The sequence below is a fragment of the Paraburkholderia bannensis genome (assembly GCF_014200455.1).
Lineage (GTDB): Bacteria > Pseudomonadota > Gammaproteobacteria > Burkholderiales > Burkholderiaceae > Paraburkholderia > Paraburkholderia bannensis_A.
The window spans coordinates 1-54,856 of sequence record NZ_JACHBW010000027.1; the positions used below are offsets into that span (position 1 = coordinate 1).

General features: G+C 61.5%; 63 protein-coding genes (1 of these 63 cut by a window edge). 43 read left to right on the forward strand and 20 right to left on the reverse strand.

Going from position 1 to position 54,856, the window contains the following annotated elements; all coding sequences use genetic code 11:
- Positions 1-880: 880 nt before the first annotated feature.
- The gene (locus tag F4827_RS30900; RefSeq protein ID WP_183733775.1) at positions 881-1,852 is read right to left on the reverse strand and encodes a ParB/RepB/Spo0J family partition protein; all 972 of its coding nucleotides are present in this window, start codon (positions 1,850-1,852) and stop codon (positions 881-883) included.
- Complete coding sequence (locus F4827_RS30905; RefSeq protein ID WP_183733772.1) at positions 1,849-3,057, reverse strand: ParA family protein; 1,209 nt, start codon at positions 3,055-3,057, stop codon at positions 1,849-1,851. The genes F4827_RS30900 and F4827_RS30905 overlap by 4 nt, the downstream gene beginning before the upstream one ends.
- A 786-nt stretch (positions 3,058-3,843) precedes the next feature.
- Here F4827_RS30905 and F4827_RS30910 point away from each other — a divergent pair.
- On the forward strand, positions 3,844-5,226 hold the full coding sequence (locus F4827_RS30910; RefSeq protein ID WP_183733769.1) for a replication initiation protein: 1,383 nt from the start codon (positions 3,844-3,846) through the stop codon (positions 5,224-5,226).
- 75 nt (positions 5,227-5,301) lie between these two features.
- Here F4827_RS30910 and F4827_RS30915 read toward each other — a convergent pair whose 3' ends face one another.
- The 5 genes from F4827_RS30915 to F4827_RS30935 form a co-directional block, all read right to left on the reverse strand.
- Positions 5,302-6,105 (reverse strand): ParB/RepB/Spo0J family partition protein, encoded by an 804-nt coding sequence (locus F4827_RS30915; RefSeq protein WP_184123855.1) that lies wholly within the window; start codon positions 6,103-6,105, stop codon positions 5,302-5,304.
- A gap of 15 nt (positions 6,106-6,120) precedes the next feature.
- A complete protein-coding gene (locus F4827_RS30920; RefSeq protein ID WP_183731310.1) occupies positions 6,121-6,300 on the reverse strand; it encodes a hypothetical protein in 180 nt (59 codons plus the stop codon).
- The gene (locus F4827_RS30925; RefSeq protein WP_184123858.1) at positions 6,284-7,513 is read right to left on the reverse strand and encodes a FlhC family transcriptional regulator; all 1,230 of its coding nucleotides are present in this window, start codon (positions 7,511-7,513) and stop codon (positions 6,284-6,286) included. The genes F4827_RS30920 and F4827_RS30925 overlap by 17 nt, the downstream gene beginning before the upstream one ends.
- Positions 7,514-7,593: 80 nt before the next feature.
- Entirely contained in the window at positions 7,594-8,364 is a 771-nt protein-coding gene (locus F4827_RS30930; protein ID WP_184123860.1) for a hypothetical protein, read from the reverse strand.
- Positions 8,322-8,879 (reverse strand): nuclease-related domain-containing protein, encoded by a 558-nt coding sequence (locus F4827_RS30935; protein ID WP_184123863.1) that lies wholly within the window; start codon positions 8,877-8,879, stop codon positions 8,322-8,324. Before F4827_RS30935 ends, F4827_RS30930 begins: the two co-directional genes overlap by 43 nt.
- 453 nt (positions 8,880-9,332) lie before the next feature.
- Here F4827_RS30935 and F4827_RS30940 point away from each other — a divergent pair, with 453 nt between their 5' ends.
- The 7 genes from F4827_RS30940 to F4827_RS30965 all read left to right on the forward strand — a co-directional run bounded on the left by F4827_RS30940 (position 9,333) and on the right by F4827_RS30965 (position 13,430).
- Positions 9,333-9,689: a hypothetical protein gene (locus tag F4827_RS30940; protein WP_184123866.1), complete on the forward strand. Its 357-nt coding sequence runs from the start codon at positions 9,333-9,335 to the stop codon at positions 9,687-9,689.
- 109 nt (positions 9,690-9,798) lie between these two features.
- Positions 9,799-10,230 carry a hypothetical protein gene (locus tag F4827_RS30945; RefSeq protein WP_184123868.1) on the forward strand — a complete coding sequence of 144 codons (432 nt, stop codon included), beginning with the start codon at positions 9,799-9,801 and terminating at the stop codon, positions 10,228-10,230.
- Between the two features lie 9 nt (positions 10,231-10,239).
- Positions 10,240-11,100, forward strand: a complete 861-nt coding sequence (locus F4827_RS30950; protein WP_183733819.1) for a hypothetical protein — start codon at positions 10,240-10,242, stop codon at positions 11,098-11,100.
- Positions 11,101-11,114: 14 nt separating this feature from the next.
- Positions 11,115-11,714, forward strand: a complete 600-nt coding sequence (locus F4827_RS30955) for a single-stranded DNA-binding protein (RefSeq protein ID WP_183733823.1) — start codon at positions 11,115-11,117, stop codon at positions 11,712-11,714.
- A 260-nt stretch (positions 11,715-11,974) separates the two neighbouring features.
- On the forward strand, positions 11,975-12,454 hold the full coding sequence (locus F4827_RS35630) for a primase-helicase zinc-binding domain-containing protein (protein WP_260175575.1): 480 nt from the start codon (positions 11,975-11,977) through the stop codon (positions 12,452-12,454).
- Positions 12,455-12,502: 48 nt separating this feature from the next.
- Entirely contained in the window at positions 12,503-13,114 is a 612-nt protein-coding gene (locus F4827_RS35635) for a DNA primase (protein WP_260175576.1), read from the forward strand.
- 97 nt (positions 13,115-13,211) lie between these two features.
- A complete protein-coding gene (locus tag F4827_RS30965; RefSeq protein WP_183733629.1) occupies positions 13,212-13,430 on the forward strand; it encodes a hypothetical protein in 219 nt (72 codons plus the stop codon).
- Positions 13,431-13,503: 73 nt separating this feature from the next.
- Here F4827_RS30965 and F4827_RS30970 read toward each other — a convergent pair whose 3' ends face one another.
- The 4 genes from F4827_RS30970 to F4827_RS30985 form a co-directional block, all read right to left on the reverse strand.
- A complete protein-coding gene (locus F4827_RS30970; protein WP_183733826.1) occupies positions 13,504-13,764 on the reverse strand; it encodes a hypothetical protein in 261 nt (86 codons plus the stop codon).
- A gap of 14 nt (positions 13,765-13,778) precedes the next feature.
- Positions 13,779-13,937: a hypothetical protein gene (locus F4827_RS30975; protein ID WP_183733624.1), complete on the reverse strand. Its 159-nt coding sequence runs from the start codon at positions 13,935-13,937 to the stop codon at positions 13,779-13,781.
- A gap of 468 nt (positions 13,938-14,405) precedes the next feature.
- Entirely contained in the window at positions 14,406-14,735 is a 330-nt protein-coding gene (locus F4827_RS30980) for a hypothetical protein (protein WP_183733829.1), read from the reverse strand.
- On the reverse strand, positions 14,732-15,739 hold the full coding sequence (locus tag F4827_RS30985) for a PRTRC system protein D (protein ID WP_183733832.1): 1,008 nt from the start codon (positions 15,737-15,739) through the stop codon (positions 14,732-14,734). Before F4827_RS30985 ends, F4827_RS30980 begins: the two co-directional genes overlap by 4 nt.
- A gap of 1,242 nt (positions 15,740-16,981) precedes the next feature.
- Between F4827_RS30985 and F4827_RS30990 the strand changes: the two genes are divergently transcribed.
- Positions 16,982-18,127, forward strand: a complete 1,146-nt coding sequence (locus F4827_RS30990) for an integrase domain-containing protein (protein WP_184123871.1) — start codon at positions 16,982-16,984, stop codon at positions 18,125-18,127.
- Between the two features lie 237 nt (positions 18,128-18,364).
- Here the strand turns inward: F4827_RS30990 and F4827_RS30995 are convergent, their stop codons facing one another.
- From F4827_RS30995 to F4827_RS31030, 8 genes are all read right to left on the reverse strand, one after another.
- Positions 18,365-19,036, reverse strand: a complete 672-nt coding sequence (locus tag F4827_RS30995; protein ID WP_184123874.1) for a Lar family restriction alleviation protein — start codon at positions 19,034-19,036, stop codon at positions 18,365-18,367.
- 111 nt (positions 19,037-19,147) lie between these two features.
- Positions 19,148-20,188, reverse strand: a complete 1,041-nt coding sequence (locus tag F4827_RS31000) for a phage Gp37/Gp68 family protein (RefSeq protein WP_184123877.1) — start codon at positions 20,186-20,188, stop codon at positions 19,148-19,150.
- A 2-nt stretch (positions 20,189-20,190) separates the two neighbouring features.
- Entirely contained in the window at positions 20,191-20,835 is a 645-nt protein-coding gene (locus tag F4827_RS31005) for a hypothetical protein (protein ID WP_184123880.1), read from the reverse strand.
- A 631-nt stretch (positions 20,836-21,466) separates the two neighbouring features.
- Positions 21,467-22,687 (reverse strand): DUF1173 family protein, encoded by a 1,221-nt coding sequence (locus F4827_RS31010; RefSeq protein WP_184123883.1) that lies wholly within the window; start codon positions 22,685-22,687, stop codon positions 21,467-21,469.
- An 87-nt stretch (positions 22,688-22,774) separates the two neighbouring features.
- Positions 22,775-23,521 carry a DUF1173 family protein gene (locus tag F4827_RS31015; protein WP_184123885.1) on the reverse strand — a complete coding sequence of 249 codons (747 nt, stop codon included), beginning with the start codon at positions 23,519-23,521 and terminating at the stop codon, positions 22,775-22,777.
- Positions 23,514-23,840 carry a hypothetical protein gene (locus tag F4827_RS31020; protein ID WP_184124000.1) on the reverse strand — a complete coding sequence of 109 codons (327 nt, stop codon included), beginning with the start codon at positions 23,838-23,840 and terminating at the stop codon, positions 23,514-23,516. Before F4827_RS31020 ends, F4827_RS31015 begins: the two co-directional genes overlap by 8 nt.
- 6 nt (positions 23,841-23,846) lie before the next feature.
- On the reverse strand, positions 23,847-24,038 hold the full coding sequence (locus F4827_RS31025; protein WP_184123887.1) for a hypothetical protein: 192 nt from the start codon (positions 24,036-24,038) through the stop codon (positions 23,847-23,849).
- Between the two features lie 150 nt (positions 24,039-24,188).
- Positions 24,189-24,908: a hypothetical protein gene (locus tag F4827_RS31030; protein WP_184123890.1), complete on the reverse strand. Its 720-nt coding sequence runs from the start codon at positions 24,906-24,908 to the stop codon at positions 24,189-24,191.
- A 365-nt stretch (positions 24,909-25,273) separates the two neighbouring features.
- Here F4827_RS31030 and F4827_RS31035 point away from each other — a divergent pair, with 365 nt between their 5' ends.
- The 10 genes from F4827_RS31035 (at position 25,274) to F4827_RS31080 (ending at position 33,060) form a co-directional block, all read left to right on the forward strand.
- Positions 25,274-26,332, forward strand: coding sequence for an N-6 DNA methylase (locus F4827_RS31035; RefSeq protein WP_184123893.1), 1,059 nt, complete (start codon positions 25,274-25,276; stop codon positions 26,330-26,332).
- A gap of 214 nt (positions 26,333-26,546) precedes the next feature.
- Positions 26,547-28,208, forward strand: coding sequence for a PRTRC system ParB family protein (locus tag F4827_RS31040; RefSeq protein ID WP_184123991.1), 1,662 nt, complete (start codon positions 26,547-26,549; stop codon positions 28,206-28,208).
- Between the two features lie 87 nt (positions 28,209-28,295).
- A complete protein-coding gene (locus tag F4827_RS31045) occupies positions 28,296-28,763 on the forward strand; it encodes a PRTRC system protein E (RefSeq protein WP_184123896.1) in 468 nt (155 codons plus the stop codon).
- An 11-nt stretch (positions 28,764-28,774) separates the two neighbouring features.
- Complete coding sequence (locus tag F4827_RS31050) at positions 28,775-28,993, forward strand: PRTRC system protein C (protein WP_184123900.1); 219 nt, start codon at positions 28,775-28,777, stop codon at positions 28,991-28,993.
- Positions 28,994-29,000: 7 nt separating this feature from the next.
- Positions 29,001-29,201: a hypothetical protein gene (locus F4827_RS31055; protein ID WP_221303882.1), complete on the forward strand. Its 201-nt coding sequence runs from the start codon at positions 29,001-29,003 to the stop codon at positions 29,199-29,201.
- A 47-nt stretch (positions 29,202-29,248) separates the two neighbouring features.
- Positions 29,249-30,232 (forward strand): PRTRC system protein F, encoded by a 984-nt coding sequence (locus tag F4827_RS31060; RefSeq protein WP_260184718.1) that lies wholly within the window; start codon positions 29,249-29,251, stop codon positions 30,230-30,232.
- 16 nt (positions 30,233-30,248) lie between these two features.
- On the forward strand, positions 30,249-30,977 hold the full coding sequence (locus tag F4827_RS31065; RefSeq protein WP_184123905.1) for a PRTRC system protein B: 729 nt from the start codon (positions 30,249-30,251) through the stop codon (positions 30,975-30,977).
- A complete protein-coding gene (locus F4827_RS31070; protein WP_184123907.1) occupies positions 30,974-31,609 on the forward strand; it encodes a PRTRC system protein A in 636 nt (211 codons plus the stop codon). Before F4827_RS31065 ends, F4827_RS31070 begins: the two co-directional genes overlap by 4 nt.
- Positions 31,606-32,415 (forward strand): PRTRC system ThiF family protein, encoded by an 810-nt coding sequence (locus F4827_RS31075; protein ID WP_184123909.1) that lies wholly within the window; start codon positions 31,606-31,608, stop codon positions 32,413-32,415. The genes F4827_RS31070 and F4827_RS31075 overlap by 4 nt, the downstream gene beginning before the upstream one ends.
- A 159-nt stretch (positions 32,416-32,574) precedes the next feature.
- The gene (locus F4827_RS31080) at positions 32,575-33,060 is read left to right on the forward strand and encodes a hypothetical protein (RefSeq protein ID WP_183733862.1); all 486 of its coding nucleotides are present in this window, start codon (positions 32,575-32,577) and stop codon (positions 33,058-33,060) included.
- Positions 33,061-33,170: 110 nt separating this feature from the next.
- Here the strand turns inward: F4827_RS31080 and F4827_RS31085 are convergent, their stop codons facing one another.
- A complete protein-coding gene (locus tag F4827_RS31085) occupies positions 33,171-33,494 on the reverse strand; it encodes a DUF2471 family protein (RefSeq protein WP_183733859.1) in 324 nt (107 codons plus the stop codon).
- A gap of 94 nt (positions 33,495-33,588) precedes the next feature.
- On the opposite strand from F4827_RS31085, the gene F4827_RS31090 reads away from it, so the two are divergent.
- The 24 genes from F4827_RS31090 to F4827_RS31205 form a co-directional block, all read left to right on the forward strand.
- Positions 33,589-33,858 (forward strand): hypothetical protein, encoded by a 270-nt coding sequence (locus tag F4827_RS31090; protein WP_311675305.1) that lies wholly within the window; start codon positions 33,589-33,591, stop codon positions 33,856-33,858.
- Positions 33,859-34,082: 224 nt separating this feature from the next.
- Positions 34,083-34,547, forward strand: coding sequence for a glycine zipper 2TM domain-containing protein (locus tag F4827_RS31095; protein ID WP_183733856.1), 465 nt, complete (start codon positions 34,083-34,085; stop codon positions 34,545-34,547).
- 94 nt (positions 34,548-34,641) lie between these two features.
- Entirely contained in the window at positions 34,642-35,043 is a 402-nt protein-coding gene (locus F4827_RS31100) for a hypothetical protein (protein WP_183733852.1), read from the forward strand.
- A 2-nt stretch (positions 35,044-35,045) separates the two neighbouring features.
- On the forward strand, positions 35,046-35,522 hold the full coding sequence (locus F4827_RS31105) for a hypothetical protein (protein ID WP_183733849.1): 477 nt from the start codon (positions 35,046-35,048) through the stop codon (positions 35,520-35,522).
- A 167-nt stretch (positions 35,523-35,689) separates the two neighbouring features.
- On the forward strand, positions 35,690-36,121 hold the full coding sequence (locus tag F4827_RS31110; protein WP_311675302.1) for a hypothetical protein: 432 nt from the start codon (positions 35,690-35,692) through the stop codon (positions 36,119-36,121).
- Between the two features lie 78 nt (positions 36,122-36,199).
- The gene (locus tag F4827_RS31115; protein WP_184123911.1) at positions 36,200-37,720 is read left to right on the forward strand and encodes a hypothetical protein; all 1,521 of its coding nucleotides are present in this window, start codon (positions 36,200-36,202) and stop codon (positions 37,718-37,720) included.
- 8 nt (positions 37,721-37,728) lie between these two features.
- Positions 37,729-38,193, forward strand: a complete 465-nt coding sequence (locus tag F4827_RS31120) for a hypothetical protein (protein WP_184123913.1) — start codon at positions 37,729-37,731, stop codon at positions 38,191-38,193.
- A 252-nt stretch (positions 38,194-38,445) separates the two neighbouring features.
- Positions 38,446-38,667 (forward strand): DUF3717 domain-containing protein, encoded by a 222-nt coding sequence (locus F4827_RS31125; RefSeq protein ID WP_184123915.1) that lies wholly within the window; start codon positions 38,446-38,448, stop codon positions 38,665-38,667.
- Between the two features lie 149 nt (positions 38,668-38,816).
- The gene (locus F4827_RS31130; RefSeq protein ID WP_184123917.1) at positions 38,817-39,842 is read left to right on the forward strand and encodes an ATP-binding protein; all 1,026 of its coding nucleotides are present in this window, start codon (positions 38,817-38,819) and stop codon (positions 39,840-39,842) included.
- A gap of 170 nt (positions 39,843-40,012) precedes the next feature.
- On the forward strand, positions 40,013-40,927 hold the full coding sequence (locus tag F4827_RS31135; protein WP_183733877.1) for a hypothetical protein: 915 nt from the start codon (positions 40,013-40,015) through the stop codon (positions 40,925-40,927).
- A 7-nt stretch (positions 40,928-40,934) separates the two neighbouring features.
- Entirely contained in the window at positions 40,935-42,152 is a 1,218-nt protein-coding gene (locus F4827_RS31140) for a DUF2201 family putative metallopeptidase (protein WP_183733880.1), read from the forward strand.
- Between the two features lie 262 nt (positions 42,153-42,414).
- Positions 42,415-43,461 carry a CpaF family protein gene (locus F4827_RS31145; RefSeq protein WP_184123920.1) on the forward strand — a complete coding sequence of 349 codons (1,047 nt, stop codon included), beginning with the start codon at positions 42,415-42,417 and terminating at the stop codon, positions 43,459-43,461.
- Between the two features lie 21 nt (positions 43,462-43,482).
- Positions 43,483-43,869 carry a conjugal transfer protein TrbC gene (locus F4827_RS31150; RefSeq protein WP_183733887.1) on the forward strand — a complete coding sequence of 129 codons (387 nt, stop codon included), beginning with the start codon at positions 43,483-43,485 and terminating at the stop codon, positions 43,867-43,869.
- Positions 43,856-44,200, forward strand: coding sequence for a VirB3 family type IV secretion system protein (locus F4827_RS31155; RefSeq protein WP_184123923.1), 345 nt, complete (start codon positions 43,856-43,858; stop codon positions 44,198-44,200). Before F4827_RS31150 ends, F4827_RS31155 begins: the two co-directional genes overlap by 14 nt.
- Positions 44,194-46,668 carry a VirB4 family type IV secretion system protein gene (locus F4827_RS31160; protein ID WP_184123926.1) on the forward strand — a complete coding sequence of 825 codons (2,475 nt, stop codon included), beginning with the start codon at positions 44,194-44,196 and terminating at the stop codon, positions 46,666-46,668. The genes F4827_RS31155 and F4827_RS31160 overlap by 7 nt, the downstream gene beginning before the upstream one ends.
- 9 nt (positions 46,669-46,677) lie before the next feature.
- Entirely contained in the window at positions 46,678-47,424 is a 747-nt protein-coding gene (locus F4827_RS31165; RefSeq protein ID WP_184123929.1) for a DUF4141 domain-containing protein, read from the forward strand.
- Positions 47,425-47,434: 10 nt separating this feature from the next.
- On the forward strand, positions 47,435-48,481 hold the full coding sequence (locus F4827_RS31170; protein ID WP_183734024.1) for a type IV secretion system protein: 1,047 nt from the start codon (positions 47,435-47,437) through the stop codon (positions 48,479-48,481).
- Positions 48,478-49,947, forward strand: coding sequence for a TraI domain-containing protein (locus tag F4827_RS31175; RefSeq protein WP_184123932.1), 1,470 nt, complete (start codon positions 48,478-48,480; stop codon positions 49,945-49,947). Before F4827_RS31170 ends, F4827_RS31175 begins: the two co-directional genes overlap by 4 nt.
- Entirely contained in the window at positions 49,944-51,824 is a 1,881-nt protein-coding gene (gene traD, locus F4827_RS31180; protein ID WP_184123935.1) for a conjugative transfer system coupling protein TraD, read from the forward strand. Before F4827_RS31175 ends, traD begins: the two co-directional genes overlap by 4 nt.
- Positions 51,825-51,837: 13 nt before the next feature.
- A complete protein-coding gene (locus tag F4827_RS31185) occupies positions 51,838-52,359 on the forward strand; it encodes a hypothetical protein (protein WP_183734063.1) in 522 nt (173 codons plus the stop codon).
- Complete coding sequence (locus F4827_RS31190; protein ID WP_183734059.1) at positions 52,316-52,582, forward strand: hypothetical protein; 267 nt, start codon at positions 52,316-52,318, stop codon at positions 52,580-52,582. The genes F4827_RS31185 and F4827_RS31190 overlap by 44 nt, the downstream gene beginning before the upstream one ends.
- Positions 52,569-53,174: a DUF4400 domain-containing protein gene (locus F4827_RS31195; protein WP_183734056.1), complete on the forward strand. Its 606-nt coding sequence runs from the start codon at positions 52,569-52,571 to the stop codon at positions 53,172-53,174. The genes F4827_RS31190 and F4827_RS31195 overlap by 14 nt, the downstream gene beginning before the upstream one ends.
- Positions 53,175-53,426: 252 nt before the next feature.
- On the forward strand, positions 53,427-54,329 hold the full coding sequence (locus F4827_RS31200) for an ATPase (protein WP_184123938.1): 903 nt from the start codon (positions 53,427-53,429) through the stop codon (positions 54,327-54,329).
- 19 nt (positions 54,330-54,348) lie between these two features.
- A protein-coding gene (locus tag F4827_RS31205; RefSeq protein WP_184123941.1) for an ATP-dependent helicase crosses the window boundary here: on the forward strand, positions 54,349-54,856 show its beginning. Its footprint extends 1,202 nt past the window's final position; only the first 508 of its 1,710 coding nucleotides appear in the window; its start codon is at positions 54,349-54,351; the stop codon falls past the right edge of the window.

Genomic DNA, 54,856 nt, shown 5'->3' on the forward strand with positions numbered 1-54,856 from the left:
CTAGCGCCCGAACTCCCGCGGCCTATCTGTGTGTCTCCAGTGGAGACACACAGGCTTACCCAGAACTACTCGGGCCGCCGCGGTGCATCCAAGTGGGGCAAACCTTGTGCTCACTCACGTCTCCGAGATCTCGCCTAACGGCCATGCCAGTGTCTCCAATGGAGACACACAGGCTTACCCAGAACTACTCTCAGCCGCCGCGGTGCTTCCAAGTGGGCAAACCTTGTGCTCACTCACGTCTCCGAGATCTCGGCTACCGGCCGTGCCAGTGTCGCCAATGGAGACACTGCATGCTAGCGCCCGAACTCGCGCGGCCTATCTCTGTGTCTCCAGTGGAGACACAGAGGCTTAACCAGAACTAAACGAGTCGCCGCGGTGCTTCCAAGTGTGGCGAACCTTATGCTTCGCTCACGTCTCCGAGATCTCTCCTACCGGCCGTGCCAGTGTCTCCAATGGAGACACTCGGCATGCTAGAGCCCGAGCTCGCGCGGCCTATCTGTGTGTCTCCAGTGGAGACACACAGGCTTAACCAGAACTACTCGGGCCGCCGCGGTGCTTCAAGTGGGGCAAACCTTGTCCTCGCTCACACCTCCTGATCTCGGCTATCGGCAGTGTCGTGTCTCCAATGGAGACACTCGGCATCCTAGCGCCTAACTCGCCCCGCCTGGAGACACACAGCGACTCGCCCAAAGCCATCTAGTCTGAAAGCGGCGTTTCCGCTGAAGTAAGCGTGGTCCCAGCACAGATTTCCGAAACTTCGACCGTTGTCAGAGTCAGTGTCTCCAATGAGGACGCTGGCTATTCTTATCTGACCTGCTCAAACGCACGAGACAAAAAAAGCCCGACGTGTGTCGGGCTTTTGAGACCGCGAAGGCGTCTCTCAGGTTGCTGCAGAGAAAAGTTGCGCTATGAGGTCGCGCACTTGTTTCTCCTTTTCCTCCGTTAGCATTCCGGCCCTGATCTTCACAGTGAGGCCAACGGAATCGCGAGTGATCGAACCAGCCTGATTTCCTCCAGCAAATATCTTCTCGATCTTTCGATCGCTGACCTTCGTATCCGTCTTGCCGTCTGCTTCGATGGCACTCTTAATTGCAGCCACAAGCTTCGTTTGATCGAGGTCGCCAGATACCAATTTTGCCCACGCCTCCTTCGCGATCTCTAGGGCTCTCTCGTTCCTATCGCGAAGAGTCGCCACCAGACTCTGAGCGGCATGTGCACCCAGCAAACGTGGCTGAACGTCGAGATCCCTAATCACAAACTCGGGAAGGTCAGCAAACGACAGGAAGCGATAAAGCTCGGACCTAGCCATACCCAACGCCTCCGCGACGCGTTTGCGATTCGGAAACTCTTTTTCCGTACGGCGGATTGAACGGGAAATCTCGTAGTCGGAAAGATCCTCTCGCGCAACGTTTTCAACAAGAGCGAGCAACGCCATCTCTTCATCGGAGAGATCGACCACGAATACTTTGATGATCTCTTTCTCGATCATCTTGTGTGCTCGCCAACGTCGCTCGCCGGCTACCAACTGATAGCCAGCTTCCTTGCGACGAACAACGATAGGCTGAACGAGACCCGATTCCCGAATAGACTCAGCGAGCTGAGTAAGCTTGCTCTCTGAAAACACCTGCCGCGGCTGCCAGGGATTCGGAACGATGTCCGCAACTCTAACGTCTGTCGGAAGACCAGCCTTCTCCAACTCTGAAATCCGCTGTTGCGCTTGAGCGAGCGCCCCCGCCATCCCGGGGGCAGTAAGCGGCGTCTTGCTTTTTTCCTGCTGAGCATCGAGCTTGATATCTTTCGTTGCTCTGACATCGGCCGTTTTGGCCATCATGCGATCACGCAGGCTACTCATTGCCCGGCCCTCCACTGTGCGACATATTGATCATCGATCCATTTGCAGTAGTCCATCAGCGGCTGCTTTACTCGCGCTAAGGTCTTAGCAACGGTGTCGGCGCGCGATAGGTCGAACACGGTCGAGAACGCGAGCGCTCCGTTGCTCATAACAGAGCTGGCTGGAATTTCGATGGCATGGAGCCAGTCGCCGTATGCACGTTGCGTCCACGAGCGAACGACCGGAGCCGACGAGGTCGTACCATAGTCGACTTTCGAGAGCAGAACGGAAACGAAGTCGTACGTTTTATCGACGTCGTGTTCCGCAAAGCCGTTCGCAACTTCCGCGAACAGCGACCAAAAAGACGACGACGAAATGAAGTCGAGGCTCTCTGGCACGAGCGGCATTACCATTGAATCCGCAGCCATCAGACCGTTCAGCGTCATATAAGAGAGCGAAGGCGCCGTGTCGATGATGATGTAGTCGTAATGGGCACGGAGGGGCTCGATCCCGTTACGAAGGATCGACCAGAACTTAAAGCCAGGATTCGTCTTCTGCTCGGCAGGCAGATGAAATTCCGCGTCATGCAGATAGTTGTGCGCAGGAATGATATCGAGGCCGTCCCAATAAGTACTTTGAACCTTAGCCCCTAGTCCGCCCTCAATGTTGGGATCGTAGATATAAGGGAGAACTGTATCGTCCCAATTGATGTCTTTCTCGGCGTAGAGGCCGCAGAGTTCTGACAGCGACGCCTGAGGATCGAGGTCGATCATAAGTACCTTGCGGCCGCGCAGGCTGAGGCCTTGGCCAAGGCACATCGAGGTCGTCGTTTTACACGAACCTCCTTTGAAATTTGCCGTCGTGAGCACGCGGCCGCGTTGTTCGCGGGTGCCGGTCACGAGCGGAGTCTGGTAGATCGTCGATACTTTTTGGACCCACCGGCGTGCGTCTTTCAACGAAAAAATACGTGCTCGGCCGGTTCCGTGGGTTTCGCCAGTCGGAAGGTCGCTACCGTCTTTCGTAGCGAGGTAATTGATCTTTTGCCTGTCGAGGCCACAAAGATCCGACAGTTCGCCGATAGTGAACACCGGCGCGTTCTTCCGAGGGCGGGGCGCCAGTATTTGATCGCGGAGCTCGTCGGTCATAACCTTCAGGCGATCAGCGAACTCACTGAAATCCGTGAGTTTCACCCGTCGATCGATGCTTGGAAGCTCGCTTAAATTCATGTGGGAAATTCCTTTCTATCAAAGGTGAGGCGACTTTCAACCGCTCACCCATCATTTCTACGGTTTGGCTGCATAAGCCCGTCGAACCGTAGAATACTAGCGGACCCGGAGAATTGCCATTACATTCGACCCTTTCGAGTCGTTTTCGCGGTAGGAAGTCGTAACTGCCTGTATTTCAAGCGCTTATCGCCGCGAAATTCTGCCTCGCGCCCGGCAATTTGCCTCGCAGGAAATCGAGCGGGTGCACGTTATTCGGGAAGCACAACACAAAACACCTCACCTTCGGGATGCGAAAGCGATCCTATATCCCGAAGCTTTCGCGTCATCACACAATTTCCCTCACCTTAGGCAAGGCATTTTTGTTCAAGTCCGTGCGTTTTGAAGCCGCCGATATCCGCATCCGTCAAAGCGAAGTAGCTGCCATTTTTCTGGGAAGCTGCATGGGTAGCTAGTTTGTTTTTGTAAACATAAAACCTACCAACCACTAACACTGAACCTCTTATTTATAAAAAACAATGATTTAGCTCGGCAAGGTGAGGTGTTATGTGTTTGAAGTGCTGTGGATTGAGCACAACCGTGAGACGTTTACCGCACTAAAGTGAGGTATTTAGGGCCGGTAGGTGAGATGTTTTCGACTCAACGGTGAGGAAAATTGTGATCGCTTAGAGCAAAGGTGAGGTGTTTTGGGCGGCAAGGCGGGGCAAGGTGAGGTGATGTGTGTTGACACCGCACCTTGCGCTATGTACCGTACGGCCCAAATACGATCGCGATGGAGAGGGAAGTCGGATGACGACAGGAGGGCAGGTCGCCACGTCGAGGCAGTTGGCGCTGGCACTTTTCGATGACGCACGCGGGCAGGACTTGCCGGTCGAGGCTGCACAAAAGGACATCGGCTTCGCCCGAAAAAACGTTCTCATCCGAATCGTCGATCTCGGTGTCTCCGCTCGGCGGCTCATCGATGCCGCGTACTTCGTCGTGGCTCAAGAGGCCAGTGTTCACGAACTTTACGACGTCGAGCTCGACTATTTTAAGTGGCTCATGCGGTATTCAAGCCGCAACAACGCCCACCTAGAGCAAGTTATCACTGAAGCGCAACGGGCGTTGATACAGGCCACGGCGGAAGCTGAGGCCGACGGCACGAAGCCATTCGGCTCGGTCCAGCTGATTGGTCGCATTTCGTACGCCGGCGGGCGGTTCCAGTTTCGCGTTCCACCTGATCTCATTGGCATCATTCGAGGGCCAGGAAAGTCTCATTGGCTGAGTCTTCGCATCACGTCATTGTTCACGCTGAGCTACGCGCGGGTGATGTACGACCACCTCCTGCCGTACGCTGACGAGGGCGTGACTGACTGGTTCACGCTTGAAGAACTGCGATCATGGCAAGGGGCTATCGGCGCAAAGGCGAAGGAATTCAAGTATTTCAAACGTGACTGGCTCGGACCGGCTGTCGAGCAGATCAATTCTGTGTCCGATTTAAACCTTTCCTTCGAGACCCGTAACGAACCAGGCTCTCGGAAGATTGGTCGCCTTCGTTTTCGTATCGAGCGGAAGGCAGTCGAAGAGCGCCTGTTGCACACACACGAGCAAGCGAAAGCGCTATATGACACGCTGAAACAAGAGTTCGGTCTGTCAAGCGCGCAATTTAGCCAGATCGCGTCCGATCGCGATACATACACGGATGAGCGCCTCGAACAGGCAATCGAGCGCACTCGTTTCAGTTTGAAGCTTGGAAAGATATCAAAGAGTCCAGCAGGTTTTTTCATGAAAGCCCTGAAGGAACGTTGGATCGTGTCCGACGCCGAGCGGCAGATGGTGGAGCAGCAGCAGTTGCTCGCGCTCGCGGAGCGACGCGAAGCTGATGCGAAAGAGAAGGTGCAGTCTCGCGTGGCGTTGCGAGTTGCTGCGCAGGACGTTGATGCGCAGAGTCGTATCGTCGATGAGGTCCGACGCGGATGGGATGCCTATGACGAGGCGACTCCGAAGGCGCAGGAAGAGTGGCGCAGAACCTATCGATCAAGCGCGGGCGGCAAGCTGACACTTCGACGTTTGGGAATCGAGCCGGCTATAGAGCTGACCGACAAGGTGATTCGGCAATACCCGGATTTGAAGGACGCCTTCGCTGGCTACGTATTTGCCAAGACTCGAGCAAGTAAGGGGCGGTTGCGTTGAAATACGTTCGGACGCGTGCCGAGCTGGGCGCCAATCGACTGTTGGCTTCCCCCGTGCGTCGGGCGTTCAAAGTGCTCACGGCGCGCGTCGGTGTCGCTCCTTTGTTGCTGACGCATTCAAGTGCGTTGCGAGCTTCACCTCGAACCTAACAAGCGAAGTCGTCAGCCAGTCTTCCAGAGCAGGAAGGTGTGGAAGCAGTCGCTCAATTCCGGGTAAGTCAACCCTGAGACTTTTCCTGTCCCGGGCCAATCTCACCCGCACTCGGCTGAACGTTTGCTCCGGCACTCGATCTGCGACGATATATTCGAGCAGGTCCTCCATCTCGCGATAGCCGATCGTTACCGCTTCGCGCGCGCGCTCGATGACTTTCTTTTCACCCGTCGCATCGATCGTCGCCAAGATTACCTCGCCGACGCGAAAAGTAAGTGCCTTCGGGCCGCCCATCGCGTCCACAATCTCACTAGGGATTCGCGCCAAGCCTAGCATTCGAGAAAGATTAGACATCGAAATCCCCATGGCTCTCGATAGTGCCGACTGTGATGGCCATAGTCGTTGCACGAGCAACGTTCGATAGAAAAGACCGCGTTCGTATGGCGTCGCCTCGTTGGCGCGAAGCTGCGTATGGGCGCCGATCCAGACGGCGAGAAAAGCGATCAGTGCGCGCGCAACGATTGGGCGATTCAACAGGCTGACCAGGCGCGAGGGACGCTCACTCGTCCATAGTGCATAGTCCTCGTTGAGCTTCTCAAGGTCAAAACCTGTTGTGCCCGCATCGAGCGCGCGGCGGTAGAACGTCTCGTAGCCGGCGAACCGGCCATCGTCACGCCCACGCAGCCACGCCGCGGCGCTGTCCCGTACCATCCAGGCGAGATCTTCCATGTCGGCGTGCCTTCGTCAGTGCACCGTGTCGGCGTGCCACGGCACGCACCCGATCGCGTTGATGATGCATTGACCGTCGACTTCAGCGTAGAACGCGCCCGTCTCCGGATTCTGCCAGCCGAACTGGGCGGAGCCATCGGAGCTGAACACGACGAGTCCAGCAGGCAAATCAGGTAGTTTATTTTCCAGTTGCATTCTCGTTCCTCCTTTTGCGGCCGCGCGTTGTGGTGCGCGGCAAAAGGCTGCCGTCGCACGATGGGCAGACGAAGCTGTGGTGCATTTCGATCTTCGTCTCGTTGTTCGCAACAACGTAAGAGGTACCGCATTCGCGGCAAGGCGCGATGGTCAGGCGCGTATCAGCACCCATCCGGCGAGTCAAGCTGCACGCCCGATCGATGGCGAGCAGTCCCTCACGCGGAAAGAGATTCGCGTAAAGATCGGCTGCTGCGATAAGGGCCTGAGGAGTGTTCGCGTTCATGGTCAGCGCTGCCCGGTACAGCCAGATGAATACCGTCGTGTGCAGGCGGTGCTGGGGTTTGTCGACGAACCACTGGAGCGAAGTCGGCAAATTGCCGCAGATCGACCGCTTGCCGTGAATCGCCTGGTACATCTGTCGCGTCTTGCTTTGTGGCAGGCGGAAAAGCGTAGCGGCGGTGCTTGAACGGCATCCGTGCGCCATCAGCGCCGCTGCATACGTCTCGTGCGTGTCGCGCCCGAGTCGCAACTCAGTCCACATGGCCGAGTGAGGAAGCTCGCTGGCTCGGAACGGCGTCGTGGCCATGATGTGATGCGCGACCTGGTCCGCGTTCATGTCGTGGGCCGTGTATTCAACCCAGAACGCAGAAGACCGGAAGCGCCAACAGAACAGCGGCAGGTCGCGGATACGCTCGAGCGCTGTGCGAAGCTTGTATGAAGGCAGGCTCCCCAGGTACCGAACAAGCTCCGGCGTCATACCAAGCAGTGGCGCACTCAGCACACTCATGTTCGCGACCGTCAGAACGATGTCGAGGAACTGGCGGTTGTGATGCTGGATGGCCTGGGTGGTCAGTGCATCGCGGTTGTCCGGCATGCTGTCACGCAGTTCGTCGACAGCGACGGTCGTTGCCGTGTCATCGACAAAGCAGCGCCAGTCTTCCACAGACGGAAGCGACGGCGAAAGCATGAGAAAGGGTGTGCCCAAAAGCTTGCGAAGCGAGTTGTCGTTCTGGCGAAGGTGTTCGATCGATTGCAGATCGACCCCATAAATCTCGCTGAAAGCGGGATCGGAGACGAGCATCTGATGGATATGTTCGACCAGATCGTAATTGATGCAGCGCAGACGCTCCGCGACCCACGGATGGAGGTACAGACGGTCCAGGGCCTTGTAATCTTCGGCGGTTTTTTCGTGATTGTTATTTGAATTAGTCATCTCAGCGTTTCTTTTCAGTTTAAATGGGACGTGCCGCTAGAACAGTCCCGCATTCCCCGTGCGTGTTTCCCCGGTCAGGTTTATGTGGCCTTCCTTGCGAGCTCGATCTCCGCATGAAATTTGCCGACGACGTCGGCGAGCGCGCTGAAAACCGGCTTGTATCGCTCCGGCTTGCCGCCGGCAGTGCAAAGCAGTTGCGCACTGTGGTACTTCTGTACAAACTCGCCAAAGTCCACTACAAGCGCATTCATCGTTTCGTCAACGCGTGTCTGCATGTCCAACGCCGCTTCCGCTTCCTGCAATCGCGCAGCGGCTTCGGCCTCCTCTGCCTTTTGGGCCTCGATTTTGGCCTCGAGGTCCGCAGACGCTTTCATCAAACGCAGGAACTCTGCGTTCAGCCGGTTCAGGTCGGCTAGGGCCTCCTCGTTCTCGGCAATGGGTGGGCTAACTTTCGGTTGCGCCTTCTCGCGTCGAAGTTCCGCCAGTTGGTTTTGAACATCGCTGAGTTCCTGATGCAGGGCGTTCTTCGAGTTGCCCACCAGGGACAGCTCGTTACGCAGCCGGTCCGTCGCCGCCCGCGCTTCGGTACGCTCGATCCGCATCTGCTCCATGTCGCGATTCAGCCGGTTCTCTTCGGCGCGACTGAGGTCATAGAGCGAATTCAGTTTCGCAAGCTCGTTGTTGAGCGTCTCTACCTGCTCGAGCGTCGCAGTGAGCTCGTCCTGCTTGTGGCGGTACGCCGCGATCAGATCTCTGACTTCGCGGGTGCTCATTTCGGGATTGGCCTTACGCGCATCGATGACTGCGTTCACGATCTCGTCACCAATATCCTTGCCAAGGAGCAGTTGCATACGGCGAGGCCTTCGATGGGCCATACGCGTGGCAACTTCTCGTTGAGGAACGTGACCTTTGTGCGGTTCTGGGCAAGAGGCGAGCGGCGTACCTCGGCCACGCCGTCCTGACCGGTACGCACGATCTCATCGCGGTGCGCGCCGGGTGCGATCGTGCCGCTCCAGTTCTTCGTCTCGATTACGAAGATCCCGAAAGGTGCGACCACAACGTGATCGATCTCGGCCGTGGAGAATGCTGTTCCTGGTGCGTGGTGGATAAGGACCGCGCCTTTGTGCAGATGGAAGTTTTCGCCGCACAGCCACGACAGCACGCGATGCAGTTCAGCGTGCACAGCCGCTTCGCCAGCGTCGCCGCTCGCCTGGGCGCGCGTGACGGGCTTGGCCGTGGTCGTGGCCGTAGCTGTGGCTGCGGGATCGCGAAAGCGTCCCCATGCACGACGGCGCGTGCGGGGCGCAAGCTTCGACAGACGATAGCCCAGGTAGCCGAGGGCGAGCAGCAGAAGAAGACCGGACATGATCACTCCAGTGGAATGTTGGTGATATGTCCAGTCTGCCAGGCTTCTTTCGAAGTCAAGTCGGCGCACACGGCGTAGCGCCTCTTTTTTTAGGCCGGAAAGCTCCACAAAAACTGCATCATTTCGGCTAAAGCGTTGCAGGCGCCTGCAAAACGCGACTCATCGCGAAAGCTGCTGCGAATTCGTGATCATTGCGCGGGAGCGCATGGCTGCGCATCCACTACGCTGGCTACATCCTCGCGTCCCGCACGCATCGACCTGGCAGCACGGGCACCGTGCCGCCCCTTCCTTTTCCTGTCCCCTCGGTGAGAGTCCGTTCGCAGTCGTCCGTCCATCGGTGCGGGCCACTGCGAACGTGCTCCGCGCACCGGTTTTCCTTGCTCAATCCGAGCATCGAAATCACCAGGCAAAACCTGGACATTTTCTTGTGCGTTTATTTTTCTGGAGAGAAAAATGCTGGAGCATTTCGTTAAAGCCGTTCTCAAGTCGCCGGGCAAGCTGCTCGCCCTGTGCTTCGTTGTCTATCTCGCCTCGACGTCTTTCTTCGTTGGCGTGTTCCTTGCCGTAGCCACGGTGTACTGGTTGCGCAAGCAACTTATGCTCAAGGCCAAGGCCCTTCAGGCCGCCGACGCTGAAATCGAGCGTCAGCGTGTCGATCAGGCGCGTGATGAAGCGCTCAAGAAAGCGGCTGCCGCAAACAGTGCGCAGGAGCCGTCGGCTCCCGCCCCTGCACCCGAGGCAACACCGATCCGGCAATACGCCAAATCGGCAGTTGTTATCCCCATGAAGAAGACGGGCACCCGACACTAGGGTCCGTCAGTCACACCACCGCGGCGCTTGCTGCGGTGGCCCTTACCTACGCCGGGAATCCATTCCCGGTCTGGGTGATGCGATTGCCCGGCCGCGTCCGGAGCAATCCATGAAACCAGAAGTCGCTGCATGGCAGCTCGACATCTTTGGCGGCGAGGCCACTCCGGTACTCGTCGTTCCTCCCAAACCCGATCCCCTTCCTGATCCGCATCTCTGGAGCGCGTCCGTGCGTGAAGGCATGGTCGACGCGCTGATCTCGCTGGCACGCGATAGCCGTCGCGGCGACCGCATGCCGGAATCCCTCATGGATTGCGCTTCGATGCTTAGCGAACGGTTGCGTAACGTGAAACTGGATGTCGATGACTATCGCGCCACGCTCGGCTGGATCATGGGCTATTGGGACGGCGCGCTTTCCTACGAGCACGTGTGCAGCGTCAACGGAGTTGATCCCGAGACCCTGCAAACCGTGATCCTGGATACGCCGCTACTGGCACGCGATCTCGAAGAACTCAAGCGTATCTGCTTCGGATCGCTGCTCTAGGAGAACCATATGGCAGTCCCTTATTTCTTCCGCGCATTAGCGGAGCTCTTTCCTCATGTGGCGGGTGGTGCGAGTAGTGCCCAGCGACCTGCCCACACCGCACCGGCCGCCGCCTCGAAGCCCGAGGCACCACGTCATGTCGGACGTGGTGCAGACAACGAAACCTTCGTCACCATCGACGGCGTTCCCAATCTCTTCGTCGATGAAGGCGATTGCGTTGTTCAGTTCCTTCCGGCATTTGAAGAGGCACCGGGAGAGACGCGCTTCGGCACCAAGATCCTTCCGGCGCTGTCGCCTCACTGGGCGGTTGCGAATCAACATGCACTGCCGCTACGCGATGCCATCGCGGCCGCGATTCGTGCAAAAAGCGCGCGGCAGCCGCACTACGTACTCGCCGATGCCCCGGTGCAGTCGCACGGGCATGGGCAACGCGAGACAGTCGCTCACCACGATCGGCCCGTGCCGTCCGCGACGGAACGACCACGCCGGCCAGCGGGTACTACGCGCACGCCTGGCACGGCTGGCGCGAATGGCAAGAATGGCGCGCCGGGGCGCGGCGATCTGGCGGCAACGATCGGTCGCATTGTGTGCTGGGGCGAGGAGGAGTTTCCGAACCGCAAGCCATACGGCAAGCCGTTCTATACCTCGTTCGCGATGCATGTCGACACAGCGCTGGGCGAACAGATCCTTCAGGGCGAAGGGCTCAAGGATGCGATCGCTGAGTCACGCTGTCAGGTGGGCGATCACGTCACAGTGCGTCGTCTTCGCAAGGTCAAGGTCGCCGCTTTTCACGAAAGTGGCCAGCCCGTTCTCAAAAACGGCCAGCAGGTCTACTGGGACAAGTGGCTCTGGTCCATCACTCTTAAATAAAGGAAGTTTTCATCATGGCATCCGTCAACAAGGTGATTCTCGTCGGCAATCTCGGCGCGGACCCGGAAGTGCGTTATCTGCCCAGCGGCGACGCTGTGGCCAATATTCGTCTCGCGACCACCGACCGCTACAAGGACAAGGCGTCGGGCGAGTTCAAGGAAATGACCGAGTGGCACCGGGTGAACTTTTTCGGGCGCCTGGCCGAGATCGTCAGCGAGTACCTTAAAAAGGGCTCGTCGGTCTATATCGAAGGGCGTATCCGTACGCGCAAGTGGCAGGCGCAGGACGGCACCGACCGCTACTCGACGGAGATCATCGCGGACCAGATGCAGATGCTTGGCGGCCGCAACGGCGGTGGCCAGCAGCGCGGCGACAGCCAGCATCACGACGGCGACGACGGTAGCTTCGAGTCGGCACCGCCGGCGCGCTCATCGCAGACCACGCGTGGCACGCGCAATGAGGATTCGGGCGTTGCGCCGCGCTCGCGCGTACCGCAGTCTTCTGCAGGCGGCGGTGGCGCCAACCGCGCGCCGTCCGCGGGCGGCTTTGCAGATTTCGACGACGACATCCCCTTCCAGGGTTTGTATGCACGCGCCGCATGGGCTGCAATCTGATCCCGAACGTTCTCACCTTCCGGATTTGCTGATCCTGTAAATCCTCACCTACGTTTCGCGGCGCACCCTCGGGTGCGTCGTGCGACGCATCTCATTCGCCGCGCTGCCACATCCATGTGGGCGCCGATCCCGTTGATCCCGACACAGGAAACCTGCTGAAAAGATCCGCTCGCGCCAGGCGCAGGCCGCTCTTTTGAGCACGCGTTTTCACGCCTGTCTCAGGCACCGACCCAACCCACTTCCTCCCAGGAGAGTGACATATGAGTACGACTGGACGCGGGCTATCGCCCGAGCAGCGCGACTGGCTGCAACGCACGCTGAAGGGATTTGCGCTCTCTCCTGAGGCGTGGATCTCGACCTTGATGAGCTACGGCATCGCTGCAAGCTATCTGACCGGAAAGGCAACGTCCTGCCCGGTTTGCGGCGGCGACGACCGCTTTACCTATGACAACAGGCACGGTCGGGGCGACTGGGTGTGCCGCAAATGCAACGACGGCGATCCGATGGGCGGCGATGGTCTGCAACTGATCACGCGGGTGAACCGCATCGGCCTCTTCAAGCTGATGCGCGAACTCACGGGCGGTGCGCCGTCGTCGTCGAAACGGGCGGTTGCCGATTTCAAGGCGCCGCGGCCGAAGCGAAAGGCCAGCCCGGCTTTCGTTGAAAAGCGCCTCACGGACATGTGGAATGCCGCAAGGCCGCAGGCTACGGGCGATCTCTCCATGCGCTATCTGCAGTAGCGTGTGCCGGGCCTGACGGCCGGTCCCTCAAGGGCGCTGCGACTTGGCATGCTTGAGTACCGTCATGATCGCAAGGTGCTCGGCGAATGGCCGGGCATTCTTGCCCGGTTCGAATTGCCCGATGGGCGGCTCGGCACGCTGCATCGCACGTTTCTCGATCCGGTCACGCCCGCGAAGGCGTCGATCGTGTCCCCGGACGGGGAGATTCTGGATGTGAAACTCAATGACATGACGCTCAACCCGCTTGCGGGAGGCGCTGTGCGTCTGATGCAACCGGTTGATGGTGAGATCGGCGTCGGCGAAGGACTGGAGACGGTGTACGGCGGCTTCATGGAGACCAGCGTGCCGGTCTGGAACTGTCTGAACCGCGTTCTGCTTTCGCAGTTCGTTGTCCCGGAAGGTTTCGGAATCAAGGTCGTGCACATCTTTATGGACTTTGATCACGTCGACCCGAAGACCGGCAAGTCGCCGGGCGTTGTGGCCGGCATGGCGCTCGCGAAGCGTTTGCGTGCCGAAGGTTACACCGTCGTGCTGCACCGCCCGCGCGTGCGTGGGACCGACTTCGCAGATCAGTGGACGACGCGCTATCTGGCGTCGCGTATGAGTGGCCCGTTGGGCCGTCAGGCATCGCCTTCGCCACGCGTGGCGCGGGCCTTCTGAAGTACCGCCATCAGGCGGCTTTTCTTTTTAACCAGCCCGGTGGGGATTCGTCCCCGCCGGGGATGGTCCGTCGGGCTCTTTTCTCTTGAGGTGGGAAATGAGCTTCTTTCAGATGAAGGTGGGTAACCGCTTTACGATCGTCGCAACGAATGGCGCTGCAAACGGGCATCAGCCGGTATGTAAATCGGAAGCGACGGGCTTCGACGTGTTCGACCGGATCAGCTGCAAAACTGTCGCACGTGATGAGCCGTTCGAGACGGCATTTGATTTTTGCACGCGCCGACTTGCGGTTTTGTCGGCACATCGTGTGCAATGATTCCAGCACTTGAAACAGCGGCGGCCCCAGAGCAATTTGGTGCCGCCGTTTTTTTTCGCATGTACATAGCGCGTCAGAAGAGGCGCAGCCACCACACCAGCAGAAAGAGCGCGCCGCGCAGGATGTACTCGCCGCCTGCCGCGGCGATGCACGCGAACGCCGACACGATGCCGATAAACTCGCCAGTGCTGTGCAGGCCGAGGCTGTAAAGCCAGATCGAGAACAACCATATCGCGTAGCAGGCTGCGGCGATGGCGGCCCGCTGCCCGATCACGGGCCACTGCCTGAACCGTAGCCAGGCCCGGGCGAGTCTTGCCATCCAGTCCTGTTCCATGGCGCGCACTTCCATTATTCAGCGTCCTGCTTGCGCTGGGCGAGGCTGTACGACAGTTCGCCAAATTTCCAGCCAGCGACGGCAACGGCGGCGATTGCAGCCAGATAGACCCACGTGAGCGGCTCGTTCAGACGTTCGCCGTGGAGGATAGCGTTGAGCAGTTGATATTCCATTTTGGATTCTCCTTCAGTTATCGGTGAGGGTTATGCACCGGTGCATGGTGATTGCACCGGTACTTGAATTCATGATGCCACGCCTCTGGCGAAGTCAAGGCGCGGCGAACAACGTGCGTTTGCGCTGGTGTCATGGACCGGTGCATGGTGATTGCTCCGGTGCAAGAGTTCGCGTTTCGAGGCCTGTAGTGAAGTCGATGCACGGCGAACAGCGTGCGCTTCGCGCTGGTGTCATGGACCGGTGCATGGTGATTGCACCGGTGCAAGAGTTCGCGTTTCGAGGCCTGTAGTGAAGTCAAGGCGCGGCGAACAACGTGCGCTCCGCGCTGGTGTCTTGCACCGGTGCATGGTGATTGCACCGGTGCAAGAGTTCGCATTTCGAGGCCTGTAGTGAAGTCGATGCACGGCGAACAGCGTGCGCTTCGCGCTGGTGCCATGCACCGGTGCATAGCGTCCGGCTAGCACCGCTCAATTAAACGGGAGATCCTCTAGGTAGCTGCCAAACACGCTGCCGGATGTGTCGGAGTCTTCGACCCGAACTGCGTCAAAGTCACCTGCTTCGCTGGTCGCCGCATCTGAGGCTGAAAGTGGCGGGCTGGTGTCGGCTTGCGGTCGGGCAGGCTCAGACGGCCTGAGTCCGTGATAAGCGCCAGATGACTCTCCCCGCAGGTGCGCTTCTGCCAGAGCGCGGAATACGGCCGCGCGCTCCCGCGCAGTCGCGCACGCGCGCAACCGCTCATACAGCAACGGATGCTGCAACTGCGGGACCGTGATCTCCATCACGAATTTGCCGTTCATGCTGCGCGGCGCTCGCGAGCGAGACCGGCTTCGCCGACGAGCAGATAGCCTCGTGCGTTCGCGATGCACGGCGAGTCAATCACTTCGATGATGAGGCGAGGAAAGGCACGCCGAAGGACTGATGCGTACAGCGCCGCGCCGCCGCCGGACAGGATGACGGATCGCACGTTCGGCATCTTGCCCACCTTGCGCTGGATTTCCTTCACGACGCCGGCGATGACGGGCTCGGCCTTCTCAAGGTATGGACCGAGGTCGATGTCCTTGCTGAAAAAGCGCAGTGTCGTGCGCTCACGCAGCGCCTCGTCGATCATCTCGATACAGTCGCAGTCTTCGCCTTCATCCAGGGAAATCAGATTGGCGATTCGCTGGTAGATGTGCGACGCGCCTCCGGGCGTGCCGCCGCTGAGGACGTTATTGATTGTGAAGCCCGTCGCGTACACCCAGTCGGTCGTGAAATAGCCGACGTCGATAACGAGGTGCTGGTCGCTGGGATTGAAGTTCTTTCCGCGCGTACTGGATGCGAGGATGAGCGAACCCAGCGGTTGCGGGATCACGACGACCTTGTCGATCGTGACACGACCGCATCCAAAATCCATTTCTCCACAAAAGCGCTCCTTGAGCGTATCGGAGTACGTCTTAAGGTTGTGCACGGGCAGCCCGAGTACGAGACGTTCGATGTGGGTGACGCCCGCGAAGTGGATCGCACCAAAAAGCAGTGCGGCGTAGTTGTCAGTGGTGACGTAGTCGGCGGCGAGTGCCCGGCCGGTTAGTCCGTGGACCGCGTTGAGCGGTACGCCCGGACCGACCTCATATTCGATCTTGTCGATCGTCACGGTGACGACCTTGCGGGTGGTCATCGTACCGTCGCCGTGACCTAAGTTAAGCGTCGCGGCGAGCGGCGCGAGCGACGGGAACATATCCGTTGCAATTGAGCCACCGGCAGCACGGTAAGCGTATTTCGTGTTGCCGTAGCCGACGTCGATAGCGAAGACGGAAGTTTTCATATGTTTCTCTCCAGAAAGCATGGGTACGCGTTGGGTGGATCCGCTACCAAACTCCGGGATAAAGTCCGGGTTTGAGAGCGCAACAAAGCAAAGTCCGGGTTTATCCCGGAGTTCGTGAAGCACACCTCATGAAACTCCGGGTTTATCCCGGAGATTCCTGGGGCTGCCAGGCAAACTCCGGGTAAATGTCCGACTTTCTGAATCCAGTCTATCGAGCGGATTGCGAAGTCAAGTCAGCGAAAGCACGCGGGATCAGGGGATCTTTTGCCCTGACGCGCTTGCCATGAGGCCGTATCCTTGCAATACCTGCCGCGTCCCTGACGCATCGACCAGAAGTGCCAGGCACTTCGTGCGTCTTCTCTCAGGCCCAATAGGCCAAAACCCCCGGCCCGCCAGGGCCAGAAATTCCCGACTGTCCGCTCTCCACCGTGAGGCGGCTTTTTTTTCAATCAGATCAAGTCCACCGTGATCCATATTGAGGACCACTGGACAGTGCGATATCCATGCGATTGGCGGGTGTCCGCCGCAATGTGGCGCAATGAGGAAGTGTGGACGCGGACAGTTGGACAGTTCGCGACCACGTTCTCATGCGCCTGCACACGTTCCTTCAGCCTGAGTGCTGGGTGCGTTCACGAAGCCCGATACACCGCGGCGGAGATGAACGTGCTTCGGAACGGGGGAGAGCCTGCGCGCTGGCCACGCCAGTGAAAACGCGCCTCCTCGTACGGAAGACAGAACGGTCCGCGCAGCCGTCACCAGAAATGCGCAACAGGAATTACCCGGCAGCTGGCCCGGGTGCGTGCACGACACCGCGTCGTTCACGCCATCCAGATACGGAAACGTATCCGGGGCCGGTCGGGTAGCCACGGGATGCGGCAAAGCCCTGAGAGCACGACAGCACGCAGCGGATCGCAATGCGATTTAGCTTGCAGTCGAGCATCAGGCAGGCAGTCAACGCGGGAGCGGATTTGCGCGAAGCGCAGGTCGGGCCCGTGCCGCAGCAAGGTGGACAGTCGGAACGCATCTCTTCCGTGCGTCGGGCTGATCGGATGGAATCGCTAAAGGACAGGAAGGCAGTAACCCCGCGCCGGGGGCATCGGCGAAGCCGGTTGGTAACTGGCGAAGGATGAAGACCTCTGCGCGCGATGGCGATGTCTGGCAGGGACATCACACCGCAGCCGCTGGGGACGTGGTTCGGGTCGTCGCGAAAACGCGCGGCGCGACAGCGCAACGGAGAAAAACATGGCAGCAATATTGAACGTGCGGGCCGTGGTGCGAGGCTACCGTCTTACGCCCACGGTGTCGGCTGAGCTGATCGCGTTGCTCGACGAGCATGTGTCGAGTGTCCACAGCAAGACGCGCATCAGCGCGAAGCCCTTGTCGATCAGGACGCAGGAATACCGTGTGCGCGGGATCTGCGCGGCGCTCGTGGAATTGCGAGAGGGCGGCTACGCACTGGCGAGCCCGTGGAGTATGCGGCGCAAGCACGTCGAATGGCTGATCAATCACTGGGTCGAAGCGCGACAGAGCGGCGGTACGATCGAAAACAAGCTGACGTATCTGCGCGCACTCTGCGAATGGATGGGCAAGGGCAATCTGGTGGGCAAGCTGGACGACTACGTGGACCGCAGGGAAAACGGCCTCGTGCGCTCCTATGTGGCGGAGGTCGATCGTTCGTGGGAGGCAAACGGCGTGAGCGCACACGAGAAGATTGCCGAGATCGCGGCGACATGCCCACGGGTCGCAGTGCAGTTGAAGCTGCAGGCGGCCTTTGGTCTGCGCATCGAGGAGAGCTTCATGTTGCAGCCGGTGCGCGCAGTGAAAGACATGGAGCTGCTTGAGGTCACACGCGGGACCAAAGGCGGTCGCGAGCGCGAGGTGCCGATCGAGGAGAAATATGCCGTGCTGGAGGCTGCGGCCGGCCTGTCGAATCCGATGACAGGTTCGACGGTGCCGGCCGACCGGACACTCCGGCAGTGGCGTAACCATTACTACCATGTGCTCAAGCGGCACGGCATTACCCAGTCTGGCCTCGGCGTGACGAGTCATGGTCTGCGACATCAGTATCTGCAGGAGGTCTATGAGCGCACCGCCGGTGTGGCCGCGCCGATCAAGCAATCGGGCGCGCGTCCAGACCCGGAACTGCATGCGCAGGCCATGCGTCGCGTGGTCGAGGCGGCTGGTCACAGCCGCGTGACCAAGGCGAACGCCTACCTTTCGACGTTTGCGAAACAGGAGCGGCTGGCGAAGCCCAATCCGACCGCCGACCAGGCACGGGCCGCAGTCGAGGCCGCCGGTGGAAACAAGACGCACGCGGCGGCAGCGCTGGGGATCTCCCGACAGGCGCTATACCGGCTGCTCGATGGGGCCGTTGCCGCGCAACAGTGAGCAGTGAGCGTGTGTTTTCGCACGTTGCGTGTGCGCAGATATCCGCACACTCTCGTCAAACGCAAACGTTCTGCAGACCGCTGCGAATGACGGTCAAGAAACGAACGATACAGGGGAGGGGTGGGGAAGCCTTTACGGCAAAATAATTTTGTCTCTCAGGTTCTGGCAAGCCCTCGGAACAGCCAGAACACTATTCGACCGGCCTTGGCCGGTCTTTTTTTTGCCCGTCAGAAACGCTCACCAGCGGTCGCGGTCGGGCAGTGAGTCGACGGCCGCCGCGATGGCATCTTCGTAGAGCATGTCCTGATGCTCCGGATGGGTATAGACATTTGGGAACTGGGCATAGCGCTCGCCCTCAATCTCGACCCATTTCGCGAGCTGGACGAGCTTGCGGTAGCGCGCGGCGTCGTTGAGCACCGGATCAATGGGCCACGAATCGAATGAGACGACCGTGGCATCGACGAGTCGGCGCGCGATCATCTTCACCATCGGCCCGAGTTCCGACCAGTCGCCTTCAAGTCGCGAGACAAGTTCGATGATCGCAGGAATATCGGTCACGCCAAGTTCGCGCTCGACGAGCCGTTGCAGATCTGACTTTTCGGCTTCCGGCCGGTTGAGCCTTCGATTCCAGATTTCGGCGACGGTATTGCGTGCCACCGTGTCATCTTCCTGGCACGGTTGCCACGGAGTCTGCATGCCGCATTCTGCACAGTAGATACAGACCAGTGGCTCGGTCTCCGGTGCCTCGGGAGGACGTCTCGCGATGTCGCCGACGCGCGGCGGCCCGGCAAACCTGCCCCAGCGGGACGGATCGTAAATCGGGTCAGGGCATGGGGCAATGAGACGCTGCGAGCGGCCGATGGTGGGTCGGCCGCCGCAATGGTCACACGGGACAAGTTGCTCGTACATGGCGCTCTCAGGGCTGATTTGAAATGTTGCCCAGATTATTGCGCGAGCGCCTGCTTTACAAAAGCTCGAACAGGCGACGGTAATCCTGGTAGACCGCTACAAAGTTTTCCTTTAGGCGGCAACGGTGGGGAACGCGTGATGTTCGCGACCGGCGAGAAGCCGGCCTGCCGATTTTTTCCCGAGTCGCACCATGCTCGCGTCGCCGGGCTCACGTTGTGCCGCTAGACCGTCGCCATAGGCGTAGCCCTCCGTGCTCAACCAGACCCCTTCCGGCTTTCGCGTGCCACTGTCAGCAACGTCCGCGCGCGGTAGCCATTCGCCCCATTGCTTGAACAGGAAGGGTACGCCGGCGGTGGCGCATTGCGCGTGGAGATCTAGCGCCCACACTGGATGCATCGGGCGCGCGTGCGGGCCGCTCTCGCCGCCGGCAATCACCCAGTCGACGCATTCGTGCATCGCGGCGAGATGGATGGGATCGCTCACGTGTCCCGCGCACGTGGCGCAATAGCCCGGTTCGTACCGCGCGTCCTGGATGAAGCCGGTCGCGCAGTGCGGCCACCCCGGCGTCAGGTAATCACGAATATCGACCGGCCCGAGCAGTGGCTCCATGCTCAGAAATTTCACGTGAGCGGGCGTGTCGAGCAGCTTGGGTATATCGCGATCTGCTTCGGTCTGGTTCACGATCGTGGCGCCTATCCACACACCCGGCCACGCCCGCTCGTCCCACGTGTTGACGCCGCACGACAGTTCGCCGACCACATCGTTGAGCATCGCCCTTGCGTTGCCTATACGCTTGGTGAGCAGGAGCCAGTCGAGGTTGGGCGTCTTCGCGATCAGGCGGAAGAGGTCGACGCGCCATTCAGGATCGACGGCATTGTCGAAGACGTCGGCGAGCGACGAGCAGAAAACCCGCTGACGCCGGCCATGCTTTGCGAAGAAGGATGCGTGCGCAGCGTTCCAGTGGATAGGCTGCCGCCAGTTCGTGGCGGATGTTCGCACACGGGTTTCGCCAGGACCCCACACCACCTTGTGCAGGCGTTTATCCATTAACTGCTCTGCGTAGCAGTGGTCGCAGCCAGGCGACACCTTTGCACATCCGGACCACGGATTAAAAGTGTGATCAGTCCATTCGATGCTGGAATTTTCGGCCATGGTTATGCCTTCCTCGCTGCTTTGTCTCCGATCACATAGGCACGGATCGTCTCCATCGCGCGCGCATCATCAGTGGCCGGCGGGCCGTGAGCGATCGATTTATCCAGCGGCGTGCACATGCGATCAAGCGCATCGAGCACGTCGGCCGGCACCGGGTTATCGATCACGTCGCGCGCGAGCAGCTCGGCATCGTCGAGTGCGTTCGAGAGGCCCGTGCGCGCGATCGATTCCGGTATCGCCAGCAGTTTCGTGCGCGCGCTCGCGATCGTCGCGAAGAGCCTGCCGGCGCGTTCACGCGCAGGGCGGGGGGAACTGCCGTAGCGGGATTCGGGTTCGACCGGCACATCGGCGTCGGCTGCAATCAGGATATCCGCGGCGCGGCACAGTTCGCGCGCGGTGCTCCAGCGCTGGTTGTCGAGCGACTGGAATCCCGATCTGACGAGTTCGAGCGAGCGACGGTAAAGCCACGCGGCAATCGTTGCCGAGGCTGCTGCCTGCAATGGACTGCGATAGAGGGGAGGCTGGGCGTCGAGCCAGGCCTGTACTGCCTGGACCGTGACGGTATCTGCAGGGGCGCCGGGAAAGCGCTGGCGAAACCCGGTTTCGAGTTCCTGCGAAGCGACGAGGGCGTTGAGGTCGTGGTTCATTGTTGAGATCCCGAAGGCGAGGGTGACGCTTAAAGCCTATCGGGGTGAGTGCAAAGTCAAGTTCGCGCAGTCGGCGATGGCGGACTGATATCGGACAGATCGTCTGCGTGGGAACCCTGCCTCGTCAAACGAGGCCGTTATACGTTTCGTGCGTCACGAAGCACACGGGTTTCATCGAGTGCGAATCAACGAGTATTCGATGCCTGAGACCGACTGGCACGGAGAAGTCCCCTCCGCGGCTGGCTAGTACACGAGCGTCCAGCGACAGGGGGTGCACTCCCGCCTCAAGCTGGGCAAGTATGTTCAAAGCGCGGCCCAGGACGGCTGGCAAGTGCCGGGCAGCGCTCAGATCCAGGGGGGCGCGGGAGGCCGCGCTTGTGAGCGCCGCTTTGCGGGTTGCCGCAGCGTCCCTGGCCTGCTTCTGCACCGCCGCCCTTCGCGAGCGACGAGCAGCATGATTTGTCTGTGCCACCACAGTCGCTTGAGGTCTAAGGGCGCGACAATCCTCAGCGGTCTTTTGTGCCAGCAGACAGGCGCGCGCGTCATTCGCGCAGCGGTGGCAGAACTTGCCGAGCCCACGATGACCGCAGTCGAATTGCCGCTTCATTTGAGTAGCTCCCGCACGACGAATTCAGGTTTTTGAGACGGCCGGCGGCAAGCTGACATCGGTCAGGTTGTCGCGCTCGATGTTCCATTCGACGGCGGGAATGCAGCGTTCGGCCCGCAGGCGCTGCTTTTCCTTCTTGCGGCGCTCATAGCTCGCGAGCCCGTTCATTCCGTAGACTTCGATGTGTGTGGGCGGGCGCGTGTCGAGCAACACGAAATCAGGGAGCATGTCGTCCTCGGGCTGCAAACGTACTGGTTTCTCGAACACACGACGCTCTGCGACGAGCCGGTTCGCCATTGCGACTTCGTGGATGGAATCACAGGGCAGGAACGCCGACGAACACAGCATCGCTGCGAGATCAACCACGCGCAGATGTCCTTTCGTTGTGCGCTCCACGAGCAGCAGGCCGATCACGCGCGCACTTTGCTCGCCGAGTGCACGCCACGCGTGCGAGTAGGACTTCTGCACGCGCTCGACCAGCTGGGTCGAAGTGAAATAGCGCTGCTTGCGCTGGCGCAGCGTGATGGAATAGCCATATTGCGTGGTTGCCACCTCGCCGATCTCTCCAAGCATCAGCGCGCGACGTGAGGTGTTCCCGTCGTTCGTGATCCTGCCCATAAACGCATCAAACTCGGCATTGATCGCATCACGGCCGCTTTCTTCGAAGCGGCGCATGATGTGGAGCGTATCGTCGGCGGCAGCCCCGTTGATCCTCGCGTTCTCGCCCAAGCCAGCCAGCAGCATTGAATTGACCGCGCCCCAGCCCCGCGCCATCGAGGCGCCGGCCCACGAAGTGAGCCCGGCGCTGTGCCAGAGCGTCTGGATGAAAGCGAGGAGCGGCGCGCTGCGGCGCGACGCCCGAGCGCTTCCGTTGGCCTTTCGGGTGCGGTCGGAGGACGTGAGTGTGTCCCGTTGCATGAGCGAGGCGTCGAGTCGCACATTCAAGCCGTCCGGGCCCGCGATGATCGCCGCGGTGCTGTCGTTGCTGCCGCTGGTCTGGCTCTGTGCATCCTTGCGGAAATCGCACCCTTCGACGTGGTGCATGCCGTCGTCCGGCCATCCGGCAAGGTGAAACAATGAGCCGTAACGCCGGATAACGAGTTTTCGCGGGGCGTGTTCACGGCAGTGGCATAGCGCGTACCCCGGCGTGACTTTCGCGCGTTCGAGAGCGCGTGCATGGCGCGACGGATGCTCCTGAACGTCGGCGAGCGAAACCCGGATGCCAGAAAACGAGACGTCAGCCATTGGCATCCGCCGTAGAGACGACTGACGACCTTGCGGGAAGGGACATAGGTGTTAGGGACATGGCCTGCTACGTTGTGCGCGGTGAAATCAGGCGTTTCTGCCCGGCGGTGGCAGTGCAACATCGTCCGGCGACTGGCTGTCGATGTTCCATTCGATGGCTGTTACATCGCGCCCGGCGCGCAGACGCTGTCTATTCTTTCTGCGGCGCGCGTCGGAAACCGGGTCATTCCCACCGTACGCCTCGATGTGCGTCTCGGGCCGTGTATCCAGCAACACGAAATCCGGGAAGGCGTCGTCCACCGGGTGCATGCGGATAGGCTTTTCGAAGAAGCGTTGTTCGGCCACAAGGCGGTTAGCCATTGCCACATCGTGCATGGATTCGCACGGCAGGAAAGTGGCCGAACACAGTATCGCGGCGAGATCGAGCACGCGAAGATGTCCTTTCGGAGAACGATCAACGATAAGCAGCGCGACTACGCTTGAATACGGCTCGCCAATGGCACGCCATGCGTGGGCGTATGCCGTCTGTGCATGCGCGACAAGCTCGGCTGTGGCATAGCAGCGCTGATTTTTATAGCGCAGGGTAATCGCATACCCGTCCCGTGCCGGTGTCACCGCGATGATTTCCCCGAAGAGGGAGCCGCGTATTTCCCCCTCGTCGTTTATCCCTGTGATGCTCGCACCGCAGCGGCGCTCGGCGTCACCGAGTCCGTTGAACATCAGCCCATGTACGGTCGTCCAGCTGAGTGACATGGATGTGCCGGCCCAACGGGACAAGCCTGAGCGTGTCCACAGTGTCTGGAGGATCGGGAGCAGCGATTTGGAATCAGGCATCAGCGGTTTCCTCGCGTGGGATTTCATATTCGCGCCCGGTCGCGCGATCGGTCAGGAACCAATCGCCGCCACGCAGGCGTTTGACGTGGCAGGCGGGGTAGCAAAGCCGCATCTGCCGCAGTTCTTCGCCGGCCTTGTATGCTGCGCGTCGTTCGCGCACGGTATTCACCAGCGCAAGGACGCTGGCGATCAGGATCAGCGCGCAAAGGACGGCACCTGCAATCCAGGGGCGATGCCAGAGCAGATCGCAGATACGGCTGAGTCCAAACCAGAGAAGAACAGGTACGGCGAGGGCCAGCAACATTTCGCGGAATGACATAAGTGCTCAGGCGACGATTTCGACGCAATCTTGGGGGCCACGCCAGAAGGAACCGTCCTCGGTATCGAGAACGATCACCATGCCGGTGTCCAGATCGTGCTGGGTGACAACGCCTTCGCCCCAGTCAGTCGGACCCGTCTGGTACTGCACGCGGCGCAGCCTCATAGAGTGCGCGTCATTTGAAGAAGGAGGGGCCATGAAACGATCATGGCGCGAGGGCGGGGCAATCGAAGGGCAAAAGCTCAACGAAATCGCGTTCGTTTTCGTTGTCGCCGAATTAGCCGGAAAGCTGCACAAAAACTGCACCATTCCGGCTAAACGGCTGCAGGCGCCTGCAAAACCGGATGTTCAGGCGCGGCGCGCGCGGAAAACTGATATCGGACCACTGACAGGCGTGCCGACGGTCAGCCGCACGCGGCGTAGCAGGTCGTTATGGAAGGCGCTGAGCAGCGATTCCGGCGGGCAGAAGAGCAGCCGCGTGCCTGCGATAAGAAAAAAGGCAATACCGTACAGCGAGGCAATGATGCCTGCAATCGCATGAAGCAGACCGGCGAGCGTGGCGATGTGGTCGAAACGCGCTGCCGGTTGCGCAAAAATCGTGACGAGTTCGCGCGTTGACTCCTGCGGAAACATGAGGAAGCATTCGAGGAAGTAGGCGGCAATGACGAACATCGTGACGCCAAAGGCCAGAAGCGCGTGACGAGACAGCGCGCCAACGACGGTGAAAGCCTGAGCCAGATAGTTTCGCGGGTCATTCGCGCTCTCCATACGCATTCTGGCGTAGACGGGCTCTGGAATGGCGCCCACCTCGACACCGTTGACGCTGACCTTCATCACGATACGGTCGTCCGCCGCTGCAATGCCACGCCGCAGGGAATGCAACCAGACCAGCCGCAGCAGCTCGCTGGCCAGACCACAGGCAAGTGAGAGGCACACGATATGCCAGAGTCCCCGGGCACCGGGCGGCGCGGCGCGTGTGAAGAAAACCAGGCAGAACACGATCGCCGCAGTCGCCAGAGCGAAGCTGGCCGAGCCCAGCGAGGGGTGACGTTTTTTAAGATCAGGCATAGGGTCTCCATGAGAGGGCGCGGGCGGGTGATTGCCCGCGCATTCATTCTCCGGTGACGACGCAAGGGACAATTCCTGAAAAGCCGCGCGATAGCGCTCTCATAGTCTGTCCTGTCGGCTATTGGGGCTGCGTTTCTCCACAAGGTTTTCCACCGTTTCTGTGGATAACGTGTTTGGGTCAGTAATACGAAAGCACGTCAGAGAGGTGGCCCTTTCTCGCGCCCGATACGCCAGCACTCCGGTACGATTTGCTTTACTACTGCGTCGTCGACGCATCGACCTGCTGGCATCTGCCAGCCATTTCTTTACCCTCTGGGGCATGACTGCCCCGCAGGGCCATGCCTCGTCTTCATTCAGGAGCAGGCATGAGCCGCAAGAGCGCAGAGCACAAATTTGAATACACCGCCGACGAGCATCAGCGCAACTTCGTTTCGTTAATCAAGCAGTTTTCGTACGGGCATCACCTCGACACGGTTTTCCGTGATTTCGTTGAGATGGCCGCGATCACGATGAGCAACAGCGTGGACCGCGCGCAGTTCGACGCACGCGAGAAGCGGTATCTGGAAATCGTCGGCAAATACAGGAAGGAAGAGGTCGAGCGCTTTCCGCTGATGTTCGCGGAGCTCACGCTCGCTTTCGAGAAGCGGGTGTCCGTTATGGCCGCGGCGCGGGAGCGGGGTGTGATGGCATCGAACCTGACGGACGTGCTTGGTGAGACGTACATGATGCTGGAGCTCGGTAACGATCGAAGCGGGCAGTTCTTTACGCCCTATGCGATATCGAAGCTGATGGCAGGCATGATAGGCGGTGATGCCGTCGCGCGTGCTGATGCCCAGGGCTTCGCCCGCGTCCACGAGCCCGCTTGCGGCGCTGGTGGAATGGTCATTGCGACGGCCGAGGCGTTTCACGACGCCGGGCTGAACTACCAGCAGGCGATGCACGCCACGTGCATAGATATTGATTCCTGCTGTGTGAATATGACGTATCTTCAGCTCGCGCTTCTGCACATTCCCGCGATCGTGGTGCATGGAAACGCGCTGACGATGGAGGTGTGGGGGCATTGGTTCACGCCCGCGCACGTTCTCGGCGGCTGGGGTCGCAAGCTTCGCGAACGTCGCACGCTCGATGTGATGCGCTCCCTTATGGGCGCGTCGTCGTCAGAGGACGAGCCGGGCGACGAGCAGGTGCCGCCGGCATCGTCGGAGGAGGTCATTCCCGACCCGGTCGTGGAGGTCGAAGCCGCAATCCATGACGTGGCCGTAGCCGGTGCTGAAGCCGAAGAGGCAGGCGAACTGGCGGTGCTTGAACGGCCTGTGCAGGCCCAGGCTTCGGTTGGCCTGGCGGATATGTTTGAAGAGATCGTTAGCACGCGACCGCGTGAGCGCGACATCTTCGATGTCATCGACCAGATGGCACTTTTTTGACCCACGGCCCGGATCTTTCCGGGCCTTTTTCATTGGCGAAAGCCGTATTGAATCGGCGATCTTTTCCGGCACGGCGGCAGCTTCCGGCGCGATATCGTTGCAATACCTACTGCGCTCCACGCGCATCGACACCGGCCATCACGGCCATTCTTTATCTAGCCCTCGGGAATCCTCTTCCCGGTCGGGTCGCGGGTTCCCTCTATGGAGACCCGCAATGCAACAAGCTCTTACCCTTCGCCTCGGCGATATCCAGACTGGCCGCAATCCGCGCAAGTATTTCGATCCCGCGAAAATGGAGGAGATGACTGCGTCGGTTCGCGAGCAGGGCATCATTCAGCCTGTTCTCGTTCGTCCGATCGGTGACGGCCGCCACGAACTTGTCTGTGGTGAACGTCGTCTCCGCGCCGCGAGAGCCGCCCATGGCGACGACTACGCGGTGCCGGTCGTCATTCGCGAGCTGGATGACGCCGAGGCGCGCGCGATCGCGCTCATCGAAAACATCCAGCGCGATGATATGGCCGCGTCCGAAGAAGCGGTGTCCGCCGCTGAGATCGTCGGCCTTTGCCACGGTGACCGTGACGAAGCGGCGCGCCAGCTTGGCTGGTCCCGCGCCGTGCTCGATTCCCGGCTTGCGCTCATGAACTGCAGTGTGTCCGTTCTGGAAGCACTCAACACCCGCAGCATCAAGCTCGGCCACGCCGAACTGTTTGCTGCTTTCACGAAGGAGCAGCAGGACAAGCTTCTGCCCGTCATCGTGAAGGAAGGGCGCACAGTTGCCGAACTGAAGGCTGTGCTTGAGCGAGCCGCATGCTCGCTTTCCTCTGCGATCTTCGACAAGACCGACTGCGCTGGCTGCCAGCACAACTCCGCCGCCCAGGCGGAGATGTTCGGCGAGTCCATCGGCACCGGCAATTGCACAAACCGCACCTGCTACAACGAGAAGACGGACCGGCAACTCGATGCGACGGCCGCAGGCCTGCGCGAAGAGTTCCAGACCGTGCGTATCGTTCGGACTGGTGACAACCACACGCGCGTTCAGCTCGTCGCAGAAGGTCCGAAGGGCGTGGGCGTCGAACAATCGAAGGCGTGCTACGCATGCCAGAACTTCGGCGCGGCGGTGAGCGGTCTGCCCGACTCGCTTGGCAAGGTCTACAAGGGCCAGTGTTTCGACACCGTCTGCAACATGAAGAAGGTGGCGGCGCGCATCAAGAGCGAGAAGCCGGAAACGGCGGCCGCAAAAGCGGCTTCGTCCGGCGGTTCGTCGAAGGCCAGTTCACCCGCGAATGGTGACAAGCCAGCAACGGCAGCACCGGAAGCAACGGTCGTAGCCGAATCGGATCGCGTGAAGACGTATCGCGTGGCGCTCTGGCGCAAGGCATTGCGTCGTGAAGTGAGCGTCGATCCGGCGCTCGCGCAGCGCTATCTGCTTGCGATCGTGGCGACCGGTCAGGCGCGCAGCATCGAGCCCGCGCCGGTCAATACGGTCTGGGAGCGGCTCATCGACGACAAGCCGTCTGTGGGCGACTTCAGCGTGGCGGCCAGCGCGGCCGCCACGCTGGATGCCGACAACGCCGCGAAGCTGATGATTGCGCTCACGCTGTCCGCGATCCAGGGCGTCGATGTCTCCTATCTCATGACGATGTGCCGTCACCACAAGCTCGATCTCGCGAAGCACTGGAAACTCGACAAGGAGTTTCTGGAGCTGATCACGAAGTCGGAAATGAAGGTCGTGGCCGACGAACTCGGGCTGCGCGCGGCGATGGGTGAGGACTTCAAGAAGGTATTCGCGAAGTCCAAATCCGAAGTCATCGACGCACTACTCTCGGTTGACGGCTTCGACTACACGGGCAAGGTTCTGAAGGTCCTGAAATATTGATCCCCGTCGCGGCGTTCGCTGCGACTTCTCCTTTTTACGCCGCGAGTCCATGGACTGCGCGGCGTTTTTCTTTTCAGCGAGGTTTTTATGTTCCAGCAACTCGAAGCGTTCGTTCGCGAGACCGGCAAGGTCACGCTCACGATGAAGATGGCAGGCGACCAGATGTCGGTGGTCGTGGTGCCATGTGGTGATTCGAAAGAGGCCGTGCTGCGCCAGCCGTTGGTACTGACCGCGACGCCTGCCGAACTCGATGAGGGTTTCGCGCAGGCGCTGCAGACGTTCGAAGGCGCGCACCGTTCACTCGCGGAGCAGGTGAGTGCCACGACCGAGATCCTGCAGGCGGCTGAAAAGTCGCAGGCTGGCAAGGCGCAGAAGGCACTGTCAAAGGGGGCGAAGCCGGCGCTTCCCGCGCCGTCAGGGCAGACCGATGACGATGCTGACGAAGCTGACGACGCAGCAGGCGAGGAGACCAGTTCTGCGGCAAACCCCGCGGACGCTGGCGCTTCGCCACAGGCTGCCGACGACGGCAAGACCGATCTCTTCAATCTTCTTTGAGGAGCGCGGCCATGACGATCAGCGTCGCAAAGCTCATTCGCGAATTCACCTACAACGGCATGAAGTTCGCCGATCCCGGCCCTGCGTTCACGCCCAACGATGTGCGTGATCTCTTTTCCGCGCAATACCCCGAACTGACGACCGCCTCGGTTGATGGTCCGGAGTTCGCGGGGGAGGTTGCGATCTACAAATTCGTGCGTGCCGCTGGCGCCAAGGGCGCCCATGCGTAAGGACGCCTTGCTCAAGCTGCTCGCCGATCCGGCGAAAGGCTTCAACCAGGAACCGCCCGAAGGGGCGGTTTTTTTACATGACGACGAGGTTGCCAAATGCTCTTCGATCCTTCATCAGATGATCGGGCGCTCGATGCAGGCTCCGGTCCGACCTGGCAACCGGCGGGCGCTGCCGCTGCCAGACATCGACCTGCCACTGATGTTCTGACGTTGCCGGATGTCGGCCACGATGTTCCGCCGGTCGCGAGGATCAGGTTGCGGCCGGATTCAGACGTCGACGCTCTGGTCCTTGAGCAGTTCCGGCACTCCCCGTTGCGCGCATCCGACGTCGTTGCGCCGACCAGTCCGGCCGACGCGTTCCAGCAGGCGTTCTTCGCCTGGTTTCGTCGTCAGTTGCCCGAGCCGCTGCGCTTCATTTCGATGGGCGTCGTGCTCTGTGACACAAATGCGGTCCATGACGAGATCCAGTATCGCTGGGACAAGGAAGAGTTCGAGCCGACGTCTGCGCTGCATCTCGGCGTGACGCTGGACAACGAGTGGGTTCACGAGATGGGAACGCTTGCGCAGCCTTTGCGCAAAGCGCATCCACTGCTTCTTCACACGCTCTTCTCGGTGGTGGATCAGGTGTCATTCCGTACGGTGCCTATCCGCACGCCGGGCTGGTTTCTCAGCGAGAAGGCGTGTCGAGACTGGGAAGGCAACGAGAGCGCAACAGATGATGAAGCGCGCGGTTGGCTGGAGGAGGCTTACGGCAACGACCAGGAAGTGATTTCGCTTCATCTGCCGTCGGTTATTCGTCCGCTTGTCTATCCCGATGAAATCCGCTGCCCTGAGAAGGTCACAGGTCGACGCTCATGCAAGCCCGATCTTTCCCTTCGGGAGTTGCGTGAGCTCGCTTCGACATCGTCCGGCATGGTGAGTGCCGTCTGTCGCGAGATTGTTGCGCTGCGCCTGCTGCTGGGCGCGGCGGGCAAGCGGCCCCTCCTGAACGACGGCTATCACGCCGGCGCCATCTATTCCGGATGCACATTCGTGCTCGAAGCCAACGCGACGATCAGCGAGTTTCTCGACGATCACGTGAACATGGAATATCAGGCGGGCGAAGCGACGGAGTTCGAGCGCTTCATCACATTTTCCAAAACGAAAAAGGGTATCCGCGAGCAGTACGCGCAATGGTCCCTTGCCTTCCAGATGCTTCGCCGCCTTGACCGCCTTCTGGCGCTGGTGGTGAGCCCTTGATATCAGGAGTTTTCTTATGAACGGTGTATCCATTGGTCAGACGGGCAACGATGTCACGCTCGCGCGTGCGCTGCTCGTGTATGAAGGGCAAAACGGCGCGGAGTACGCGACCGTGCATCCCGTCACAACTGAGGTCAAAAGCGGACGCCCGCTGATTGGTGCGGGACGCCCGCTCGATCGTCGCGCGATGCTCGATGCGCTTGTGCAGCTGGACCGCAATGCGGCGCCAGCGGCCGAGTTCTTACCGGCAACGGTGCTAGGCGTGACGTCGACCGCGGTGACGTGGTGGTGTCCGCCGGTGTCGCGCCGCGTGTTCTTCAAATGCCCGAAGGTGGGCGAACGATCGGCGGTCGTGACGCATCCGGGCCTCGTTTTTCAGGCTGGCGTCGAAGGCTTTCGTGTCTTTGCGCTGGCGGGCGACACGCGGCCAGAGGAAGCGACGGCGCTTTTCGAGCCGCCCTATTTCAACACCTGGGACCACGGCCAGATCTGCATCGGGTCGGCGAAGGTGCCGGGACGCATCGAGGTGGCCGCCATCAAAGGCTGGGAGGAAGGCTTTTTCAACTCGGCGTTCACCCATCCGAACCACGGTGGCAAGCGGGTCAACTACGACGCTGGTTTCCATGCGTTCTGGACCGACATGCTTGACGGCAGGTTCGAGGCGTTTCCGCTCGACGTGCTCGTTCCGATGAAGGGGGCGACGGCCGGGAAGCTGGTGGCGGGCAAGATCGGAGGTGCAGCATGAATCCGATCGATGTTGCTCTCCAGGGTTCGTTTCCGTCCGTGATGGTGCCCACGCGTGAACCGGTGGCGCCCATGACCCAGCCCGGTGAGCGTCTGCTTGTTGCGGCCGACGGCGTGTTTCTGGAGATCAGCCGTCCCTGGTTGCGTGTCGTACGGCGGCTGTCGTCGTTTAACTGGCGCACGCCGGTGCCGTATGGCGTGGCCAGTGAGCAGACCGAACTGCTTTGTGGCGCGGTGCCCGCCGTGCTGGTGGCGCAGTTTGCGGCCATGGCGCGCGCGGCGTTGCCCAACGAAGCGGGCGCGTGGATCGTGTGGGATGCGGCAACGGGCGAGTTTCGTCTGTTGCCGCTTCCCGCGCTGTCGCATGGTCCTGGTCATCTGCACTACGACCGACCCGTGCTGCGCGATGATGAGTGGCTCGTCGTAGACTGCCATTCGCACGGACACTCGAAAGCCTATTTCTCGTCGACCGATGATCGCGATGACCAGCACGACGTGAAGCTTGCGCTCGTGCTGGGCAATTGCGATCGCGCACCCTCTATCGCCTTGCGGTTGTGTGCAAAGGGACGATTTGAGGATGCAGGCGGGGTGCCGCAGAAGTGGCTGGCGGCCCTCTCAGGGGAGGTCGCATGAGCGCGAACGTGGCACATGCGACGCCGGCTGACATGCTCGGTCGGGCCTGGAAGGTCGTAGTCGTCGGAGCGGGTGGAACGGGCAGCGCGCTGCTTCCGTCGCTCGCCCGCCTGCATCACGCGATGGTCGAACTCGGGCACCCGGGCGGTATCGAGTGCACGGTGTACGACGACGACACGGTCAGCGAGTTCAATGTGGGCAGGCAGGGGTTCTATCCGAACGACGTCGGCCAGTACAAGGCGACGTTGCTGGTGAACCGCCTGAACCTGCTCATGGGAACGAACTGGGTGGCTGCGCCGCGCCGCGTCGATTCCACGATCAGCCTGCGTGCTGATCTGGTCATCGGTTGCGTGGACTCGCGGCGTGCGCGTCACGCGATTGTGCAGGCGGCGAAGCGCGGGAGCGTGCGGTACTACCTCGACTGCGGCAACGAGACGGACCGCGGCCAGGTCATTCTGGGCGAATTCGGCAAGCCCCGGCACGACAGGCTACCCCATGTGGGCGACCTGTTCCCGGACATGCTGAACGCGAAGAACGACAAGGGCGACGACACTCCGTCGTGTTCGATGGCGGACGCGCTGCGCAAGCAGTCGCTCGTCATCAACCAGGCGATCTCGGTGCAGGCGTTCAACCTGCTGTGGTCGTTGTTTCGCAACGGCGGCCTGACGTTTTCGGCCGTGTTTGTGAACCTCGCAACGGGGCGCACGAATCCGGTTCCGGTCGACCCGGCAGCATGGGCGCGCTTCGGTTACGACGCGCCGCCCGCGCAGAAGCCGGCTCGCCGCAGAAAATCGTCCGGCCAGTAGATATTTCTGCCTCATCCTGCATGCCGCAAATTTCTTTGCGGCATGCAGCCCTATCTTCCTTATACCTGTGTGTTGGACATCTCACTCGCGTCAGGCAATCCCGCCCGACCGGATACCGATTCACGTCCGACGACTTTCCCTTTCTACAAGGAGCTGTCCATGCCGGAATTCTTTTCCGCAACCACCGACGCCCGCTTTGCCCGCACGCTGGGCCAACGGGTTTTCGCAATCGTTCTCGCCATCGCACTGCTCACCGCCGCTGGCCTGCACCGCCTGTGGGGGTTTGCCCAACCGCACCACGCTTGGCTGCGCCTGCTTGAAGTCCGTTATCTCGGGCACTGGGCGCCAGCTGGCATCGAGCATGTCATCACGGCGTGCGCAGCCTGCGCGCTGTTCGCGTTGTGGTGGTCGGGTTTTGTGCTGTCGACGACCCGAAATCGCATGCTGCTCGGTCTGGTGTTCGCCGTACTGTATCTGGTGACGTCGACCGGGCTGTACGACGGCCGGCAGTTTATGGCTTCGGGCGACACGGACCAGCTTGTGCAGATGGTCTGCGATGTCGCCGGTCTGCTGCTCGCGCTGCTCGGGTTGTCGTGGCCGCAGCGGCGCGAGGTTCGTCAGGTGCCGAACGGCTTGCATGTCTGAGCGTGCATTGCACCGCAAAAGCGGTGCTACATTGCTCGGGGTCACGCCTGAAGTTTCTTGATACAGCGCCGTCCCGCTTACGCGGGCGGCGCTTTTTTTTCGTCCGCCGCTTATGCGTCGGCGTGCACTGGCGAAGCGAAGACCGTGAAAATGCTCTGGAGCAGCGGACTGGATTGCGAGGGGCCGCCTTGAGCCAGAGGTGCAGCGCCCGACGGGATGTCGATGCTACTTGCGAGCGCGGCGATCGCATCGTCGGGCCACCGGGACGCCAGGCCCACGTCGGCGAACGCCTCGTCAAGAATGGCGCGCGCGACATCGCCCGTGAGCACTGCGCCGCTCGCGCGATAGCGCTCGGCTATCACGCGGACCGTCTGCGCAACGTCCGCGTTGAAGCGCGCGCGACGCCGCTCGATGGCCAGTTGTTCTTCGTACATGGGCAGATTTCCACAGGTAGAATACTGTATAAATATACAGCCTTTTCAAATCATGGCCAAACCCGACTCGCCCATGCCCGAGATTAGCGCCTTCGTGAACGCGCTGCGCGACGCATTCGGCGCACAAGAGATCAACGCGATCGTGCGCCGCGGCCGGGCAGGGGAGCCGGTGTTTTTCGCATGCGAAAACGGCATGGAGTTCGGCACCCGGCTACCGACTGGCCGCACGTGGAACGCTGCGGCGGTCGGCGACCGCCACTTTTGCAAGGGGTGTGACGGCAGTTGCGTTGAATCCGGGCTGCGCTGCTCCGAGCATCGCGCACGGGCCATCAGGCAGGTCGCGGACGAAAGCGATAGCGATTAGGCGAGCATTCCGGCCTCCGTCGCGGCATGGCCGCTCCATACTGTCCTAACTTCCCGCGTCCCTGACGCATCGACCTACCCGCAGCAGCATGCTGCCACGGGCAATTCTGTACCGGCCGACCAGGCCAACCGGGCATCCGCCCACTTTTGTATCACCACCTTCCTTTCCGACAGGGCAATCCACCCTGTTGGGGCGATTGCCCATTTTCATCTGAGGCAATCACCATGATCCGCGCTTTCATCGCCGTCGTTGTTCTCTCGATCCTCACTGGCTGCGCCAACATGACGGACTTCGGTTCTCCCGATGTCTATCAGCGCTCGGACGTCCAGCGGGCCGGCACGCTCGAACCCGCTGTTGTGGTTCGTGTACGCCGCATCACCATCCAGGCAGGTTCCGGCAGCTCCGGTCTCGAAAACCTCGTGACCGCGGGCGTCGGTGCATTCCTGGGTTCCCAGGTCATCGGCAATGGCCGTGGCCGTTACATCGCGGCCGCGCTTTCCGGTGCCGCGTCGAACTTCGTTGCGCAGCACGTGAGTGCCGCGCTCTCCCGCACCGCTGGTCTGGAAATCGTCGTCCGCAAGGCCGACGGCTCGCTGCGCGTCGTTCCGCAGCCCGACGACCAGCTTTTCTCGCCCGGCGATCACGTGCTCCTCGTGGACACGAGTTCGGGCCTGCGCGTCACGCACTGACGCTTTTCGTTGTGCCGGCAATCGCCGGTTTGTCTTCCTGCACGGCGGGGCGTTCCGAAAGGACGTCCCGCCTTTTTTCTTTTCCGAGGGATTTATGGATCACATCAACCGCGTGATGCATGCCGACCGCCATAGCGCCGGTGCGGTGCGCGACGCGAATTTCACACGCCGCGCACGCGGCTTCCTGCACCGTGTGGCTGGCGATCTTCGCCTGCGTGTCGGCGAGCATGACATCAAGGCCGAACCCGCTCGTCGCGGCGGCGGTTGCCGTGTCACGCTCAACACCGACCGCCTCATCGTCGAATTGACGGATTCGCCTGCGCGTCAGGCCGTGGCGATGTCGTTTCGTACGCGTCGCGGTCGGGCCGATCTGTCTGGCGGCGGCGACAACGTCGTGACGGCCGAGCAGCTTGGAACCCGCGAGGGCTACGAGTCACTACTCAGCTCGTTGCGGCTGGCCAATGGCCTCGATGCTGAACGTCGCCAGGAGCCGTGACCGTGGAGATCATCAATATCAAGGTGGAGTTTCCCGGCAGCCTGACCATCACCGACAGCGCGACCTGGCGTGAAAAGGATGGGCAGGTGTACGTTTCAGATCGGCTCAAGCAGGTGCTTCGCGAGCTGGACGTAACCGAAGCGCCGCCGGTGGTCACGGCGACGTGTCGCGGGCAAACCGTTTCGATGGAACTCACATCGAGCGGGGATTTTCGCTTGAGATCCGGGCAGATTGTCCGGCAGCACCAGAAAGGCATCATGGCGCAGTTTCGTCAAATAGCCATGCAACCGTCGAAGGATCAACGACAGCAGTCCGGGCGTTTTCTTCATACGCTATCCGCAGGTGCCACTATCGGTGCGGTCGGATTCTGGCACTCAACGTCGCAGTGGAATCTTGCGAACGACCTTGCGATCGGCAGCCTTTGCGTCGCCGCTGTGGTACTCTTTTATCTAGGGATTATCTTCATGGACGGAGAATAATTATGGGCATGGCTCTCTTCGTACTGGCTATTACCGTGTTTTTTGGCGGCTTCGGGCTGATCATGAACCACAATGGCCGTAAGGCTGACCGCGAACGCCGCGGGTATTAATTCGATTCCCGGCCAGCTTCAACTGGCCGTCTCAATTCAAGGGCTGCACCTTCGGGTGTGGCCCTTTTTATTTTCCGGTCCATCCCTATGAATACCTACGAACTGGATTGTCCCGCAGTGCCATTTGAGACCGTCGGCAAGACGGTTGCACAAGTCGTTTCACGCATTGAACAGCGTCTGCGCAAGGCCGAGCTCGAACCCGAATGGGTTGTTGCCGCAAACTGGATCGACGATGCGAACGACTCGCTCCACGGTTTGAAGGCGGATGCCCTCTGGCCGGTCGTCGTCGAGGGTGAATCGCGCCTGTGCCTCTCTGTGGCCATCGGCCGCTCGGAAGGCTGGCTCGTCCAGATCGACCATGTGCGGTTGCACAAGGCGGGCGATGGCGGTCATTGGAGCAGCGTCGCGCTCCTGCGCATCAAGACGCTGACGCGTACGCACGCCTGGGCTGTCGCGGCCGCCATGTCGCGCCTGCTCGAAATCGACTGACGCAGTTTCACTTCCTCTCTTTCCCTTGCGGGGCATCGCCCCGATGGGTGATGTCTCGCGCTTCTGGAGCCATCATTCATGTACACGCTGTCCATCCCCGGCGCAGTGCTCACTGCATCGTCCCTTGTTGGTCTTTTCTCACTGTTTCGCGACGAGCGCGTGCGCGCAACCGAAACGCCGCAGATCGTGCTCACCGGCGCGCCTGCGTGTGTGACGGTGACGCGCTATAACGGCGTGCTGGCCATCCGCCAGGCGGGCACCGCCGAACAGATGCTCACCGCGATGCTCGAGGAGCATCGACGCGTGGCGTTCGTCGGCGACGCTTGCGAGCAGCGCCAGTCGTGGGAAGTCGATCGCGCAGAGTGGGAGGCGCTCTTCGAATTCGTCGACGTCTGCCGCTCGCCGCAACGCCTGCTTTCGTTCGACCAGATCGAAGCGGAAAAAACGCGCGCCCGCGAACGCGGTACCCGCTTCTTCCTATCTGACCTCTGCTCGGAAGCCATCGCGTCGATCTTCGGGTTCGCCGTCTGCGGCCCAACGATTCCCGGCACGCGCGAGACGAACAGTGGCCACGCAGTCCAGGTGGCGTACGCGCTTGCGCTCGATCTGCCGGTGCCAGAGCGCGTGCTCGATGCGTATCGCGCTGACGCAGACGCTTTCCGGCATGGTTTGGAATGGGCCGAAACGCTGGTCCGTCTGCCCGAACTGCGCGGTGCCATTCCCGTCGGGAAACTGCGGCCAATCCTCGGTGTCATGCGAGGGGAGGGCAAGGCGGTAGATTCGGGCAATGCCGATATCCTGACCCTGCTCGCGCGGTTGTTGCCGGATGCGCCAACGTATCCGGAAGTCGATAACCTGTTGCACGCGCATGGGCTGATCGACGATATGGCGTTGCCGGAACGGTATGGCACGCCCGTCGACGTTGGACAGCCCATCACGCCGCTCGCCGCTCGGGTGCGTGAGCGTCTCGCCGACCACCTTCGCGCCCGCGCGATTGCGCATTCGGACGAGGAGCTGAACAAAGGCCGCATCAGCCAGCGTGCACATCGCCATCGTTGTGATATCGCGCGACTGGAACACGGCCGTCAGACGTTCGAGTATGGCAACTCCCTCTCCCGGGCGTTGGCCAACCGCGATGTCGGCAGGCTTCTGGAAGTGCTGGATCGCGCGGATGATCACAACCGCTCGAGCAAGCAGGCGTTTCGCGACGTCTACGGCGTGAAGCTGACCGGCGTGACGGCAGCGCAGCGCCGCCGCGCGATCTTCCTGCTGTGCGGCTTTAACGAAGAGGCACAGGCGCAGTGGGAGCGCGAAGAAAGCCAGCGCAAGGCGGCGCGCAATGCACAGAGCGACCTGCAGCACGCGCGCGAAGTTGCAGGCCGCGCGCGCTACGTCGGTCCGTCGCACGGCGAGCTGTCGGGCGCCGAGCACGTCGATCGCGCGATCAGCGAAGGCTTCTCGACCATCCGCAGCTACGGACGCGGTGCGGCGCGCAGGTATGCGCTCGCCCGTGACAACGAGAGCGCCATGCGCACGTTGAGCGCACGGGACGGCACGCTCGCCTATGCGCGCGCGCTGCTTGAACCTCGCGCAGCATAGGGGCCGCGATGCGTTTCGATCGTGAGCCACGCCCGCAAGGGTATTGCTGGACGCCGCGCAAGGAAGCGATGTATCTGCGCCGGGAGGCGCGGGATGCTGAAAAAATCGCGCGCGACTATCCGCTGTTTGTCGGGCAGTTTGAGCCCCGGGCAACGCTTCCTGTCGCAGAGGAGCGCGCGCGACGCGAGCGTCAGCTTTCCGTGAGTGACCAGCGCTGGCGTGATCTCAAGGCTTCGCAGTGGCGCGGGGCGCGTCGCGAGTACTTCGCGTGCCCGCCCGCGATGCGCGAAGCGATCGCCGAGGAGTGGCGTCGATGGCCGGGCCCGGCACGGCCGGTGTACTTCACGTACGTGACCGAGAAGCACAACGGTGTGCTTGAGGAGAAGTCCCGTCTGCACCGCGAGCGCGAGGCGGCCATGCTTGCCCGCATACGTGCGCGGGAAACCGCCCAGTCCAGCCTGCCCATCGGCTGATTCATTGAACCCAACCGGCGCATTCGTGCGCCGGTTTTTTTTCGTCTGTGCGATTCGGGCCGACGCGCGAAAGCCATATCGAAATCGGCATGATTGCGCGCGCTCCATGTCGCGCGACGCACCTACACTGCTGTTTATCACCCGCGTCCCTGACGCATCGACAGCGCCGGCGAGTCCGGCATCACAACCCGCCTGGAAGGGACCTCGTCCCCATGGGCGCGGCTTTCCGGGAATTCTCCGAAAGGAGCTTCCATGAACCAGCAACCTGATCCTGTGAGCATTGCGCAGATCGAATGCGCGATCAACCACTGGCGCGAACGCCGTCCTCCTGCTGACGCGGAAAACCCGGTGCTGTGCGCAGAAGCACGCGCACTGGCCGACGTCTACGAGCTGATGATCTACCGGGGCGAAGCAAGCGTAGAACACGCATCGCTTACCCCGCAGCAACGCGCAGCCCTCGCGGCCGCGCTGTAATCCGTCTCAGGCGCTGCAAGGCGCATCGTTCTATCCAGCTGCTGCGATGTAACGCATCGCGGCGTCTTTATTGTTATCCATTCACCCCGCCGGGACACGCTCCCGCGGGGACGTTGCTCGCGCGGGGTTTCTGCACAGGAAACCTCACCATGCAAGTCAACGCCACTCAATTGAATGCGCTGCTCACCGCCTATGTCCCGAAGCGTCTGCCGGTGCTCATCACGGGACGCCCGGGCATCGGAAAGAGCGATATCGTCGAACAGGTTGCTGACGCCGTTGGTCACGATCTGATGATCAGCCACCCGGTCGTCGAAGATCCGACCGATTCGAAGGGGCTGCCGTTCGCTTCGGCGGATGGACGGTCGGCACGCTTCCTGCCGTTCGGCGATCTGGAGCGCGCGCTCCAACCCCGTAAGCGCCCGCTGATCTGGTTTCTCGACGATCTCGGACAGGCCTCTCCGGCCGTTCAGGCGGCCAAGATGCAGTTGCTGCTCGCCCGCCGCATCGGCGAGCACAAGCTGCCCGACAACGTCACGTTCCTCGCCGCGACCAACCGGCGTAACGACAACGCGGGTGTCAGCGGCATCCTCGATCCTTTGATCTCGCGCTTTGCGACGGTTGTAGAACTGGAGGCGAGCATCGCCGAATGGACCGCCTGGGCTGTTGCTCACCACATCGCGCCAGAGCTGATCGCATTCCTGCGATTCCGCCCGGATCTGCTGTCCGTGCAGAAAACCACGCGCGACATCGAAGCAACGCCGAGCCCGCGTAGTTGGGGGTTCGTCGCCAAGACGATGGGTGTCGTGCCGCCGGAACTCGAACTGATCTCCTATGCAGGGTCGGTCGGGCAGGCAGCGGCCACGGAGCTGATCGCGTTCATCCAGATCTATCGTCAGTTGCCTTCGCCTGATGCCATTCTGGCGACGCCCGACACCGCGCCCATTCCTGAGAAGCCGTCGGCCCTCTACGCAATCAGCGCAGCGCTGGCCATGTATGCGAACGAAGGCAACTTCGGCCGCATCGCGACCTACACGGAGCGCATGATCAGTGGCGGCGTGGGCGAATTCGCCGCGCTGCTCGTGACCGACGCGCTACGCAAGACGCCCGCGATTGCCCATACGCACGATTTCATCCGCGCGCAGGGTGGTCCGATCGGCAAGCTGATTCAAGGCTGAGCGTCGCACCCGCCGGCCGACTCGCTGCTTCATTCCGGCTTCTTTCCCGTCTCCTCGCTGTTTCTTCAGTCCCTTCGCTGTTTCCCGTTGCCTGTGGGCGCGCTTCGCGGCCCTCGCAATGCATTTCCCTTTCCCGATTCATCCCATTTCTATTTTTCTGGAGTTCTTCCATGAACATCACCAATATCCAGTCGCGCGTCATGCTCTGCTCGGTCAACGTCTCGTCGTGGGCCGCGCGCCGCTTCGATCTCAAGGTGACCGAGGAGGTTGAAAAAAGCCATGCAACGAAAGGCATTGGTCGCTTCAACAAACGGCTGCTGCCCGAACACGCTCCCAGCTTCAGGGAAGCGGTTTCGCTGGGCGGTCGTATCCGCCGCCATTTCTACGATCACACGCTGGAATACGACCAGCTGTCCGTGCGCCTGCTGCCGACCGGCATTTACATGGAGTTCGCCGCGCAGATGCGCAAACTGAAGGAAGAGTTCGATCTGGCCGTGCAGGTTTTCCTGACCGACTACCTCGATCTCAAGGAACAGGCCCGTCAGGAGATGAACGGCCTCTTCAACGAGGCGGACTATCCGACGCTCGCGCAGCTTGGCGGGAAGTTCGGCGTTCGCATGTCGGTGTTGCCGTTCCCGGACGCCAGCCAGTTCGGCGTCGATCTGCCCGCGGACGTCCTCACGAGCCTGCGCGGCGAGATCGACCAGCACGTGGAGCGCTCGATCGAGCACGCGAACCAGGACATCGTTCGCCGCCTCTACGATGCGGTGTCGGCGATGGCCAACCGGCTGTACGCAACCGGCAATGTTCGCATCGACGTGGCCGATAACGTACGCGAGTTGTGCGCTTTGCTGCCGAAGCTGAATTTCAGCGACGACCCGCAGCTGCGCCACATTCTCGAACAGGCCAATCGCCACCTTGCGGTGCATACGGGCAACGACCTGAAGGAGTCCGAGGTGCTTCGCAGCCAGGTGGCGGCCAAGGCGACCGAGATCGAGGACCTCATGGCAGCCTTCATGGGCGGCAGGCCGGAGACGCCGGTGCATACGCCGGGCGTCGCGCCGCAACTGCGCATCGCTGCGTGAGGTGGCCATGGATCCGCGCATCTCGAAGCAGCGCACGGCGTTGGTGATGGACGAGCCGTTTTTCGGGGCGCTGGCGCTGCGCCTGAAGGTGGTCGAGGATCCGGCATGCAGGACGTTCTGGGTCGATGGGGAATCGCTGGGGTACAACCCGGCGTTTCTCGCGACCCTCAACGATCTTGAATGCCGCGGCACGCTCGCTCACGAAGTGTTGCATGTTGCGAACGGCCACTGCTTCCGGCAGGGGCACCGCGATCCCGAAAGGTGGAATGACGCTTGCGACTATGCGATCAATCCGATCGTGAAGTCCGCTGGCTTTGTTCTGCCCAAAGGACACCTCGACGACGTGCGCTTTCACGGCAGGTCGGCCGAGGAGATTTACGCGATCCTCACGCAGGAGGCGAGGCAGCAGGAGAAGGAGAAGTCTGGCGGCAAGCCGGGCGCTAATGCAGCATCGAATGCAGCTGCAAGCGAGTCCGGTGGCCAGCAGGCACCCGCGAACGGCGCGAACACACCGTCAGCGGCTCCCGATTCCGATGCACCGCCTTCCTGCGGCGAGGTTCGCCCTTACCCGGGCCCGGACGTCGACCTGAAGGAAACCGAATGGAAGGTCGCCGTGCTGCAGGCTGCGAAAGCGGCACGCATGCGCGGCAAGCTCCCGGGCGACCTGCAGGCGATGGCAGAGACGGCAGCAGAGCCGTCTGTGGACTGGCGTTCAATCCTGATGCGTTTCGCGCAGCAGGTGACGAACGACGACTACAGCTTTGCCATGCCTAACCGTCGTTATCTGCATCTGGGCTTTTATCTACCTTCACTGCATTCGCCTGCTGTAGGCGACGCCGTGTTCGTGCGCGACGCCAGCGGATCGGTCTTCGACGAGACGCAGCAGCAGTTCGCGGGCGAGGTGATTCACGTGGCTGAGACGGTCAGGCCCGCACGGCTGATTGTTCTCGACTGCGATACCGCAATCACGCAGGTGCAGGTCTTCGAGCGGGGCGACCCGATCGAACTGGCACCGGTCAAGGGAGGAGGAGGCACCTGCTTCATTCCACCCTTTGACTGGCTTGAGCGCGAGCACATCGATCCCGCGTTTCTCGTCTATCTGACGGACATGGACGGTCGTTTTCCCGGTCAGGTGCCGTCGTACCCGGTGCTGTGGGGTTCCACGACACCGCTGGCGCGCATCGCGCCGGCACCCTTCGGCGAGATGGTCGAGGTGATTGTCTGATCGCCCAACTTCTTCAACCCAACCGGCTCCTCGTGAGCCGGTTTTTTTTCGCCCGGAGATTCCCTTCGCGTTGCATCGGCCGGTCGTCAAGAATCAAAAGCTCCACAAAAAATGCAGCTTTCCGCCAAAACCGTTGCAGGCGCCTGCAAAACGGCAGCTGTCGCGTGAAAACGCGCGCCCGTCTTTCGACACCCCGAAAAGGTAACGAATATCGCGGCTCTTTTGGTCCGCCGCGCGGGCAGCGCCCCGGAAAAATAGCTGCATGTCCGAAGCTGCCGATAGCCCCCTCCTGAGATTCAACCGCCTCGAAAAGAGCGCGGTCGATATGTTCTTCGCGTCGCTCATGCCGCTGCGTCCGTATCTCGACGCGCCGGACATTGCAGAAGTGATGGTGAACAATCCGCGCGAGATCTGGATCGAGCGTCGTGGCGTGCTCACCCGCCTTGACCTCGAAATCAATCCGGCGATGCTCAGCGGGGCGATCCACTCGCTCGCATCGTCAGTCGAGAAGAGCGCGAAAGCCGGCACCGACAAGGGCATCCTCAACGCGGGTCACGGCAACCTGCGTATCGCGGCGGTGATGAAGCCGACCGCCATCGACGGCGACGCGCTCTCGATCCGCAAGCACCGGGACCAGAACCTGTCGCTTGACGACTACGTGAAGATGGGCGCGTTTTCGCGGGTGCACGCGCGCCAGGACGAAACTGCGAGATTTTTCCCCGAAGGCGCAGAAGACGAATCGCTGCGCCGCGCACTGCGCGACATCGTGCGCGCGCACAAGAACATTCTGGTCGCGGGCGGCACGTCTTCCGGCAAGACCACTTTGCTCAATGCGATGGGCGGCGAGATCCCCGACGAGGACCGCGTCGTCAGCATCGAAGACACCATGGAGCTCAAGCTCACGGTTCCCAACCGCCTGCGCCTGCTCTCCAACACCGATACCGGCGTCACGACCCAGATGCTCGTGGCGCTGTGTCTGCGGTTCCGCCCCGACCGGATCATCGTTGGCGAAGTGCGCGGCGGCGAGGCTTATGACTTTATCCAGGCGCTCAGTACTGGCCACGACGGCGGCATGGGCTCGGTCCACTCACGCAACGCGCGTGTGGGCCTGAGACGGCTCGAAAGCCTCGCGATGCTCGGCATGCCCTCTGGCACGCGCATGGATATCGCCGACCTGCGCGAGACCATCGCGAATTGCTTCGACTACGTCGTGCACATGAAGCGCACGGGCGAGTTGCGCCACGTCTCCGAAATCCTCGAAGTGCGGGGCGCCCACGACGGGGACTACATCCTCGAACGCGTTTTTTAAACCACTGGAGTGGACCAACCGATGAAAAAGCAACTGCTGTCGAATCTTCAACGCGCTGGCGCGCGAGCGCGCGCGGCAAGCGGCCGTCTGTTCAGCCGCAGCGAACTGCGTACCACCGTCATCGCGGCTGGCCTGAGCGCGGTCGCGCCGGTTGCCTCGGCCAGCGGCACCGATCTGTCCGACCTCGGCGCGGCCACCGACGTGATCTGCCTGATCTCGAACTACATCAGCGGCCCGTGGCTCTTCTGCGGCGGCATCGTCGTTGCGATTCTTGCGTTCATCGCGATCGCCAACTCGGAAAGCACGCTCGGCAAGGTGTTCGGCAGCGTGTTCGTGGGTCTGGGCTTCGCGGCCTGTGCGATCCCGATCATGAAGAATCACTTCAAGGTCAGCTATGTCTGCACCTGAATCTGGTCGCAATCGGGCCAAGGTCAGCCGCTCGCTGTCGTTGCCGCGCCAGATCGGTGGCGCGGACCGGATGCTCGCGATGGCCAACGGGTTCGTGACCGCCATGCTCTGTTACGCGTGCGGGTTCGACCTCGTCGTCTCCGCCGCATTCATATCGGTTGGTGCCGGCGTGCACTTCTTCCTGAAATGGATGAGCGCGCGCGACCCGTGGTGGCGGCTGGTGATGCTCGCCTACAACCGCTACCCCGACGTGCATGAGCCGTCGCCGATGCAGAAGGGCACGGCGCGCTTTCGCCGTCCCTATGGATTCGACCAGGATCTGCCATGCTGAAATCCGGGAAACGCCACCTGCTTGCGCGGCGTCCAGTGCATGAAATCGTGCCGTGGGCGACCATGGTCACGCCCCAGCTCGTGCTGGACAAGGATGGATCGTTGCTGACGTCGTTCACGTTCGAGGGGATCGACGCCGATACCCCGAACGCGAGCGACTTTCAGGCAGCGCGTAACCATCTTGATAACGCCTGCAAGAATTTCGACCACCGCGTGACCGCCTGGTGGCGTCTCTCGCATCGTCGCGTGCGCGGTGCCATCGAGGGCGAATTCGACTCGCCGCTCGATGCGCGCCTGGACGAGATTAACCGGAAGAAGGTCGGCAGCGGCAAGTACTTCCGCAACTCGCATTCGCTCTCGCTCGCCTTTACGCCTGAGACTGGCATCAACAAGTTCTTCGACAAGGTGGGCTATCACCTCAAGGTCGGCGGCAAATCCATGCCGGTGGCGATCTTCGAGGCGATCCGCGATCAGGTGCTCACGCGCAATGCCTTTGCGTTCGATCTCGACCAGATCACCGCCGACATCAAGCGCTTCGAAGGCGTGCTCGATGCGTTTCGCGGCGGTGTGGGCCGGCTCAAGATGAAGCGCCTTGAATTGCAGGGCGCGTTGTCCTATCTGCACCAGACGGCGAACCCGTCCGTGCCGCCGCGCCGCGTACGCTATCCCGTCACGATGCTCGACACGCACCTCACGGAATCCGTCGTGACGTACGGCGCCGAGCACCTGCTGTTCGAGTCCGCGCACGGAAAGCGCTTCGCCAAGATCATCGCGGTCAAGGAGTGGCTGGGCTTCCAGGAGGCGGCGCTCGACGTGCTGTGCGACATCGATGCGGAACTCGACATCTGCGTGATGTACCGGTTTCTCAACACGAGCCGCGCCGAGCAGTACATCAAGTCGGCCCGCAAGTTCTACAAGGCCGCGGCGTTCAATCCGTGGGCGATGCTCAAGCAGTACGCGACGAAGGAGACCGAGAAGAACGACAAGGGCCGCGAGACGCTTGCTGACGAGGCCGAGGATGCGCTCAAGCGCCTGACCGCCGAAGGGCAGCAGTACGGCTTCGCGAACATTTCGATTGTCGTGTATGGCGACACGACCGAAGAGTGTGATCAGGCCACCTCCGACGTGGTCGGTCGCATCAGCAACGCCGGCTTTGGCGTGGTGCTCGAGGAGCGCAACCTTGGGGCGGCGTGGGCATCGACGTTGCCTGGGCGCTGGGACGAGCAGAAGCGCCTGCAGTTCGTTGAGACGATGGCGGTGTCGGATGTCGCGCCGTCGCGCGGTGTGCCCGAAGGCCCTGAGATCAACGAGTGGCTCACGCAGCAGTTCGGGCGGCGAACCGGTCCGGTCACGATCCTGCCTACGCGCCATCGGACACTCCAGCGCATGGTCCTCCACCACCCGAGCGGTCGCGCCCACCTGCTGGTGGTCGGGCCCAACGGCGCGGGCAAGACCATGCTGCTCAATTTCCTTCTGTCGCAGATGGGCCGCCACGACGCGCGCCGCATCCGTTTCGACAAGGAGCGCTCGACGCGCATCCCGACCGTGCTCTCGGGTGGCCACTTCATTGACGTGACCGGCCGCTACGAGGCGGCCACGCCCGTCAATCCGCTCTCGCTGCTCGCGGACAGCCGGCATTACGTGTATGTCGCGACGTGGGTCCAGATGGCGATCGAGGACGAGGATTTCCGTTGCTCGCCGCAGCAGGAGCGGGAGATCTTCGAGAAGGTGACGATGCTGGGCGAGGGCTACGCACCGGAGTTCTGGACGCTGTCGTATCTCACCACGTTGCTGTCGGCCGAATTGCGCGAGCGCCTGCGGATCTGGACGAAGGGCGAGAAAAACGGCCAGTTCTTCGACCACGTCGACGACGCCTTCTCGTTGTCGGAGAACCTCTCGATCGAATGCGGCGACCTGTTCCAGAACCATCCGGAAGCGGCGCTGCTCTTCATGGACTACGCCTTCTACCGCGTGTCGCAATGGCTCGACGGCAAACGGTTCACGGTCATCGAAATCGAGGAATGCGGCTTCTACTTCATGTACCCGCGCTTCTATGCGCGCCTTGAACTGTGGGCCGTGACGATCCGGCGCCTGAACGCGATGCTGGCCCTGGCGACGCAGTCACTCAAGCAGCTAGAGCGTGTCCCCAACTTTGAAATCCTGAAGGAACAGCTTCAGAACATCGTCTATCTCGCCAACGCGGATGCGCGTAGCAACAAGGCACTCTACTCGGACATCTTCGGGCTGACCGATACCGTCATCGACATGATCGCGGATGCGGTGCCCAACCGTGACTATCTCTGGTGGACCCCCACACAGATTCGCATGCTTGAGGCGAGCTTCGACAAGGAAACGCTCGCATCGCTGCGTGCCGATGGCCGCGCACAGAACATTCTCGACAAGCACTACGTGTCGGGCGTGAGCAACTGGCGTGAGAACTACATCCAGGAAATGCTGACCCTCGAATGAGTTGACACCATGAAATATTCCGTATTCCGTGCCGCTTTTGCAGCGGCGATGCTCCTGGGTGTGAACACCGCCGCGCACGCACAGCTGACCGTGTTCGATCCGTCCAACTTCGCGCAGAACGTCGTGACGGCGGCCAAGGCCGTGAAGGGCGAGATCTATCAGAACACGAACATCGTGTACCAGTACCAGATGATGGCCAACCAGCTGCTTCAGGCCGTGAACCTGAATCCGGTGGCGATGAAGGCGCAGTACGACCAGATCACGGGTGACATCACCAAGGTCAAACAGTATGTGAGCACGCTCAGCGACATGTACGGTGACCTGCAGGATGGCGCGCAGTACATCGGGCACGTCCAGAACCTGATCTCGACCTCGGGCAAGTCGCCCACGCAGTGGCTCTCCGACATGAACCAGCTCTACAAGCAGGGCGATGCGACGGCGACGAACCTCTTCAAGCTTGGAAACACCGTCGCGACCCACGTCCAGACGGTGGCGCAGCGGCGCGCGGATCTGCAGACGCAGCTCTCGCTCACGCCGACCCAGGAAGCGACGGCGCAGCTCACGACGCACTATCTGGATCTCGTGTCCAGCCAGTTTTCGGATCTGTTGAACCTGACGGCCGCGAAGACGCAGGACGACGCGCAGAAGCAGGCGATCGACAATCAGGATGCCAAGGATCGGGCTGCGGCAGCTGCATCCTTTGCGGCGCAACAGGACGCCGAGCGGGCGCGCCTCGATGCGCTGCCGGGCAACTGAGGTCGCCATCATGTTCCGGAAACTATTCCTCGCGCTCCTTGTGGCCTTCGCGATGGGGCACGGCTTCGTCTCGATTGCGTACGCCGACGACAGCCCGGCTGAGGGGCAACAGATTGTCCCGTCAGATGCGCCTGCGCCTCCAGCTTCAAGCCCGGGCAAGGGAGCGAATACGGTAAGGAAGGGCGAAGTGGCCGTCGGTGCCGCGAAGGCCACGCAGGCATTCAACACGCTGTTCTCCGCGATCATCCCGACGGCGGTAAAGACCAGCCAGAATCTGAAAAGCGAGGCCGACAAGTTCGCCGCTGGTCTTGGCGTCATTACCCTGGTGCTCACATTCGTGAGGTTCAGTGCAACCAGAGACCCGACCCAGGCATGGGTCGATGCATTTGAAGAAGTCGCGATTCTTGGAATATTCGCGTCGTTGTACGTGGGATACCAGACCTTCGGTGCGGGTTTTTTCGGCTGGTTCCAGAAGCTCGCCGCGCTGATTCAGGCGGGGGCGGGGAGCGGTGTTTCAGCCACGATGGCGGCTGCCTCCAGTGCGGCGTACGACGCTTTTATGACGGCGAAAGATGCAACGAGTTGGTACGACGTGCCTGCGCTGATCGTCTCCATGGGCCCGCTGCTTGTCGCCTGGCTAGTACTGATGGTGACGAGTATCGTCTTCGCGTTCATGAACAACCTTGGGCTGATTCAGGCAGGCGTCGGCATCGTCATGGGCCAGATCGCCGTTGCGCTCGGGTTTTCTTCCTATACGCGAGGCTTCTTCAAGGCCTGGCTGGACTGGATGATCAGCTCCGGCATGTACTGCGTGATTTCGGCCATTCTGTCGCAACTCGTCGCCGGCTCGCTCAACGACGCGATGACGGCTGCCGCCGCACAGAGTTTGTCGACCTCAGAGGGCGCAACGTATGTCATGGATCTTTCGTTCTTCGTCTTTCTGCTCTCGTTCGAAATTCCAAAAATGGCCGGTATGTTTGGCGGTGGCGCGAGTGCATCGGGCGGCATGTTCAGTACCGCGGCCAAAACCGCGGCAAAGGCGGCCGCGTTCGTATGATTTCGACATCGGCGTATCAGCCAGTTCAGGTCGACGGCCTGTTGCAACAACACGAACGGCGCGTGGCGCTCATCCGCCAGGCAGCGAACGAGGCCCGCGAGGACGACTACCGCGCCCGCTGGGGCGACGTTCTCGCGCGCTGCGCGGCGTGGTTTTCAAGCCTGCCATATTCGCCACTGCTATACCGCGAGCCAGGCGGCGCGTTCCGTTGCACCGTGGAAACCGCGTTCTACGCGATGCGCCTGGCGGGTGGCCAGAAGTTCGGCACGAACCTGCCCTCCGAGAAACGCCGCCTGATCGAGCCGCAGTACAACCACGCGGTCTTCCTTGCGGCGGTGTGTTCGGGTCTCGACGAACCGTACCGGCACTTCGTGGTGGTGCGCGACAGCGACCGCGCCGAGTGGAACCCGGCTGGCCATGGCGCTCTCGCAGCATGGCTGGCGGGCTCAACCTACTCGCTGCAGCGTCGCGCGGCACCGTTGCCGGTCGAACGCATGCGCACCGCGCTGCTCGCGCAAAACCTGATCGGCCAGTCGCTGCTTGCCGGATACGAGACCGCAGTGCTCTCGGAACTGTTCGGCGCAATCAATCCGCTGCCGCACGTGCAGGGCGCTGAGTCGCTGGTGCACAAGGTCGTGCGGCAGGCCGTCACCGTCGCTGCGGACTTCGATCGCAAGGCGCAGCAATCCGTCTACGAGCCGGTGGAATATCCGGTGCCCGCTGCCATTCATGTGGCGGCCGCCGTCCAGCCGGTCGTCAAGCCAGCCCCAGCGCCGCCCGCTGGCCCGTCCACGACAGCCAAACCGGTGTCTAGCCCGTCGCCGAACCAGCCTATGGGCGCTGCACCGTCGTCTGCGGTACCGTCCAGCGCATCGCAGCCGACAGCGCCGACGTCGGCCGCTGCGACACAGACGCCAGCCCCTGCGACGCCTGTTGCGCCGCAAACGGCAGATGGGACGTCGCCCACCGCAGTGCCAGCGTCGAGCTCAGTGCCGTCGACGCCTCCCATGGTGGTGCAGGCGGGCCCGGCGACGGTCCCCGCCGCAGACGGCGCAAGTGCCACTCAGCAGCCTCCCGCAGTCGCGCCAGATCCGCAGCTTGGCCTGCCGTTCGCGGGCGAAGCTGCGCCCATCGGCGTGGATCCATCAGCCATGCGTGTACCGGCCGCGCGCGCCGAGCGCGCTACGCCACCCGCGACCTTCGATCAGGTGCTCGAGGGCCAGCCGAACATGATCCGCGAGTTCTTCAAGGCATTGCGTGAGGACGTAACCGGTGGACGGGCGAAGGTCACGTGGACCGAAAAGGGACTGGCGCTACCCAAGCGCCTTGTCGGCAGCTACGGCGTCGCGAGCGACACGCTCGTTGAGCATCTGCGTCGTCGTGGCCTGCTGGTCGCGAACGTGCAAGCGGAAATCGTGCTGGCGCCACGCGCCGGCGAACTCATCATGGAGCGGGAGCAAGCGTGAACGCGGCGACAAGCTATATCAATCACTTCCGGCCGATCTACGAGTTTCGCGCGTGGCTGCTGTGGTCCATCGCCTTGGTGTTCCTGCCGTTCTCGGGGATGCCGTACTGGTGGGCCTTCACGTTGCTGACGCTCGCCGCGGCGCTGTGGCGCGGTTGGGCCGTCTGGAAGGCGCTGCGCTTTCGTATGGCGATCTCGACGAAGTGGCTGTCGACCATGCCCGTAGCGCGCCTGCTCGGCGTGCAGAAGAAAATGCGCGAAGACCGCAATTCGATGTACCTGGGCACCGGCTTCGAATGGACGCAGAAACACTGCCAGATCGCGCACGACATCCTGCGCATGCCGACCACGGATATTCCGGGTCTGCCGAAATGGTTGAACAAAACGAAGCGGGGCCGCCAGATCGAGAGCGCCATCGAAAAGGTCTTCGCACCGAAGGACAGCATTCGCGACCGTGAGCCCCAGGGCGTCTCGTGGATCCACGGCATGGAACCCGCAAAAGCAGCGGTGCCTTTCCACTACAAGGCAATGAATGCGCATACCGCTGTGGGCGGCACAACGGGTGCCGGCAAGACCCGGACATACGAGGTGATCGCCACCCAGGTGATTCATCTGGGCGATGTGCTCATCATGATCGACCCGAAGAACGACAAGGATTGCAAGGCGCGGGTGGAGCGCGAGTGCGCGCGAACCGGCCGCAAGTTCCTGTACTGGAGTCAGGCCAAGCCGCTCGAATCGATCCGCCTGAATCCGCTGGAAAACTGGTCGCAGCCGTCGGAAATCGCCGGGCGCATCGCCCAGTTGATGGAAGAGGGTCCGTTCCGCGATTTCGCGTTCCTCTTTATCGACCGGGCCGTGAAGGGCGAACTGTATGTGGGCGACAAGCCGAACCTGCGCTCGATCCTTAAATACGCCCAGGCAGGCGTCGGCATCCTGCTCGAACGCAGTCTTGAGCGATTCTTCGTCGAGATGGGCATGACCAACTGGGAGGAACTGGTCGCCACCACCATCCAGCAGATCGGTGGCCGTCCTGGTTCGGTCGGCCCGGTCGATGCGATGGCGATGCTCTACAACGAGCGCTACGCGCGCCACGACCGGGGCCATGAGTCCATCGACGGGCTGATCGCGACGCACATGCACGATCGCGACCACTACACGCGGGTGATCGCCTCGGTGATGCCGTTGCTCCAGATGCTGGCGACGGGTGAAACGGGTCTGATGCTCGCGCCCAAGGTGGACGATTTTGAGGACGAGCGCGAGATCTGGGATATCGACCGGATCATCAAGCAGAAAGCCGTGCTCTACATGGGCTTCGATTCGCTGTCGAACGCCATCGTGCAGAAGGCCATCGCCTCGATGGTGCTGGCCGACGTCGCCGCCGTGTGTGGGGCGATCTATAACTTCTACAAGGAAACGCCCGACGTCGTGCTCATCATCGACGAGGTGGGCGAGGCGATCAACGAGCAGGTCATCCAGATCCTGAACAAGGGGCGGGGCGCTGGCTTCAAGGCGTTTGTCGCGTTCCAGACGCGCGCCGACCTTGAGGCAAAACTCGGAAATGCCGCGAAGATGCTTCAGGTTTTGGGCAATCTCAACAATCAGATCATCCTTAGACTGGAGGACACGGATACGGCGCAATGGTTCTCCGACAAGGTTGGCGAAACAGTCATCCGCAACATCCAGGTTTCGGGTGGCACGAGCCGGGGCAGCGAAGGACATCTGGGCGAATTCAACGGCAGCATCACGCGTTCGCTGCAACAGGAGACCGCGCCACTCATTCCGACCGCACTGATCCAGCGGCTGCCGAACCTGCAGTACTTCATGCGCATTTCCGGTGGCGCTGTCTATCAGGGCCGTATTCCAATCCTCCAGGGCTAAAACAATTCAACGCATGAACTCCACCGTGTTCAAGAAAATCATCCGCGAAAACCGGCTCTCGGCACGTCTCATGCCGGTATTTACGATCGCACCCGAGCTCGAACTCGCCTGCTCGCGCCTGGCCGATTTCATCGGCGAGCGCTTCATGGGCGAAAGCGAGCCGCTCATGCGCGAGATGCTCGAAGACGGCCTGTCGGCCTACAAACGTGTACGCAAGTCGGGAGAGCCACACATTGCGTTCATGCAGGGCCTGTTCCAGCGCGCCCACCTGCTCTATGCGCGCCGTTACGTGGCAAAGGACGGCCAGAATGTGCATGTCTGGTCGCCGATGTTCGAACCGGTCACCGCGTTCGAAGCCCGATTCGACGACGGCACGACCGAGATGATCGACGAGGCGTGCCCGGAGCGGATCACCCCCAAGACTGCTGCGTTCCAGCTTGCCGCTCGCGCCCTGACCGGCGAAGGCTTCCGACTCTACTTCGAGGATTACGATGTCGCTCACAGCTATCCTGATAGCGAAACTGTCGGGGCTTGATGAGGCCGATGCCGCGCGCGTGCTCTCGACGGTGCGCGCCCAGGACGATCTCGGCGTGACGCCACCGGCGGATTTCCGGCGCGGGCGCTTTCCTCGCGCGTGGGGACTCGCAGTCGTGATTGTGCGCAACCCTGTGCGTTTCTATGTGGGTATGACAGGAGTCGTTGCCTTCCCGCTCTACCTCCTGTTCCGCATTGGAGGTTGGCTGTATGGCCAGCAGTAGCCGGTTCGTACGCCACCTGAAGTGGTGGTTTCTGGTGCTGCCGGTACTTGTCTGCGTGTGCCTTCCCGTCGTGCCGATGCAGTCGCTCTTTGAAATCAGCGAGATCGAGTCCCGGTCGGTCGTGCGCGCACTGGGCGACGAGCGCGCCAGCGCTGCGGTCGATACGACAAACAGGCTGTTCCATCGATTTTTCATCGACACGGGCGCGGTGCAGGCGACCATGAGCACCGGCGAAAGCAGCGACCTCGACGACGACGGCATGAGCAGCTTCGCCCATACCTGGGTGAAGCAGTTCTGGATGCTGCTCTATCGCGCGCTCTATCGGGCCGTGGTGATGCACGCGTGGCTGGGCGGCCTCGTCGTGCTATGTTTTGCAGCCGCGATGGATGGCTCGGTGCGGCGCAAGATTCGCGCGGCGGCCGCCGGCTTCGCGAGTCCGCTTTCGTTTCACCTCGCGGTCCACGCGTTGCTGCTGACGCTCGGATGCGCCTTTGCCGTGCTGCTGCTGCCGTTACCGATCGTTGCACAATGCTGGACAGCGGTGGCGGTGCTCCTGCCACTCCTTCTGTGGATAGCCAGTTCGTCGAGCTGACACGAACTGCCCCTCCGTCCTCTCGCGTTTCAATCCAGAAAGCTCACAGATTTTGTGAGCTTTCTGCGTTTTGGGTTTCAGGCGCCTGCAAAATGCAACATGCCTGCCGAAAGCGTCTGTCTCGCGCACTCTACGCATTTGCCGGAAAGCCACCGTTTTTCCCCGTGTTTTGCCCGTCCGCACGCGACGCCACTCGCAACAATAGGTGGATGCCGCGCGCTGGTGCGCGTGCAATCTTTCAGGGTCAACGACATGAGCACCATCCACGAAGAAACGACCGCGATCGACGGCGCGGCGTCCGGCAAAATCGAACTGGCAGCCTCCGAAGCGGCGATCCCTGCGTTGGCCGCGGCAGTCCCTGCATCCGGAGCAACCGCTCCCGCTGGCGATGCACCGCTGACGACCGATGGCGCAGACGACCGCGATCTCGAAAGCGAACTGCAGCAGATGGAAAACGACGCCACCACGCTGCACCGTGAGGGCATGATCACCGAGAGCGAGGCCGAGGAAAAGCGCGAACAGGTCGCGCGCACCCGCAAGCTCTTTCGCGACCTGCCGCCGGCCGAGCGCGTGGCCATCATCCGCCGCCGCCGGGAGATCGGTCGCCAGTTGCTTGAGCGTCAGCTTTCGGGCGCCGCGATCGTCCCGGCTGCCGTGCGCCTGAATCACACGCGTCTGAAGCCGTTGTTCGAACAATGGTGGCCGTACCTGAACCGCATGAGCATCAACATGCAGCGTTTCGGCCGGGCGACCTTCGGCGAAGATGATATGGAAGCGGTGAACACGTTTTTCGACAAGCAGTTGGCGTCGCTGGAGGCGTATGTCACCGAGCAGCTCGACGTCGCCGAAGGTTTTCGCGAGCGCACCGAGCGCGGCATGATCGAACGTGGCGACACGGTGTTCAAACCGCAGGTCACCAAGCCGTCGCTCGAAATCCAGGTTGAGGCTTATTCGCGCTATTCAATGCGCATGCTGGCCGTGATTACGCGCTTCGACAAGGTCATGGACCAGTTCGACTTTCTCGTCTGGAACGGCGTGCGCGACCAGGGCGACGTGGACGAAGAGGTGTCGCGCTTCCTGCGCAAGTTCCACCCGGTCGGCGTTCGCGGCTACATGACCCACCTGCGCCTGATGACGACGGTTCACGGCAACTAAGGAACACTGGGGAACCCCGATGCTCGACGGCCTGAACCCGCAGCAGCTCGAAGTCGCACAGGCGCGGCGTCATTGTCTTGCTGTCGCGTGTCCGGGCGCGGGCAAGACGAAGACCATCGCCTCGAAGGCCGCGTCGCTGCTCAGCGAACCCGGCACACTCGTAGGCGCCGTGACGTTCAGCAAGGATGCCGCAACCGAACTGCGCGACCGTATCCTCAAACTGGCGGGGCCGCGCGCAAAGCCACGCCTGATCGCGGGCACCTTCCACTCGCTGGGTTTTCGCCAGATCCAGAAGCCGGGCCGCCGGCGCGACATCGCGTCGGACGGCGACCGCACCGGTCTGTTGATCCGCGTGCTGGCAGAAACTGGCCTGAACTGGAAGGTGGAGGAGGCGATTCCCGTCATCGAGCAGCTGAAAACCGGAATCACGCACGCGATCGACGGTTCGCCCGAAGCGATTTTGTATGCCGCCTACGAGGACGCGCTCGCACGCAACGACAAGATCGACTTCCAGGACATGCTGCGCC

Excerpts from the sequence above, each read along its gene's own strand:
- F4827_RS31120 (WP_184123913.1), top strand. The coding sequence starts at position 37,729 with ATGCGTTTCGATCGTGAGCCACGCCCGCAAGGGTATTGCTGGACGCCG.
- F4827_RS30995 (WP_184123874.1), bottom strand. The coding sequence starts at position 19,036 with ATGTACGAGCAACTTGTCCCGTGTGACCATTGCGGCGGCCGACCCACC.
- F4827_RS31020 (WP_184124000.1), bottom strand. The coding sequence starts at position 23,840 with ATGTCATTCCGCGAAATGTTGCTGGCCCTCGCCGTACCTGTTCTTCTC.
- F4827_RS30955 (WP_183733823.1), top strand. The coding sequence starts at position 11,115 with ATGGCATCCGTCAACAAGGTGATTCTCGTCGGCAATCTCGGCGCGGAC.
- F4827_RS30945 (WP_184123868.1), top strand. The coding sequence starts at position 9,799 with ATGAAACCAGAAGTCGCTGCATGGCAGCTCGACATCTTTGGCGGCGAG.
- F4827_RS30925 (WP_184123858.1), bottom strand. The coding sequence starts at position 7,513 with ATGACTAATTCAAATAACAATCACGAAAAAACCGCCGAAGATTACAAG.
- F4827_RS31010 (WP_184123883.1), bottom strand. The coding sequence starts at position 22,687 with ATGGCTGACGTCTCGTTTTCTGGCATCCGGGTTTCGCTCGCCGACGTT.
- F4827_RS31135 (WP_183733877.1), top strand. The coding sequence starts at position 40,013 with ATGAACATCACCAATATCCAGTCGCGCGTCATGCTCTGCTCGGTCAAC.
- F4827_RS30980 (WP_183733829.1), bottom strand. The coding sequence starts at position 14,735 with ATGAACGGCAAATTCGTGATGGAGATCACGGTCCCGCAGTTGCAGCAT.
- F4827_RS31050 (WP_184123900.1), top strand. The coding sequence starts at position 28,775 with ATGACGATCAGCGTCGCAAAGCTCATTCGCGAATTCACCTACAACGGC.
- F4827_RS31190 (WP_183734059.1), top strand. The coding sequence starts at position 52,316 with ATGTCGCTCACAGCTATCCTGATAGCGAAACTGTCGGGGCTTGATGAG.
- F4827_RS30965 (WP_183733629.1), top strand. The coding sequence starts at position 13,212 with ATGAGCTTCTTTCAGATGAAGGTGGGTAACCGCTTTACGATCGTCGCA.
- F4827_RS31200 (WP_184123938.1), top strand. The coding sequence starts at position 53,427 with ATGAGCACCATCCACGAAGAAACGACCGCGATCGACGGCGCGGCGTCC.
- F4827_RS31000 (WP_184123877.1), bottom strand. The coding sequence starts at position 20,188 with ATGGCCGAAAATTCCAGCATCGAATGGACTGATCACACTTTTAATCCG.
- F4827_RS30910 (WP_183733769.1), top strand. The coding sequence starts at position 3,844 with ATGACGACAGGAGGGCAGGTCGCCACGTCGAGGCAGTTGGCGCTGGCA.
- F4827_RS31095 (WP_183733856.1), top strand. The coding sequence starts at position 34,083 with ATGATCCGCGCTTTCATCGCCGTCGTTGTTCTCTCGATCCTCACTGGC.
- F4827_RS31030 (WP_184123890.1), bottom strand. The coding sequence starts at position 24,908 with ATGCCTGATCTTAAAAAACGTCACCCCTCGCTGGGCTCGGCCAGCTTC.
- F4827_RS31080 (WP_183733862.1), top strand. The coding sequence starts at position 32,575 with ATGCCGGAATTCTTTTCCGCAACCACCGACGCCCGCTTTGCCCGCACG.
- F4827_RS30990 (WP_184123871.1), top strand. The coding sequence starts at position 16,982 with ATGGCAGCAATATTGAACGTGCGGGCCGTGGTGCGAGGCTACCGTCTT.
- F4827_RS31185 (WP_183734063.1), top strand. The coding sequence starts at position 51,838 with ATGAACTCCACCGTGTTCAAGAAAATCATCCGCGAAAACCGGCTCTCG.
- F4827_RS31175 (WP_184123932.1), top strand. The coding sequence starts at position 48,478 with ATGATTTCGACATCGGCGTATCAGCCAGTTCAGGTCGACGGCCTGTTG.
- F4827_RS30975 (WP_183733624.1), bottom strand. The coding sequence starts at position 13,937 with ATGGAATATCAACTGCTCAACGCTATCCTCCACGGCGAACGTCTGAAC.
- F4827_RS30920 (WP_183731310.1), bottom strand. The coding sequence starts at position 6,300 with ATGCAACTGGAAAATAAACTACCTGATTTGCCTGCTGGACTCGTCGTG.
- F4827_RS31100 (WP_183733852.1), top strand. The coding sequence starts at position 34,642 with ATGGATCACATCAACCGCGTGATGCATGCCGACCGCCATAGCGCCGGT.
- F4827_RS31040 (WP_184123991.1), top strand. The coding sequence starts at position 26,547 with ATGCAACAAGCTCTTACCCTTCGCCTCGGCGATATCCAGACTGGCCGC.
- F4827_RS31150 (WP_183733887.1), top strand. The coding sequence starts at position 43,483 with ATGAAAAAGCAACTGCTGTCGAATCTTCAACGCGCTGGCGCGCGAGCG.
- F4827_RS30905 (WP_183733772.1), bottom strand. The coding sequence starts at position 3,057 with ATGAATTTAAGCGAGCTTCCAAGCATCGATCGACGGGTGAAACTCACG.
- F4827_RS35630 (WP_260175575.1), top strand. The coding sequence starts at position 11,975 with ATGAGTACGACTGGACGCGGGCTATCGCCCGAGCAGCGCGACTGGCTG.
- F4827_RS30950 (WP_183733819.1), top strand. The coding sequence starts at position 10,240 with ATGGCAGTCCCTTATTTCTTCCGCGCATTAGCGGAGCTCTTTCCTCAT.
- F4827_RS31155 (WP_184123923.1), top strand. The coding sequence starts at position 43,856 with ATGTCTGCACCTGAATCTGGTCGCAATCGGGCCAAGGTCAGCCGCTCG.
- F4827_RS35635 (WP_260175576.1), top strand. The coding sequence starts at position 12,503 with ATGCTTGAGTACCGTCATGATCGCAAGGTGCTCGGCGAATGGCCGGGC.
- F4827_RS31145 (WP_184123920.1), top strand. The coding sequence starts at position 42,415 with ATGTCCGAAGCTGCCGATAGCCCCCTCCTGAGATTCAACCGCCTCGAA.
- F4827_RS31140 (WP_183733880.1), top strand. The coding sequence starts at position 40,935 with ATGGATCCGCGCATCTCGAAGCAGCGCACGGCGTTGGTGATGGACGAG.
- F4827_RS31085 (WP_183733859.1), bottom strand. The coding sequence starts at position 33,494 with ATGTACGAAGAACAACTGGCCATCGAGCGGCGTCGCGCGCGCTTCAAC.
- F4827_RS31160 (WP_184123926.1), top strand. The coding sequence starts at position 44,194 with ATGCTGAAATCCGGGAAACGCCACCTGCTTGCGCGGCGTCCAGTGCAT.
- F4827_RS31045 (WP_184123896.1), top strand. The coding sequence starts at position 28,296 with ATGTTCCAGCAACTCGAAGCGTTCGTTCGCGAGACCGGCAAGGTCACG.
- F4827_RS30900 (WP_183733775.1), bottom strand. The coding sequence starts at position 1,852 with ATGAGTAGCCTGCGTGATCGCATGATGGCCAAAACGGCCGATGTCAGA.
- F4827_RS31125 (WP_184123915.1), top strand. The coding sequence starts at position 38,446 with ATGAACCAGCAACCTGATCCTGTGAGCATTGCGCAGATCGAATGCGCG.
- F4827_RS31115 (WP_184123911.1), top strand. The coding sequence starts at position 36,200 with ATGTACACGCTGTCCATCCCCGGCGCAGTGCTCACTGCATCGTCCCTT.
- F4827_RS30970 (WP_183733826.1), bottom strand. The coding sequence starts at position 13,764 with ATGGAACAGGACTGGATGGCAAGACTCGCCCGGGCCTGGCTACGGTTC.
- F4827_RS31065 (WP_184123905.1), top strand. The coding sequence starts at position 30,249 with ATGAACGGTGTATCCATTGGTCAGACGGGCAACGATGTCACGCTCGCG.
- F4827_RS31075 (WP_184123909.1), top strand. The coding sequence starts at position 31,606 with ATGAGCGCGAACGTGGCACATGCGACGCCGGCTGACATGCTCGGTCGG.
- F4827_RS31070 (WP_184123907.1), top strand. The coding sequence starts at position 30,974 with ATGAATCCGATCGATGTTGCTCTCCAGGGTTCGTTTCCGTCCGTGATG.
- F4827_RS31195 (WP_183734056.1), top strand. The coding sequence starts at position 52,569 with ATGGCCAGCAGTAGCCGGTTCGTACGCCACCTGAAGTGGTGGTTTCTG.
- F4827_RS30915 (WP_184123855.1), bottom strand. The coding sequence starts at position 6,105 with ATGGAAGATCTCGCCTGGATGGTACGGGACAGCGCCGCGGCGTGGCTG.
- F4827_RS31025 (WP_184123887.1), bottom strand. The coding sequence starts at position 24,038 with ATGGCCCCTCCTTCTTCAAATGACGCGCACTCTATGAGGCTGCGCCGC.
- F4827_RS30935 (WP_184123863.1), bottom strand. The coding sequence starts at position 8,879 with ATGTCCGGTCTTCTTCTGCTGCTCGCCCTCGGCTACCTGGGCTATCGT.
- F4827_RS31165 (WP_184123929.1), top strand. The coding sequence starts at position 46,678 with ATGAAATATTCCGTATTCCGTGCCGCTTTTGCAGCGGCGATGCTCCTG.
- F4827_RS31170 (WP_183734024.1), top strand. The coding sequence starts at position 47,435 with ATGTTCCGGAAACTATTCCTCGCGCTCCTTGTGGCCTTCGCGATGGGG.
- F4827_RS31035 (WP_184123893.1), top strand. The coding sequence starts at position 25,274 with ATGAGCCGCAAGAGCGCAGAGCACAAATTTGAATACACCGCCGACGAG.
- F4827_RS31015 (WP_184123885.1), bottom strand. The coding sequence starts at position 23,521 with ATGCCTGATTCCAAATCGCTGCTCCCGATCCTCCAGACACTGTGGACA.
- F4827_RS30940 (WP_184123866.1), top strand. The coding sequence starts at position 9,333 with ATGCTGGAGCATTTCGTTAAAGCCGTTCTCAAGTCGCCGGGCAAGCTG.
- F4827_RS30985 (WP_183733832.1), bottom strand. The coding sequence starts at position 15,739 with ATGAAAACTTCCGTCTTCGCTATCGACGTCGGCTACGGCAACACGAAA.
- F4827_RS30930 (WP_184123860.1), bottom strand. The coding sequence starts at position 8,364 with ATGCAACTGCTCCTTGGCAAGGATATTGGTGACGAGATCGTGAACGCA.
- F4827_RS31130 (WP_184123917.1), top strand. The coding sequence starts at position 38,817 with ATGCAAGTCAACGCCACTCAATTGAATGCGCTGCTCACCGCCTATGTC.
- F4827_RS31005 (WP_184123880.1), bottom strand. The coding sequence starts at position 20,835 with ATGAACCACGACCTCAACGCCCTCGTCGCTTCGCAGGAACTCGAAACC.